This is a genomic window from Kitasatospora sp. NPDC059747 (assembly GCF_042732955.1).
In the GTDB taxonomy this organism is placed as follows: Bacteria; Actinomycetota; Actinomycetes; order Streptomycetales; family Streptomycetaceae; genus Kitasatospora.
On record NZ_JBHWGV010000026.1, the window covers coordinates 1 to 47631 of the forward strand.

Below are 47631 nucleotides of genomic sequence, written 5' to 3' on the forward strand. Positions count from 1 at the left end.
TGCCGACCCTGTGGGTGGGGTGTTCTCACCGTTGGCAGTCTGAAAATCACCCGTCACGCCCCTCTCCGCGGCCACCCCCTCCGCCACCCCCTCCCGCAGCGCTCCCTCTCGCCTGTGGGGGAGGGGGAAGGTGGGTGGTTGGGGTGGGTGCGTTGGTGCGGCGGGTGGAGGTGGTTGAGGGGGGTGGGTCAGTTGGGGAGGGGGTGCTTCGGCCGTTTGGGTTATGTGCGGCTGTTGGCGGCGTTTCCCGTCTGCCAGGGGGTGAGACTGCCGCCGGGTGGTATCGGACTGGGAGGACGTTGCGGTGACGGGTACGGGTGAGGCTGTGGCGGTCGGGGTGCCGGGCGCGCGGGGGGCGGACGGGTTGCCCCGGCACGGGGTGGACCGGGCCACGTTTCGGGCGATCGCGGGTGGGCGGGGAGGGGCGGGGGCTGTTCGGCTCCTGCGTGCGGGGCAGTTGAGCAAGCGGGCTCTGCTGCTGGTGGCGCTGCGCCGGGCGGCTCCGGAGGACGACGGGTACCACGCGGCGTACGCCGAGGTGCGCGCGCTGCAGCGGGCGGACCGGGTGCGGTGGGAAGAGGTGCTGCTGCGACCGGAGTTGGACGCCTGGGCGGCCGACTGCCTGCGCGGCCTGGCGGCTGGTGAGGATGTGCAGTTGGGTGGGCTGGGTGAGTTCGTGCGGCTCGGTGCCGGGCGTCCGCTGGCTCTGGAGTGCGACGGGCTGCGCTGGGCTCCGGTGATCGACCACGTCGGGCCGCACCGGGTGGACTACGGGCGGCCGCCGGCCGGGCCCCTGACGCCTTCCGAACTGGCCGTGTGGGAGGTGCGGTTGGCGGATGCGTGGGGGATTCTGGTGCGGCGGCACCGGTGGCACGCGGAGGCTGTTGCCGCTTGCGTCACCACGATCGTCCCGCTCCGGCCGGCTCCCGGTGGGGAGGCGGTGAGCGCGGCCGCCCGGCGCGCGTACGGCGCGGTGGCGGCTTCGCTGCCGGACGATCCGGTGCTGCTGGCGCTGGCCCTGGTCCACGAGTTCCTGCACGTCCAACTCGGCGCGCTGCTCGACCTCGTGCCGCTCCACCGGCCCAACGGCGCCGCCGTCTACCACGCTCCCTGGCGGCCCGACCTGCGCCCGGTCGGCGCGCTGCTGCAGGGGACGTACGCGCACCTGGGGGTGGCCGACTTCTGGCGGACCGAGGCCGCCTCGGGGGCCGGCCGGGAGCGTGCGGAGCGGGAGGGCGAGCGCTGGCGGGCGCACACGCTCTCGGCGGGTGAGACACTTTTGGCGAGCGGCGAACTCACCGACTACGGTCTGGAGTTCACGGCGGAAGTGGTGCGGTCCGTCCGCGAACCGGGTGGGGGATGACCGGTCGATTCGAACGGCGGCTCGAAGAATCCCGCTTCGGCGCGCGCCACGGCGAAGTGCGCGACCGCCGAACGGGTGAATTCTCGGCGTCCCACGCGCCACCGCACGGTGTCGGGCCGTTGCGGACACCAACGCGAAACCGCAAGGTGCCGCGCTGGTGCCTCGCGGGCACTACATTGGTCGCAACCGGGTGGCTTACCCACCCTCGGCAGGTCGTAACCGCGCCTAAGGAAACGAATATGACACCGGTAACCAGCATCAGGCCGGCCGGCAACCTGACTGACCCTCAGGAGACGCCGGAGCGCCCCTCCCTCGCCGATCTGGCCGCGCTGGGCGCGGAAGAGCTCGCCGAGAGCCTGCGGCGCGCACTCCCCGGCGCGGAATCCGGCCTCGTGCCGGTCGCGGCCTTCAACTCCTCGATCTGACCGGCGGGCCGAGACCGACCCTTCGAGTCAGACCATGACGACGCGAATTCCCCTGACGCAATTCGTGGTCAAGATGCACAGCCGGTGCGATCTCGCCTGCGACCACTGCTACGTCTACGAGCACGCCGACAGCAGCTGGCGCACCCGGCCGAAAACCGTCGGTGACGAGATCCTGGCCAAGGCCGCCGAACGCATCGGCGAGCACGCGGCCGCCCACCGGCTGCCCGCCGTCCGGGTCGTCCTGCACGGGGGAGAACCCCTGCTCGCCGGCCCGGACCGGCTGCGCCGCGCCGCCGAGGAGCTCCGGGCGGCGCTCCCGCCCGGCTGCGCCCTCGACCTGCGCATCCACACCAACGGCGTGCTGCTGAGCCGCGCCTTCTGCGAGCTGTTCGCCGAACTGGGCGTCCGCGTCGGCATCTCGCTCGACGGGGACCGCGCGGCCAACGACCGCCACCGGCGCTTCGCCGACGGGCGCAGCAGCCACCCGCAGGTCCTGCGGGCCGTCGCGCTGCTGCGCGAGCCCGCGTACCGGCACCTGTTCGCCGGACTGCTGTGCACGATCGACGTCGAGAACGATCCGGTCGCGGTCTACCGGGCCCTGGTCGAACTCCAGCCACCCGCCGTCGACTTCCTGCTCCCGCACGCCACCTGGGACGACCCGCCGAAACGTCCCTCCACGCTCGGGCCGACCCCGTACGCCGACTGGCTGCTCGCCGTCCACGAGCTGTGGGAGGCGGACCGGCGGCCGTTCGCCGTGCGGACCTTCGAGTCCGTCCACCGGACGCGGCGCGGCTTCTCCAGCCTCACCGAGTCGCTCGGCCTGGAGCCCTCCGACCTCGCGGTGCTGGAGACGGACGGTACCTTCGAGCAGGCCGACAGCCTGAAGACCGCGTACGACGGCGCCCCCGCCACCGGGCTGAACGTCTTCGAGCACACCCTCGACGACCTCGCCGGGCACCCCGGCGTCGCCGCCCGCCAGTCCGGTCTCGCCGGCCTCTGCGGCACCTGCCGCACCTGCCCCGTCGTCCGGAGCTGCGGAGGCGGTCTGTACGCCCACCGCTATCGGAGCGACGATGGGGGAGGCGGCTTCGACAACCCCTCCGTCTACTGCGGGGACCTCATGGCGCTCATCAACGGCGTGGCGGCGTACGGCGGTGCGGTGGCCGTCCCTGCCCAGAACGCCGCCCCGGTCGTGCCGGCCGCGCTCGCCGACCACCAGCTCGACGAGCTCGCCCGGGGCTACGGGAGCGCGGACACCGTCCACGCCCTCGGCCGCTCCCAACTCGCCCTCACCCGGGCGATGCTGGCCGCCGCCTGGGACGCCTCCGGACAGGGGCGGGCCGAGGCGTGGTCACTGCTGGCCGCGCTGGACGTCGCCGCCCCCGCCGCCGTCGACGCCGTCCTCGCCCACCCGTACGCGCGCGCCTGGGCCGCCCGGCGGCTCGCCGGGGACCTCGGCACCGGGCTCGGGCCGCTGGCCGCGCTCGCCGCGGCCGCCGCGGTGCGGGCCGCCCGGGGCGACGCGGTGGCCGTGCCGGTGCGCGGCGGGTGGCTGCACCTGCCGACGCTCGGGCGCCTCGCCCTCCCGGACGGGGAGGCCGTCGTGACGGGCACGGCGGACGGCCTCTCCGTCCGCGCCTCCGACGGGACCGTCCGCACCCTGCTGGACGAGCCGCTGCGGCGGGTCCGGCTGGCGGGCGGGTGGACGGTCGCGCTGGAGGACGTCGACCCGCTGCGCGACAGCCACGCCCACGCGGTGTCGGCCCGTCTGTCGGGCGGCGAACTCCTCGACTGGACGGGTGCGTTGCGCGAGTCCTGGGAACTGCTCGGGCGGGACCTGCCCGGGTACGCGGAGGGCATCCGGGCCGGCCTCACGACGGTGACCCCGTTGCGGCCGGGCCCCGCGGGCCGGGACGTCAGCTCGGCGGCCCGGCAGGCCTTCGGCGCGGTGGGCATCGCCCGCCCGGCGACGGCGCCGACGCTCGCCCTCCTGCTGGCCCACGAGTTCCAGCACGTGAAGTTGGGCGCGGTGCTCGACCTCACGGACCTGTACGACCGAGGCGACGACACGCTGTACTTCGCGCCCTGGCGGCCCGACCCCCGGCCGCTGGAGGGCCTGCTCCAGGGAACGTACGCCCACCTGGCGGTCACGGAGTACTGGGGCACCCGCACGCTCGCCTACGACGGGCTGCCGGGCGAGGCCGCGGACCGGGCCCGGCGCGAGTTCGCGCTGTGGCGGCGGTACACCGCGGAAGCCGTCGAGCGGCTGGCCGGTTCGGGCGCGCTGACCGCGCTCGGATTGCGCTTCGCCGACGGCATGCGTGCCACCGTGGCCCCCTGGCTGGCCGTACCGCTGCCCGCGGCGGCCGAACGGGCGGCCGATCGGGCCCGGCGGGAACACGCCGCGGTCTGACCACCATCCACCCGCCCCGGGGCTCCCTCACCCGGGGCCCATGATCCCGGGGTACCGTCATCCTCACCGAATCCCGCGCCGGCAGCGTCGCCGCCGCACCACTCGCCCTGCTCGCCCGTGAATTCACCGAAATCGGAGTCCGCGCGGGTGCGGTGCTCCACGTCCAGGCGTCCCTGCGTGCGCTCGGCCCGGTGCCCGGCGGCGCGACGACGGTGGTCGAGGCCCTGCTCGAAGCCCTGCGGGACGAGGAGGGGGAAGGCACCCTCGTCGCCTACACGGCGACCCCGGAGAACTCGGCCACCTCCCGGATCCACCGGGCCGAGACCGCCGGGCTCTCTCCGGAGCGCCGGGCCGAGCACCTCGACCGGATGCTCCCGTTCGATCCGGCCAGTACGCCGTGCTCGCCGACCATGGGGACGCTCTCGGAGACGATCCGCACGCATCGGCGTGCCCGGCGCAGCGACCACCCCCAGACGTCCTGGGCGGCCGTCGGCAAGCACGCCCGGGCGATCACCGCGCACCACCCGCTCACCTCCCACCTCGGCCCCGACTCCCCGCTGGGCCGCCTCTACGACCTCGACGCCCAGGTCCTGATGATCGGCGTCCCGATGGCCCGCTTCACCGGCTTCCACCTCGCCGACCTGCGGATGCCCGACGTCCCCCAGCGCGAGTACCGCTGCGTCGGCCCGGACGGCTGGACCACCTTCAAGGCCCCGGACCTCGACGACCTCCACTTCGCCGACCTGGGAGCCCGGGTCCTCGCCGCCTCCACCACCCTCACCACCCGCCGCATCGGCACTGCCCACTGCCGCCTGATCTCCCTCCGGGAGGCCGTCGACCTGGCCGAACACGTCCTGCGCCGATCCCGGTCCTGAGCCGTCCGACTGTCGCCAACGGCACACGGGCTCGCCCGCCGTTCCGGGCGGGCCCGCACGTAGGATCCGCGCAGGTGTTCGTTGTGCGAAGGGTTCGACGTGGGTGTCAAGCGGGCTGCTGTGGTCGGCGGGGTCGTGCTGGCCCTGGCCGGGCTTGCCGGGTGCGGGAGCGGTGACGAACCGGCCATGAGTGCCGGGACGGTGCTGGAACAGGGGCACAAGCAGTTCGCCCAGGCTGCGTCGGTGAAGATCACCGGGAGCGAGAGCGACTCGGGGCAGAAGATGACCTTCGCCGTGTCGGCCGCGGCCGGCGGGGACTGCACGGGGTCGTTCGACTTCGGGGACCAGGGGAAGGCCGAGCTGCTGCGCAGCGGCGGGCAGACGCTGTTCAAGGAGGACGAGCGGCTGCTGGCCAGGCTCGGCGGGGACAAGGCGGTGGCGGCCGGAAAGGACCACTGGCTGCGGATCAAGGACGGGGACGACCTGCAGACCGTCACCACGTTCTGCGACCTCAAGAGCACGCCCGTCTTCGGGGACGGCGACTGGTACAAGGACGTCGTGTCCGAGGGGACCGCGACCGTGGACGGGCGGAAGGCCGCCGGGATCCTCGCGACCTCGTCCAAGGACGGATCGTTCGAGGGGTACGTCGCCACGGACGGGCCCGCGCGGCCCCTCCGGGTCGAGTCGCCGCACGTGGGCGGGAGTTCGGACGGCACCACGATGGACTTCTCGGACTACGACGCCCCCGTCACCGTCAGCCTCCCGCCCGCTGATCGGATCATCGATCTGGACTCCCTCAAGCAGAGCTGACCAGCACGTCGTTTCGGTCATGTCAATTCGTGCGAGTCGTTGTGCTATTCCATTGGGGTGCCAGTCGTTCCTACACTGAAGCCCCGCGCACGGGGGCTGCGGGGAACAGGTTGCCGGCGGGCCCGGGGGAGGCGCGTGTGAACGACCGGGGCTGGGACGAGGACGACGCCAGGCCGTACTTCTTCCTCTCCTACGCCCACACCCCGAGGTCGGGCGCGCGCGGTGCCGGGGATCCGAACCACTGGGTGCGCCAGCTGTACCGGGACCTGTGCGAGGCGGTGCTCCAACTGACCACCGTGCCCGCCGGGGTGCCGGTGGGGTTCATGGACGAGTCCATGCACCAGGGCGAGTTGTGGGCGGAGCGGCTGTCGGAGGAACTGGCCAACTGCCGGGTGTTCGTGCCGCTGTACTCGCCGCGGTACTTCAACAGCGTTCCGTGCGGCCAGGAATGGCACGCCTTCACCCGGCGGCCGGTCTATCCGGCGAACCTCGATTCCGAGCGCACCAGCGGGATCGTGCCGGTCTTATGGGCGCCGATGAGCCGCTACAAACTGCCCAAGGTGGCCGGCGACCTCCAGTTCAACCACACGAGCTTCGGGCCGGACTACGCCACCGAGGGCCTGTACGCGCTGATGAAGCTCACCTACTTCCGCGCCGCCTACGAGCTGGCCGTGCACCGGCTGGCCGCGCGGATCGTGCAGGTCGCCGAGGAGACGGTGATCCCGGTCGGGCGGCGGCTGGACTTCAACTCCCTGCCCAGCGCGTTCAACGTCACCGCGCCCACCAAGCAGCTCCGGATCTCCGTCCTCTCCTACCACCAGGGCGAGTTGCCCGAGGACCGCAGCCCCGACTACTACGGCGCCAAGCGCACCGACTGGCACCCCTACCGCCCCTCCGGCTCCCCGATCGCCCAGCACGCGGTGCGCCTCGCGCGGCAGTTGGGCTTCCAGCCGACCGTGCACGAGTTCGACGACGAGGCCGAGGCGATCATCGGCGGCGAGGCCGCCGCGCCCGGCCTGCTCCTGCTGGACCGCTGGGCGCTGTGCGACGAGCGCCGCCGCGAGCTGGTCCGGCGCTTCGACCGCTCGGACGCCACCTGGGTGGGCGTCCTGGAACCGTGGAACATGGACGACCCGGAGTGCCAGGAACGCGAGGGCGAGCTCGGCGAACTGAGCGACCGCACGCTGCGGATCACCCGCCGGGCCAGCCGCCCGAGCTTCCTCGGCGCGACCGGCACCGCCGGGCTCACCAGCCTCGACGACTTCGACGACGCGCTGCCCCGGGCCGCGATGAAGGCCAAGTACGCCTTCGAGAGCCGCACCCGGGCCGAGCCGGACGACCCCCCGGCGCCGCGGCCCAACCTGCGGGACGCCTTCCGGCGCGAACCCGACCCCTTCGGACCTGGCCCCACCGACCGCGACGACCACCCAGACCGCGACGACACCGACGACGACCCCGGCTACGGGACGGCGCCCGTGGGAGGACCCAGATGAGTGACAACACCACCAGGAACCTCCGCCTCGGGGGGCTCACCGCCGCCGACCTGGCCGCGCAGCGCGAGGCCCGCGGCCGGGCGCAGGAACAGGACCGCGGCGGGCGGATCATCACGTTCTACTCGTACAAGGGCGGCACCGGCCGCACCATGGCGCTCGCCAACACGGCCTGGATCCTGGCCGCCAACGGCTACCGCGTGCTCACCGTCGACTGGGACCTGGAGGCGCCCGGCCTGGCCAAGTTCTTCCACCCCTTCCTCGACCCGGCCTCCCTCGCCGGCACCACCGGCATGATGGACCTGATCGCCGAGTACCGGGAGGAGGCGCTGCGCCCGGTCGAGCACGCCGAGGGCTGGCACCTCGACTTCGCCCGCGTCCACCCGCACGCCCTGTCGCTGTCCTGGCCGCTGTTCCCGCGCGGCGGCAGCCTCGACTTCCTCTCCGCCGGCCAGTTCAACCGGGACTACTCGGAGGCCGTCACCCACCTGGACTGGGACATCTTCTACGACCGGTTCGACGGCGGGCAGTTCTTCGACGCCCTCAAGGCCGACATGGCCAAGCGCTACGACTACGTCCTGATCGACTCCCGCACCGGCCTGTCCGACATCGCCGAGATCTGCACCGTGCAGATGCCCGACGACCTCGTCGTCTGCTTCACCCTCAGCGACCAGTCGATCGACGGCGCCTCCCGGATCGCCCAGCACATCCACGACCGCTACCGCGAGCGCGGCATCCGCATCCTGCCCGTCCCGATGCGCATCGACGAGGGCGAGAAGGAGAAGGCGGACGCCGGCCGCGCCCTCGCCCGGGTGCGCTTCGACGGGCTGCCGGCCGGCCTGGGCGGCGAGGAACTCGCCCAGTACTGGGGCTCGGTGGAGATCCCGTACCGGCCGTTCTACGCCTACGAGGAGATCCTCGCGACCTTCGGCGACCAGCCCGGCACGCCCACCTCGATGCTCGCCGCGTGCGAGCGGCTGACCTCCGTCATCACCGAGGGCCGGGTCACCAACCTGCCGGCGGTGGACGAGGAGGTGCGGCTGCGCTACGTCGACGCGTTCACCCGCCGCCGCCCTTCCGTGCCCGCCGACCTCTACCTGTCGTACGTGCCCGAGGACCGGATGTGGGCGGACTGGATCGAGTCCGTCCTCACCCGGGCCGGCTTCCGGGTGCTGCCGCGGGACCTCAGCGCCGGCACCGACCCGCGCGAGGAGACCGAGCGCGGCATCGACGCCGCCTACCGGACGGTCGCCGTGCTCTCGCCCGCCTACCAGCGCTCCCCGCAGGCCCGGGCCCTGTGGGAGTCCGTGGTCAGCTCCGACCCGTCCGGGACGCGCCGCCAGCTCGTGCCCGTCCGGGTCGGCGACGTGCGGCTCACCGCGCCGTTCAGCAACCGCAACCCGGTCGACCTGGTCGGCCGCGACGAGGCGCAGTCCGTCCAGACGCTGCTGCGCGCGCTCGGCCGCGGCGAGGCCGCCCTGCCGGAGGGCAACGGCGGCGGGCCGCGCTTCCCCGGCAGCAAGCCCGCCGTGTGGGACGTCCCGCCGCGCAACCCGTCCTTCACCGGCCGCGCCGCCGTCCTGGAGCAGCTGCGCAACCAGCTGCGCGGCGGCATGGCGGCCGTCCTGCCCACCCCGCAGACGCTGTACGGGCTCGGCGGCGTCGGCAAGACCCAGGTCGCCCTGGAGTACGCGCACCGGTTCATGTCCGACTACGACCTGGTGTGGTGGATCGACGCCGAGCAGACCGAGCTCGTCGCCCCCGCCCTCGCCGAACTGGCCCGGCGCCTGGGCCTGCGCGTCGGCGACTCCGTCACCGAGGCCGCCGAGGCCGCCCGGGAGGCACTGCGCCTGGGCCGGCCCACCGCCCGCTGGCTGCTGATCTTCGACAACGCCGACGAGCCGTCCGAGATCCGCCGCTTCTTCCCCGGCGGCTCCGGCCACATCCTGGTGACCTCCCGCAACCAGGCCTGGACCGGGCACGCCGAGGCCCTGGAGGTCGACGTCTTCACCCGCGGCGAGAGCGTCGAGCACCTGTGCCGGCGCGCCCGCGGCCTGTCCCGGGCGGACGCCGACCGGGTCGCCGAGGCCGTCGGCGACCTGCCGCTCGCCGTCGAGGTCGCCGCCGCGTGGCTGGACACCACCGGCACCCCGGTCGAGACGTACGTCACCCAGCTGCACGCCGAGGCCGCCCGCGCGCTGGCCGTCGCCCGGCCCGCCGACTACCCGACCCCGGTCGGCGCCACCTGGAACGTCTCCATCGGCCGGCTGCGCCAGCAGTCCCCGGCCGCCGTGCGGCTGCTCCAGCTGTGCGCGTTCTTCGCGCCCGAGCCGATCTCGATGAACCTCTTCTACAGCGACCAGATGATCCGGGCGCTGGTGAAGTACGACGCCGACCTCAGCGACAAGTTCATGCTGGGCAAGGTCATCCAGGCCATCGGCCGCTACGCGCTCGCCAAGGTCGACGCCGGCAGCAACAGCTTCCAGGTGCACCGGCTCGTCCAGGCCGTGATCCGGGCCGAGATGACCGAAGAGGAGCAGGAGGTCGCCGTCCACGAGGTGCACCGCATCCTCACCGGCGCCCGGCCCGTCCTCGGCGACACCGACGACCCCGCCAACTGGCCCGCCTTCGACGAGATCTGGCCGCACCTGTCGCCCTCCAAGGCGCACAACTGCGACGAGGCCGACACCCGCCAGCTGCTCATCGACCGCGTCCGCTACCTGTGGAAGCGCGGCGAGCTCGACCGCGCCCGCGACCTCGGCCACGCCCTGGACACCGAGTGGACCCGCAAGCTCGGCGAGGGCGACCGGCAGACGCTCCTCCTGCGCTTCCAGCTCGCCAACGTCCTGCGCTCCCAGGGCAACTACGCCGAGGCCCTGGCCCTGGACGAGGACACCCTGGAGCGCCAGCGCGGCCTGCTCGGCGAGCACCACGCCTACACCCTGATGACGGCCGGCTCGCTCGGCGCCGACCGCCGGGCCCTCGGCCGGTTCCAGGCCGCCCTCGAACTCGACCGCGAGATCCTCTCCCAGTTCCGCGAGCTGTTCGGCGACGACCACCCGCGCACCCTCGCCATGGCCAACAACCTGGCGATCGACTACCGGCTCGTCGGCGAGAGCGAACTCGCCCGCGAACTCGACCAGGAGACCCTCGACCGGCGCACCGCCGTCCTCGGCCCCAAGCACCCCTACACCCTCTCCACCAAGTCCAACCTCGCCCGCGACCTGCGCGAACTCGGCGACTACCAGGGCTCGGTGGAACTCCTCCAGGAGGTCACCGCCGACCTCGGCGACGTCCTCGACCCCGACCTGCCGGAGAACCTGCGCAACGCCAAGTCGCTGGCCGTCTCGCTGCGCCGGATCGGCCAGATCGCCGAGGCCCGCCGGATCACCAAGGAGACCTACGAGCGCTACCTGGAGCGCTACGGCGCCGACGCCCCCGACGCGCTCGCCTGCGCGCTCAACCTGGCCGCCGACCACAGCGCCTCCGGCGACAAGGAGACCGCGCGGGACCTGTGCGCGACCGTGTTCGAGGGCCACCGGCGGCTGTTCGGCGACGAGCACCCGTTCACCCTGGCCTGCGCCAACAACCTCGGCATCTACCTGCGCGGCAGCGGCGACGTCCCGGGCGCCATCGAGCGCGGCCGGGCCACCGTCGACGGGCTCACCCGCTCCGTCGGGCCGGACCACCCCTACACCCTCAACGCGATGATCAACCTGGCCAACGCGTACGGCGACGACGGGCAGACCCAGCGCGCCGAGGAACTGGGCCGCGCCGCCTACGAGGGCCTGTGCGCCCGCTACACCCCCCGGCACCCGGACGCCGTCGCCTGCGAGGCCAACCTGGCGATCACCCTGCGGGCGGCCGCGCGGCACGGCCAGGCGGCGGAACTGCGGGCCCGCTCGATCGCCGAGCTGATCCGGCAGTTCGGCGAGGAGCACCCCAACACGGTGTCGGCACGCGGCTGGAAGCGGATCAACCGGGACCTGGAACCGCAGCCGGTGTGACGCGTCGAGGAACGTTCGCAGGGACGTTCAGGGGGGCGGGGTACGCTCCGGAGCCATGACTACCCCGCCCCCGGTCCTGGTCACCCGCCGCCTCGCGCCCGGGGTGATCGAACGGCTCACCGCGCACCACGCCGCCACCTGCCACGACTCCGACCGCTCGATGCCCCGGCCGGAGCTGCTGGCCGCCCTGCCCGGCCGCCGGGCCGTCCTCACCACCCTGGACGACCGGGTGGACGCCGAGTTCCTCGACGCCGCCGGGCCGCGGCTGCGGATCGTCGCCAACCACGCCGTCGGCTACCACAACGTCGACGTGGCGGCCTGTGCCGAACGGGGGGTGCTCGTCACCAACACCCCCGGCGTGCTCACCACCGCCACCGCCGACATGGCCTGGGCGCTGCTGCTCGCCGCCACCCGCAGGCTCGGCGAGGGCGAACGGCTGCTGCGCTCCGGGCAGCCGTGGGTGTGGGCGCCGAACTTCCTGCTCGGCATGGAGCTGTCCGGCACCCCGCTCGGCATCCTCGGCATGGGCCGGATCGGGCAGGCCGTCGCCCGGCGGGCGCGCGGCTTCGACATGCCCGTGAGCTACCACAACCGGAGCGAACTGCCGCCGGAGCGGGCCGAGGGCGCGCAGTGGAAGCCGCTGGACGAGCTGCTCGCGACGTCCACGGTGCTGGTCGTCACCTGCCCGCTCGGTGCGGCCACCCGGCACCTGCTGGACGCCCGGCGGCTGGCGCGACTGCCGCGCGGGGCCGTCGTGGTGAGCATGACGGCGGGCGTGGTCGACGAGGAGGCGCTCGCGGCCGCCCTGGAGTCCGGCGCGCTGTTCGCCGCGGCCGTCGACAACTTCGAGCACGAGCCCGCGGTGCCGTCCGCCCTGCTCGCCCAGGAGCGCGCCGTGCTGGCCCCGCACCTCGGCAGCGCCACCGTGGCCACCCGTCAGGCGATGGGCGGGCTGGCCGTCGACAACGTCCTGGCAGTGCTGGCCGGGGACGAGCCGCTGACGCCCGTGAAGGCCTGACGCCGGTGAAGGCCTGACGCCCTAGCCGGCGGCCCAGGCCAGGGCGGTGGTCAGCACCCGGAAGGCGCCGAAGTGCGCGGCGCCGGGCTCCAGGAAGAGCTCGGCGCCCGGGATGTGGTCGGCCAGCCAGCGGGAGTGCTCGACCGGCGAGAACTGGTCGTCCGCGCCGTGCCACAGCCAGGTCGGCACCGCGATGTCCTCGCACTTGAAACCCCAGTCGGCGGTGAACGCCAGCACGTCGTCGATCCAGCCGTCCGCGCCGTGCCGGAACGCCTCCCGGTAGTTGCTCTGCAGCATCCGCCGCAGCCCGCTGTCGGCCACCACCATCCGGTCGGCGGGCGACAGTTCGGGCCGCAGGCCCTTCAGCAGCCGGACCGGGTCGTCCTTGATCTGGCGGGAGCGGAACTCCATCGTGTCCGCGATCCGGTCGTGGCCGCGCTCCGCCTCCCGGTAGGCGCGGACGTTCGACGGGGTCATCCCCGCGTACCAGTCCAGGCCGGTCGCGTTGCGCGGCGCGAGCCCCACCAGCACCGCCACCCGGCTCACCCGCTCCGGCAGCAGCGCCGCGCAGGCCAGCGCGTGCGGGCCGCCGCCGGAGCGGCCCAGCACCGCGAAGGCCTCCAGGCCGAGGTCGTCCGCGATGGTCCGCACGTCGGCCGCCGCCGCGCTCACCCGCCGCCCGACCTGCCGGGTCGAATCGCCGTACCCGGGCCGGTCGTAGGAGATCAGGCGCACCCCCAGCCGGTACAGCACGGTGCTGCGCGGGTGCGGGCCGACCCGGCTGCCCGGCATGCCGTGCAGCAGGAACACCGGACGGCCGCGCGGATCGCCCAGGGACTCCACGGCGAGTGCGCGTCCGCCCGGGGCCTTGACCATTCGTAACGCCACGCGCCTGCCTCCTGAGTGTCACCGGTGGGGGGTCACCGGTCGGTGGTGGTGCGGATCTCCCGGCGGGCCTGCCAGGTGGTGTGCTCCCGGGACACCGCGTCCTCGGCGTCCCGGGCCAGCCGGGCCCAGATCTCCTCGGCGTCCGCCGACTCCAGCTCCAGCGCCGCCAGTTGGCGCCGGATCTGGTCCAGCTCGTCGGCCGCGAGGCCGTACGCCGCGGCCAGCGGACGGTACTGGCGCAGCTGCGCCCACGCGGCGACGGACGCGGCCACCGCCGAGACCGTGCCGAGCGCGTCGTAGGTGAACGCGCCGAGCGCCCGCAGCACCGCGAGCACCAGCCCGAGGGCGGGCAGCACCACGCCGAGCACACCGGTCCAGAAGCCCGCCCGGGCGCAGTACCGGGACTTCGAGCGGTACCACGCGTGCTGCACCTCGATCCGCTCGCGCAGGTACACCTCGCGGCGGACGGCCAGCGGCTGCGCGCGCAGGTCGCGCATCGCGTCGGTGATCCCGGCGGGCCCGGCGAGCGGTTCCCCGCCCGGTTCCGCGCCCGGCGGCGACCCGACCGCCGGGCCGCCGCGGAAGGCGCCCAGCACCCGGCCGAGCTGGAAGCGGTACAGGCCCTCGGCGTCCGGCAGGGCGCGCGGCGGCGGCTGGTAGGCGTCGGCCCGCACGGCGAACTTCCAGGCGAGCGTCTTCACCGACTCCGCGGCGGCCCGGCCCTCGTACCAGAGGCCCTGCGGGTTCTGCCGGCCGATCACCACGGCGAACCCGATCGCGCCGAGGTAGGCGACGGCGGCCGGCCAGGCCCACGCCTCGCCGTCGGCCGAGCCGGTCGCGGCGGCGACGAGGAGCAGGACCAGCTCCCACGCGGAGAGCACCACCGAGCGGTGCTGCCCGTGCAGCGAGGCGGAGTCGGCGGCCCAGAAGAGGTCGGGCAGGAGGTCCCGCTCCCGCACCCACCCGGTACGCCCCGCACCAGACGCCATGTTCGGCCCCCACCCGTCGCTCCGGTCGCACCCCTTCCCTGCCCCGGCGGGCTCCCCGGTACGCCTGCCGCCCGGCCGTCCGGCCCGCAATGGCCGGGAACCCCCGGGTGGTTGTCCGGCGGGCGGCCCGGGGCCCGGCGGGAGCGGCCCGGGGGCCGTGGGTGCGGCTCAGTAGGTGTAGAAGATCCGTTCCGCGTTGTCGCTCATCTGCCGGACGTTCCACTCCGTCCCGCCCGGCACGTTGCCCGAGCGGAACAGCGGCGGCGCCTCCGCGGTGCCGGCCTGCGCCGCCTCCGCCAGGCGGCCCACGGCGGAGGCGACGACGGCCTGCATCAGGGCGCTGGTGACGATCGTCGAGACCGGGCCGAACGTCGTGCGGGCGCCCGGGTGGGTCAGCTCGCCGTCGCCGACCGCGATCTTGCTGTCCAGCACGACGTCGCAGTTGTCCTTCAGGTACGTCCCCGACGGGTGCGCCGAGGGCACCTCGCCCGGGTACGCGAGCGAGGTGACCCCGATCACCTTCAGCCCGCGGTCGCGCGCGTACCGGGCCAGCTCGACCGGCATGACCTGGCGGCCGGACAGCGAGATCACGAAGAGCACGTCGCCCGCCGTCGCCGGGGTGAGGTCCAGGCTCGTCGTGGCCAGGCCGGACACCCGCTCCAGGGCGCTCGCCAGCGGCGCGGGCATCACCGTCACCCCGGCCATCCCGGGCACGTTCAGCAGGTTGACCGGCACCAGTCCGCCCGCCCGGTAGACCACGTCCTGCGCGGGCAGCGAGGAGTGCCCGGCACCGAAGGTGAAGACCCGGCGGCCCTGCGCGACCGCCTCGGCGAGCAGCGCGGCGGCGGCCTCGATCGGCTCGGCCTCCTCCTCGCGGACCCGCTGGAGATGGGCGATCGCGGCGTCGAAGTACCGGCCGACCAGGTCGTTCATCTGGTGCCTCCGCTCTCTGCCGGTGAGGGAGCCGGCCCGGGTGGGGCGGCCCGGGAGGTCCCGGCCGCCAGTGGAGAAAGCTACGGCGAGCACGGTGGTGCCTCGGCGGTCCCGCTGTCAACAGGAACGAAAACCGGTACCGGAAGCCCCCGGGCGGGCCCGGTTGTCGGGCCGGTACGTCAGAATTGTCGGTGAGGACCCCGAAGAACGGAGCCAGCGGCGATGTCTGGGCTGATCGACACCACTGAGATGTACCTTCGCACCATCCTGGAGCTGGAGGAGGAAGGCATCGTCCCGATGCGCGCCCGGATCGCCGAGCGTCTGGAGCAGAGCGGCCCCACCGTCAGCCAGACGGTCGGCCGGATGGAGCGCGACGGCCTCCTCCAGGTCGCCGGGGACCGCCACCTTGAGCTCACCGAGGAGGGCCGCCGGCTCGCGGTGCGCGTCATGCGCAAGCACCGCATCGCCGAGTGCCTGCTGGTCGACGTGATCGGCCTGGAGTGGGAACAGGTGCACGAGGAGGCGTGCCGCTGGGAGCACGTCATGAGCGAGACGGTCGAGCGCAAGGTGCTCGCCATGCTCGGCCACCCGACCCAGTCCCCGTACGGCAACCCGATCCCCGGCCTCGACGAGCTCGGCGACGCCAAGGCCGAGGGCGAGGGCTTCGACGCCGCGCTGGTCCAGCTCGACTCGGTCAAGCCGGGCGAGGAGGGCGTCAGCGTGGTGGTCCGCCGGATCGGCGAGCCGATCCAGACCGACGAGGGCCTGATGCGCAGGCTGCGCCGGGCGGGCGTCCGCCCGGGCTCGACGGTCATGGTGAGCCCCGGCGTCGGCGGAGTCCTGGTGGGCACCGGCGAGAACGCCGCGGAGCTGGGCAAGGACATCGCCCAGCACGTGTTCGTCGCCCAGGCCTGAGCCGCCGCCGAGCCGTCCGAGCCGCCAGGCCGTCCGCGCCGTCGGCGGCGCACGACGGCGCACGCGAGGGCACATCGGCGGCACGCGGCTGCACACGGGTCGTACGAGGTCGCACACGACGAAGAGGCCCGCTGCTCCCCGTGCAGCGGGCCTCTTCGTCCTCCCCGGTCCCCCTCTTCCCTCCCGTCCCCTCCGGTCCCTCCCGCTTCCCCTCCGCACCGCCCCGCCCGGCTTCCCCGTCCGAGCGTCCCTTCCGGCGTCCCCTCGCACCGGATTCCTCCCCTCGGCCGATCATGGCAATCCTTGAGCGCTGTCACTCGTACGAGGGGCTTCTCCGGTTGACCAGCGGGTAGACCGGGCCTTTATCCGCACATGCGTATGACAGGCCCCGCCTCCGGTGGGAGACAAGGCCCGTCACTCGCGCGCGTTGTGTCGCGCGGGGCACGCCCTCACCCGATAGGCGCAGGGCGGCTGTCCGGGGGAGGGTGAATCCGGCTGGGCCGAACGGCCCGGCCGACGTCCCTCCGGCGCACCACGGCCTCAGTGCACCCCCGCCGGCTGGGCGTTCTGCGGGCGGGCCGAGGGGGCCTCGCGGCCGCACGCGTACGCCAGCGGGCTGATGAGCTCCGCGGCGTCCGGCAGCCAGCGGTTGAGCGCCGAGGGGGAGCGGGCCCACTGGGCGTACCCGGTGCTGCCGACCCGGGACGGCGGGGCGACCGTCCAGTCCCCCTCGCCGCGGGCGACCAGGTCGAGCCGGCCGGGCGGCCAGCCGAGCTTGCGGAGCATCTCCGGGAGCTTGGCCGCGACCCCGGGCAGCACCAGGAAGTGCAGCCGGCGCCCGATCCGGCCGGGGGAGGCGGGGACGGCCACGACCGGGCCGAGCTGGAGGTCCTGCCGCTCCATCCGGGCCAGCGCCAGGCAGCCGGCCACCTCCGGGACGTCCAGGACGTCGAAGGAGCGGCCGGTGGGCAGCAGGATGGAGGCCTGCGGCCGTTCGGTCCACCAGCGCCGCACCGCCCCGGGGCCGGCGCTCGCCTTGCGGGCCCAGTCCGCGTCCAGCGGATGGGCGCCGGGCAGCGGGCAGCGCGGGTCGCCGCAGGAGCAGCGGGCGGGCCCGTCGCCGTCGATCAGCCAGGCGCCCGGGGCGACCTCCCAGTGGCGGTTCTCGGCGTAGCTGACGGCTTCGATGAGCAGCGGGGGCAGTCCGGCGTTCTTGCCCTGGTCGGGGGAGTCGGGGATGTCTTCCACGCGCTGCTCAACTACCGTGTGTGAGCCTGGTTACGGCCCCGCGGTGCCCGGATGGGCGCATGATGGCAATGTCACCCGAACCGGTGACTCAACCGAGTTGGGGCGGGCGGGGGCGGGCGCAGAGGGGGCGCACGGGAGCATTTCCCAGGGCGCGTGGGGGGTGCGGTTCGTCACCGTGGGTATCCCGCTGGCGTTGCTGATCGCTAACCTGGTGTCAGATTCCTTGGACGGTCGGACAGTCGGCAACAGATCAGCAGAATCGTCGCCCGCCGGCCGGGACCGGAGGGTGTGGGGAGGCGAAGCCCAATGGCCGCGAGACCACTCGTCGCACGACAGCCCAACGAGCGTCTGCAGCAACTGATCCAGGAGGCCAGCTGCTCCAATGCCGGCCTGGCCCGGAGAGTCAACCTCTGCGGCGCCGAGCACGGACTGGACCTGCGCTACGACAAGACCTCCGTCGCCCGGTGGCTGCGCGGCCAACAGCCGCGCGGGCAGGCGCCGGCGGTGATCGCCGAGGCCCTGGGCCGCAAGCTCGGCCGCAGCGTGTCGGTCGAGGAGATCGGCATGGCGGACGGCAAGAACCTCAGCTCCGGCATCGGGCTGCAGTTCGCGCCGACCCTGGGCGCGGCCCTGGAGCAGGTCTGCGAGCTCTGGCGCAGCGACGTCGGCCGGCGGGACTTCCTGACCGGGGCGACGGTCGCCGCCTCCGCCCTGGTGGAGCCCAGCCGGGACTGGCTGATCACCCCGCCGGACCCGGTGGTGGCGCGCACCGGCGGCCCGCGGGTCGGCCCGACGGACGTCGCGGCGATCAAGGCGACCACGACGATGCTGGTGGACCTGGACCACCGCTTCGGCAGCGGGCACGTGCGCCCGGTCGTCGTCCACTACCTCAACTCGGTGGTCTCCGGCCTGCTCGGCGGGGCCTACCGCGAGGAGACCGGGCGCCAACTCTTCGCCGCGGTGGCGAGGTTGACCGAGCTGGCCGGCTACATGGCGGTGGACACCGGACAGCCCGGACTCGCCCAGCGCTACTACATCCAGGCGCTGCGCCTCGCGCAGGCGGCGGACGACCGCGGCTACGGCGGCTACGTCCTCGCGGCCTCGATGAGCCACCTCGCGGCGACGCTGGGCAACCCGCGCGAGATCGCCCAACTCGCCCGCGCCGCGCAGGAGGGCGCGCGGACGGTGGCCACCCCGACGGCGATGGCGATGTTCTACGCGGCCGAGGCCCGCGGCCACGCGCTGCTCGGCGACGCCCGCTCGTGCGAGGCGGTCGCGGCCAAGGCGCTGGAGATGATGGAGAAGCGCCGCCCGGAGGACGACCCGGACTGGATCGTCCACTTCGACGACGCCTACCTCGCCGACGAGCTGGCCCACTGCCACCGGGACCTGGAACAGGCCGGCCAGGCCGAGCACTACGCCCGCCGGGCGCTCGACCTGCACCCGCCGACGCGGGTGCGCCGCCGCGCGGTGGACCTGGTCCTGCTGGCCACGGCGCAGCTGCAGCAGCGGGACCTGGAGCGCGCCTGCGAGACGGGCGCGCAGGCGGTCCGGTTGCTGAGCGGGCTGCGCTCCAACCGGGGCGTGGAGTACCTGGACGAGTTCCGGCGCCGGCTGGAGCCCTACCGGGAGCAGCGGGTGGTCCGCGAGTTCCACGCCAGGGCGGACGCGGAGGCCGCCTGAGCGGATCGTCCCCCGCGGGGGAGCAGGTCGTGATGTCCCGCCCACGTGGTCACCCGGTGAGGCGAACCGGTAGCGTGGGCGCGACGTCCAAGGAACTGTGATGCTCCCAAGAACCGACGAGATGTGGTCCGCCGTCAGCGCGCGGTCGTGCACAGGTGAGGAATCGCGTTGAGCCAGCGCCGCTCGTATCCCAACTCGGGTGACTTCAACCTGGACGACCTGTTCCGCCCCGAGCCCGGCCAGCAGCAGGGCCCGCAGGCCGTCGTGCCAGGTCAGGCGGGTCAGCCGGGCCAGCCGCAGGGCGCCCCCGGCCAGCAGATGCCGCCGGTGGGGCAGCCGTCCGGGCAGCCGGAGTACCTGGGCGAGGGCGGGCACGCGCTGCCGACGCAGGCCATGCCGGCCCAGGGCGCGCCGTGGGGCGGCGCCCCGGCCCCCGGGGCCCAGGGCTACCCGCAGGGCGCCCCGGCGCCGGAGACCCAGCACCTCCCGCCGTACCCGACCGGGGACCCGCAGGCCGGCGGCTACCCGGGCGCCCCCGGCTACCCGCAGCAGGCGCCCGGATACGCACCGCAGCCGGACCAGGCGTACGGCCACCAGGGCTACCCGCCGGCCGCCCACCCGCAGCCGGTCCAGCCCGGCTACTCCGGTGTCGACTACTCCGGCGCCGAGTACCAGACCTCCGCGGTGCCGGTCCGCGAGGGGCGCGGCGGCGGACGCCCGTCCTCGAAGCTGATCATCGGCGGCGTGGTGGCCGGCTGCGCCGCGGCCGGGATCCTCGTCGCCGTGCTGATGAGCGGCGGCGACGACAGCACGAGCGGCGACAAGAAGAAGACCCCGCCGGTGGCCTCGGCCGGCAGCGCCTCGACCGGCCCGGCGGGCGCGAGCGGTTCGGCGGCCGCCGTCGACCCGGAGGTCAAGGCGCAGGCGCAGCCGCTGTCGGACCTGCTGGGCACCGCGAGCGACAGCCGCTCGGCGGTCGTGAACGCGGTCGGCGCCGTGCAGAAGTGCAACCAGCTGCCGGAGTCGCAGCAGGCGCTGACCGCCGCGGCCGGCAAGCGGCGCGAGCTGCAGACCAAGCTCGGCCAGCTGAAGACCGACAAGCTGCCCGGTGGTGCGCAGCTGGTCGAGCAGCTCAACGCGGCCTGGACGGCCTCGGCGCAGGCGGACGACGAGTACGCGGCCTGGGCCTCGGACTCGCAGGCCCCGGGTGCGTGCGGCAAGCAGGACAACCAGCACTACAAGAACGCGGTCACGGCCAGCGGCTCGGCGACGAACGCCAAGAAGCAGGCGTCCACGCTCTGGAACGCGATCGCGACGCAGACCGGCCTGCCGAGCCGCGGCGACGGCGACCTGTAGGAGGGCGTCGGAGGGGCGGGCCGCCCGCGCCTCACGAGGGCGGCCCGCACACCGTCACGCCGGGGGCTTGCTGCCCGTGAGCACCCAGCGGACGTCGACGAAGCCCGGCTGCTGCAGGGTCATCCGGCCGCCCTTCACCACCTGGTAGGTGACCCAGGTGTTCACCAGCCGCGGCGACTCGGTGCTGGGCAGCATGTTGGTGGTGCCCCAGCTCAGCGGCGGGGTGAGGCCGACGTCGACGCCCTCGCCGCTGTCCAGCAGGGCGGTGATCGTCTTCGAGTCGACCGCCTTGCCGGCCGAGGTCAGCTTGTCGGAGACGACGCGGAACACCTCGTACGCGACCCAGGTGGTCTCCACGCCGGGGTCGGACACGTCGATGGTCCGGCCGTCGGCGCGCACGACGTCACGCAGCCCGTCCCACACCTTGGCCGACTCCGGCGGGTACCAGCTGGTGACGAACGCGCCGCCCAGCGGTCCGCTGTCGCCGCCGGTGGAGTCGACCACCGACTGCTGCACGCTGCCGATCACCGAGGCGATCCTGGTGTTCCTCGGGCCCAGCCGCCGGTAGGCGTCCAGCAGGTTGCCGGTCGGCTCGGCGCCGAGCGCGATGGTCACGCAGTTGCCCGGCTCGTCCTTGCCGATCGCCTTGCGCACCACCGGCGTGTAGTCGTTGGACTTCTCGGGCGCCTTGACGTCGAGCAGCTTGAGCCCGGCGGGCTTGAGCGCGTTGGCCAGGTAGCCGAGCAGGTTGTCGCCGGCCGGGGTGTCCGGGCGCACCAGGGAAACGTATCTGCAGCCGGCGTCGACCAGCTGGCGGCCGCTGCCGCCGATGAGCGCGGGCATGCCGCCGTCCACCGGGTAGGACAGCGGGCTGCTGAACTCCGGCTGGGAGAGGCCGTAGCCGCCGATCAGCGGGATCCCGGCGCGCTCCAGGACGGGCATGAAGGCGTCGCCCCACTGGCTGTAGGAGCCGATGACGGCGACCGCCTTGTTGTCCACCGCCTGCTGCGCGCACGCCTTGGCACCCTCGGCGTCGTTGTGCTCGTTGCAGGTGAGCACCCGCAGCCGTCGTCCGTTTAAGCCGCCCTTGTTGTTCACGTCGCGTCCGATGGCCTCGGCGAGCGCCGTCATGCCGGGCCGGTCGGCCGAGCCGGTGCCGGCCGGCGCCCAGGTCATGACGGTGAGGTCGGAGCCGGTCGTGGCATCGGCCGGTCCGCCGCACGCGGAGGCCGAGAAGAGGGTGGGGAGCAGGGCCGCGGCGATCGCGGCGGCGGCGATCGGGCGGCGCGCGGTCCGGCGCTGCCGCGCGATCTGGTTCCGGGCCTGGAAGGTGTCCCTTCGGCGGGTCATCGGTATTCCCTCTCTGGGGCGCCCTCCGGCGCACCGGAGCAAGCCAAGCCCCGGCGGCACAAGCCGAGAGGACCGAAATGTGAACGCTCGGAAAACGGGTGCCGAACTCCCGAGGGGAACGCGTGTAGATCCCGCGAGTGGAGCACGAACAGCACGGGAACGTACGATCGTTCCCCATGTCCGCCAGCACAGATTCTTCGCACCGGTCCGCCCGAAACCCTTCTCGTCCGGGCCACCGCTCCAGCACGATGGGCGGCATGCCGCTCAACGACCTGCCCTGGTGGCGCTGGCGAGCCCGACTGCGCTCGGCCCTGCACATGCTGTCCGACCCCGCCTTCCAGCAGGAGGCCTGGCTGTCCGGCCGGGAGGGGTACGGGGACGTGACCGACGCCGTCTACCGGCTCGTGGAGGACACCTGGCTGGACCGCTGGTCCGCCGAGAAGTACGTCGGCGCGATCTTCCGCGACGCGACCGAGGCCGCCCTGGTGGACGTCGCCGTGCTGCGGGTGGTCAGCCTGCTGCACGAGGTCGGCGCGGACGCCCCGGCCACCGCCTACGTCGGCCACCCCGGCTGGCCCGAGGCCGTCCGGGCCGCGCGCGAGGCGCACGTGCTGCTGGCGGTCAACGACGGGGACGACCCGGACGCGGCGCCCAAGTCGCTGGACGTGCTGCGGATCCTGACCTCGGTCTGAGCGGGGGCCCGGTGCCCGTACTGCGGAACGGGCGGTGCCGTCCCGCAGTACGGGCACCGGGACGGGTGCTGTCCAGGATGTGACACGCTGGACCATTCACGAACCGCACGACCATCAGGACGGGATACCCCCACGTGGAACAGCAGCCGGCCAGTGCCCAGTACGTCCTCACGCTGTCCTGCCCCGACAAGCAGGGCATCGTCCACGCGGTCTCCAGCTACCTCTTCATGACCGGCTGCAACATCATCGACAGCCAGCAGTTCGGGGACGGGGAGAGCGGCCTGTTCTTCATGCGGGTGCACTTCTCGGCCGCCGAGCCGGTCACCGCGGACAAGCTGCGGGCCAGCTTCGCCGCGATCGGCGCCTCGTTCGGCATGGAGTGGCAGATCCACCCGACCGAGGAGCGGATGCGGATCGTCCTCATGGTCAGCAAGTTCGGGCACTGCCTCAACGACCTGCTGTTCCGCAGCCGGATCGGCGCGCTGCCGGTGGAGATCGCCGCGGTGGTCTCCAACCACACCGACTTCCGCGACCTCACCGAGGGCTTCGGCATCCCCTTCCACCACATCCCCGTCACCCGGGACACCAAGGCCGACGCCGAGCGGCAGCTGCTCGACCTGGTGGAGCGCGAGAACGTCGAACTCGTCGTGCTGGCGCGCTACATGCAGGTGCTCTCGGACGACCTGTGCAAGGCGCTGTCCGGCCGGGTGATCAACATCCACCATTCCTTCCTGCCGAGCTTCAAGGGCGCCAAGCCCTACCACCAGGCGCACGCCCGCGGCGTGAAGCTGATCGGCGCCACCGCGCACTACGTCACCGCCGACCTCGACGAGGGCCCGATCATCGAGCAGGAGGTGGCCCGGGTCACCCACGACGTCACCCCGGACCAGCTGGTCGCGCTCGGCCGGGACGTCGAGTGCCAGGCGCTGGCCCGCGCGGTCAAGTGGCACAGTGAGCACCGCGTGCTGCTCAACGGCAGCCGGACGGTCGTCTTCGCCTGACGGGCGGGTCCCTCGGGGTTGCTTCCGGGGTTGCTTCCGGGGTTGCTCGGCGTCGCTCGGGCCGCTCGGGGTTGCTCAGGGCCGCTCGGGGCTCGGGGGTTGGTCGGCGTCGCTCGGGCCGCTCAGGGCCGCGACAGCAGCGGCACCGCGCGCAGCACCTCGCGGATCGCGGCGCGGTCGCCGTGCTCGCCGACCGGCACCCGCTCGGGATCGCGGTGCGCGGCGGCCAGCTGGCAGAACTCCAGCCCGTCCAGCACCATCGACGCCACCGGCTCGCCGCCCGGCCGGACCTCCGCGCGGCCGTCCCCGCGGCCCTCGTCCGGGCCGTCCAGCGGGATCAGCCACTCGCCGGCCGCCGGGCCGTCGATCACCAGCCGCAGCCGCCGCCCGCCCCGCCCGGTCCCGGGCGCCCCGGCCACTCCGGCCGCCCCGGCCGGCTGGGCGGCCCGCAGCCCGGCCAGCGCGTGCGGGACCATCCGGACCGCCAGCTCCACCATCTGCCGCAGGTGCTGCGGCGCCGGCGGGTCGTACGGGTAGGCCACCGCACGGGCCACGTCCTCGCCGTGCACGAAGCACTCGAAGGCGCGGTCCACGAACGCGTCGCGCAGCGGCACGGCGGCGAAGCCGAAGTCCACCGGCGTGCTGCCCTGCGGGGCGAGGGCGGCGGTGCGCACCAGGTCGTGGGTCTGCCGCCGCCAGCGGGCCCGCACCGACTGCGGCGGAGCGCCGGCCGCCCCGGCGAGCAGCCGCGCGGTGCGCTCGGTGATCCCGGCGTACCGGCCGCCCTGCGGCGGCACCCGGGGCGCCCGCGGCCGGGCGTCCGGCTCCTGCGGCGGCACCCGGCGTTCGACCGGCGTGACGGCGGTGCCCGGGACGGCCGGCACCGGGTCCGGCAGGCCGAGGGCGAGCGCCACGTAGCCGTCGACGGCGGTCAGGTGGCACAGCACCTCGGCCGGGCGCAGGTACTCGGTGCCGCCGTGCCACGGGAGTTCGGCGACCTCCTGCCACTCCTCCGGGCCGAGGTCGCGCAGCAGCGCGTCGAGCTTGGCGGTCTCCGCCGCGTACGGAACTCCCCAGGCGGGGACGGGCAGTTCGGCGGGGCGGCGGGCCAGGCACCAGTCGAGCACCTGCTGGCGCAGCGGGCCCGGCTGGTCGAGCGGCTCGTCCACGGCGAGCCAGCCGGCCGCCTCGCGCAGCCGCGCGGCCTCCTCGGCGCACTCCGCGCAGGCGCGCAGGTGGAGTTCGAGTTCGGCGGCCTCGGCGGGCGGGCACGCGCCGAGGGCCCAGGCGCCGAGCAGCGAGCGCAGGGCGTCGTGCTGCTCCCCGGTGGTCGTCACGTGCCCCCGTTCCCGTCCTGCGCGGTCCGGCCGCGGGCCCCGTCCCGAGCGGTCCGGCCGCACTGGCGGGCGCGCTCGTCGGCCAGTTCGGTGGCGAGCAGCTCCAGACCGAGCCGCATCCGTTGCTTGGCGGCCTGCTCGCCGATGCCGAGCCGGCGGGCCGTCTCCTGGTAGGTGCGGCCGTCGTAGTACGTCACGGCGATGGTCTCACGCAGGCTGTGGGGGAGGGAGTCGACCACGTACTGCATGCGCGCGGCGGTGGCGACCTCGCGGATCTCGTCCTCGGCGGACCCGGGCCCGGCGCCCGGTTCGGCGGCCCGGCGCAGGCGCAGCCGGTCGACGGCACGGCGGTGGGTGAGCGCGCCGAGCCAGGAGCGCAGCGAGCCCTGGGCGGGGTCGAAGGCCTCGGGGTGCTCCCACACGTGGGCGAAGACCTCGCGGGTGAGCTGGGCGGCGGCGGCCTGGTCGGCCAGTATCCGCCCGGCGAGCCCGTGCACCATCGGCGCGAGCAGGTCGTAGAGTTCGCCGAGCGCGGTCTCCTCGCCGCGGGCGAGGCGCCGCTGGAGCTGCTCGTCCCAGCGGGGGCCGGCGTCCGCGGCCGTCGCGGCACCGCGGTCCGGGGTGGCCATCGGGCCGGGGGCGGCCATCGCACACCACCCTCCTGACCGGGGTCCGCTGGCTTACTCAACGGTATCTTGCGGCCGTCGGGCGGCGGGAGGAATCCCCGAAGAAGGGAACGCCGAGTTTCGGATCGTCACATGGTGGGACGTTCGGCTCGTGGGACCGTCCGCCGATGCCGCTGTTCGAGAACGGTCGGACATATGTCGCACGGGTGGTTCGCGAGTGGCGGGCCGGGTGTCGGGGGTGTGCGGCGGTAGGTTCGCCACTGCCGGTCCGGCGTGGTCGGCCGCGGTCCGGCCGAGCGCCGGTGCGAGGTTCGCCAGAGTGAACGGGACAGTATGCACTGCCCTGTCCCCCGATCGCTGGAATATGCCCGAAGCGCTTGCTGCGGTCCGTCCGCCCGCTCATCCTGAGGCGTATTCGTGTCGCGGCCAGCACCGGGTGGGACGTGCGAGGGCCCTGCCGGCCGGCCGAACCGGCCCGATCGGGACGATGGCCGAACTGCGAGTGCGGGTGGTGGAGCGGTGCAGGTTCTTCAGGTACAGCTGGCGGTGCAGGCGGATCCCGCCGAGGTGGGCCGGGCCCGCCGGTGGGTGCGCTCGCGGCTGTTGAACCACGGGGTCGACCCGGACGCGCCGATGGCCGAGACGGTGGTGCTGGTGGTCTCCGAGCTGGTGACCAACGCCGTGGTGCACACCGGCTGTCCGGCCGTGCTGCGGCTGTGCCTGCCGGTGGACTGCGCCGCCCCGGCGGGCACCCCGGCACCGGCCGTCCCGCTGCGGGTGGAGGTCGCGGACGCGAGCCAGGTGGCGCCGGCCCCCCGGCACGCGGGCCCGGACGCCGACGCCACCAACGGGCGCGGCCTGGAACTGGTCGAGCTGCTCTGCGAGCGCTGGGGCTGGTACCCGGACGGCTCGGGCAAGCGGGTGTGGTGCGAGATCGGCGCGGACGCCCGGCCGGCGGACCCGCTGGCGGGCGTGGACTGGGCGGCGCTCGCGCAGTAGGCGCCGCGTCGCGATCAGCGGGTCGACCAGGATCAGCGGGCCGACCACGATCAGCGGGCCGACCACGATCACCGGGTCGACCAGGATCAGCGGGCCGACCAGGGGCGCGACCGCCGCAACGATCACCGGCCGAAACCTGACGCAACCATTCCGAATTTCCGACAACCCATTGACGTGACGTATCCGACTGATCACGCTTGGGTGCAGCTCTCCGTCGCGAGGGGACGCCGAGGGGACACCCGTACGGCCGTCGTGGTGCTGCTGTCCAGGGGGATCGTGTCAGCAGGGGGGACCACGGCCTGCCAGGGGTGCGACCTCCTCGGCGAGTGCGGAGCGCCGGTGCGGGTTCAGGGCCCGTGCGTTGCGATCGGATGGCGGCCCGCCGTGCCGCGCTCGGGGTGTGCACGGCCGGCCGCCATCCGACTCGTCATCCGGTCCATCGTCCGGGTCGTCGTCGAGTCGTCATCCGATTCGCCGTCCGGTTCGCCGTCGAGTTCAGGACACCGCCCGGAACGTCCTGCGGTAGGCGCTCGGCGCGACGTCGAGGCGTCCGCGCAGCTGGAGCCGCAGTGAGGCCGCGGTGCCGAAGCCGGACTCCCGGGCCACCTGGTCGATCGTCAGGTCGGTGCGCTCCAGCAACTGCCGGGCGCGCTCGGTGCGCTGGACGGTGAGCCACTGGCCCGGACTGCTGCCGGTCTCCTCGCGGAAGCGACGGGTGAACGTCCGCACGCTCATCCCCGCGCGGTCGGCGAGCTGACGCAGGGCGAGCGGTTCGTCCAGGTGCTCCAGCGCCCACGCGCGGACCGCCGCCGTCCCGGTGCCGCCGTGCTCCACCGGGCTCGGGGCTTCCACGTACTGCTTCTGGCCGCCCTCGCGCCACGGCGGGACGAGGCAGTTGCGGGCCACCGCGTTGGCGACCGCGCTGCCGTGGTCGCGCCGCACCACGTGCAGGCACAGGTCCACCCCGGCGGCCACCCCGCCGGAGGTGAGGACGTCGCCGTCGTCCGTGTAGAGCACGTCGGGGTCCAGCCGGACCCGCGGGTACAGCTCGGCGAAGCGCTCGGTGTAGCGCCAGTGCGTGGTGGCCGGGCGGCCGTCCAGCAGGCCGGCGGCGGCGAGCAGGAAGGAGCCGGTGCAGATCGACATCAGCCGGGTACCGGGCCGGATCCGGGCGATCGCGGCGGCCAGTTCGGGGGTGTAGGCGGCGTCGGCGGTGGCCGGGCTGGCGTCGGCCGAGGCCGGGATCACCACCGTGTCGGCCCGCTCCAGGAGTTCGGGCCCGTGGTCGACGGCCACCCGGAAGTCGGCGCTGGTGGCGACCGGCCGGCCGTCCAGCGTGCAGGTCGCCACCTCGTACAGCGGCTCGCCGCCGGGCCCCTTCGCGCCGCCGAAGATCCTTGCGGGGATGCCGAGTTCGAAGGCGATGACCCCCTTCAGGGCCAGGACCGCGACCAGGTGCGCCATCTCGTTCCTCCTCGTTCCTTCCGTCATGGCCCGCATGGCCCGCGTGGCCCGTACGGCTGCGGGCCGGGCCAGCCTAGGCCAGATCGTGGCCCGATTCTTTCGAAAGCTGGCATTCAGGCCACTCGTCGCCGTCCGGCCGCCCCGGGAGACTCGACCGCGTGACCGAACGCAACGTCCTCGCCCCCACCCCCTCCGCCGCCACACCCGCCCGCCCCGCCCGGCGCGTGCACTACGCCTGGGTGGTCGCCGGCGTCTCCCTGCTGGTGCTGCTCGGCTCGGCCGGCTTCCGCTCCACGCCCAGCCTGATGATGGACGCCCTGCACAACGAGTTCGGCTGGTCGCTCGGGACCATCTCCAGCGCCACCTCCGTCAACCTCACCCTCTACGGACTCACCGCCCCCTTCGCCGCCGCCCTGATGGACCGCTTCGGCGTGCGCCTGGTCGTCGTCTGCGCGCTGCTCACCATCTCGGTCGGCTCCGGGCTCACCATGCTGATGCGCGAGCCGTGGCAACTGGTGCTCTGCTGGGGCGTGTTGGTCGGTCTCGGCAGCGGCTCGATGGCCGGCGCGTTCGCCACCACCATCACCGGCCGCTGGTTCCGCGCCCGCCAGGGCCTGGTCACCGGCGTGCTGACGGCCGCCGGCGCCGCGGGCAACCTGATCTTCCTTCCGGTCGGCGCCTGGCTGGTCGAACACCACGGCTGGCGCTCGGCGGTGGTCGTCGTCTCGCTCGCGGCCAGCGCGGTCGCCGTCCCGGTCCTGCTCCTGATGCGCGAGCGCCCCGCCGACATCGGCCTCCTGCCCTACGGTGCGACCGAGGCCCCGCCCGCCCCCGCCGCCGACGGCCGGGCGCTGGCCCGCACCCTGCGCGTGCTGCGCGACGCGGCCCGCACCCGGGCGTTCTGGCTGCTCGCCGGCTCGTTCGCGATCTGCGGCGCCACCACGGCCGGCCTGGTCGGCACCCACTTCATCCCGGCCGCCCACGACCACGGCATGCCCGTCACGACGGCGGCGAGCCTGCTCGCCATGATCGGCCTGTTCGACGTGGTCGGCACCATCGCCAGCGGCTGGTTCACCGACCGCGTCGACTCCCGCCTCCTGCTGGTCGTCTACTACGGGCTGCGCGGGATCTCCCTGCTCCTCCTGCCGCAGCTGCTGGCCGGCTCGCTGCAGCCGCCGATCCTCGCCTTCGTGATCTTCTACGGCCTGGACTGGGTGGCCACCGTGCCGCCGACCGTCGCCCTGTGCCGCCGGCACTTCGGCGAGGACGCGCCGATCGTCTTCGGCTGGGTGCTCGCCAGCCACCAGATCGGCGCGGCCGTGGTGGCCGGGCTGGCCGGCTTCGCCCGGGACGCGCTCGGCAACTACGACGCCACCTGGTACGGCGCGGGCGCCCTCTGCGCGATCGCCGTCGGCCTCTGCCTGGCGCTCCGCGGCACCCGTCCCGCTCGGCCCGTCCCCGCCCTGTCGTAACGACCGATTAGGCTCCGCACCCATGACGCTCACCTTCACCCTCGACCCGAAGCCCGACCCCGACCTGCGGGCCGCGATCGTCGGCCTGTGGACCGACGTCACCAACGCCGGCGGGGCCGTCGGCTTCGTGGCGCCGGTCACGGAGGACGACGTCTGGGACACCGCCGACCACCACTTCGCCGGACTCGTCCCCGAGGGGCCGGACCGCCTGCTCGTCGCCCACGAGACGGAGACCGGCCGGCTGGTCGGGGTGCTCTTCTTCGAGTCGATGCGCTTCAACCTCATGGAGCACTGGCGGATGCTCAAGCGCGTCATGGTGCACCCCGACACCCAGGGCCGCGGGTACGGCGTCGAGTTGATGGCCGAGGCCGAGCGGGCCGCCCGGGAGTGGGGGCTGGACGGCCTGCGGCTGACGGCGCGCGGCGGCCAGGGCCTGGAGCGGTTCTACGCCCGCTGCGGCTACCGCGAGGTCGGCCGGGTCCCCGGCGCGATCCGGGTCGCCCCGGGGGACGACCGCGACGACATCACCTTCTGGCTCGACCTGCGCTGACGGCCGGGCCCGGCCCGCACCGGCACCCGCACCCGCACCGGCACCCGCACCGACACCCGCGCCGACACCCGCGCCGACACCCGCGCCGGGACGGCCGTCGGTACCCGCGCCTGCGGCCGTCCCGGACGGCCCGGAGCGGGGGACGGGCGACCCGTCCCCCGCTCCGCCCGTCGGGCATGCTTCACTGGGGGACCGGCCCCGACCCCCAGCGCAGTGAAGGACGTGCCCCAGTGAGCAGCAGCAACGGCCCCGCCAAGTCGCACGCCACGCTCCGCTACACCTCCCTGCGGGTCAGCATCTTCCTCGGCTGCCTGCTGGTGGCCCTCCTGCTCGGCCACTTCGGGGTCATCCCGGTCAGCGGCCAGACCGGCGTGATCTTCCTCTTCCTGCTGGCCGCGATCACCTCCGCGCCGCTCAGCTACGTGCTGCTGAGCCGCCAGCGCGACGACATGTCCGCCCAGATCACCACCAAGGTCTCCGGGATGCGCAGCCGCACCGCCGATCGGATCGCCGCGCAGAACGCCGAGGAGGACGCGGCCGACGAGGCCGCCCGCGCCGCCGCCGCGCGGAACTGAGGCCGGACCGCCCCGGACCCGCTCCCGCCGCCGTGTCCGCCTCCGCCGATCTCCCGCAGACCCCCGAGCCGCACACCCCCGAGCCGCCGCCCGACGGCGCCGCCGGCACCTGGCCCGCCCCCGCGCGGCGGCCCACCGGCCGGGACGTCGCCCGGCTCGCCGGGGTCTCCCAGGCCACCGTCTCGCTCGTGTTCTCCGGCTCCGAAGCCGGCTCCCGGGTCTCCGACGCCACCCGCGAACGCGTCCGCGAGGCCGCCCGCAGCCTCGGCTACCGCCCCCAGGCGGCCGGCCGCCAGCTGCGCCTGGGCCGCAGCGGGATGATCCTGCTGGCCGTCCCCAACCTCCTCGGCCCGTTCTTCGGGCGCGTGCTGGAGGGCGTCCACGAGGAGGCCGGGCGGCACGGCCTGGCCGTCGTCGTCAGTTCGGGCTGGGGCAGCGCGACCCTCGCCGAGGCCGCCACCACCAGCCGCTTCGACGGCCTGCTGATCTGCTCCCCGGACGACAGCCAACTCGGCGAGCTGCCCGCCGACACCCCCGCCGTCTTCCTGGACGCGGACCCGGGCACCGACCGCGCCCGGCCCACCATCGAGCTCGACGTCGCGGGCGGCATGCGGGCCGCGGTCGAGCACCTGGCCGCCCTCGGCCACCGCCGGATCGGCCGGCTGCGCTCGATCCACTCCGCCTACACCTTCCGGGTCCGGCAGGCCGCCTTCGAGCAGGCGGTGACCGAACTCGGCCTGGACGTCGTCGAGTTGGGCGTCCGGCTGAACGAGGGACACCCGGCCGCCCGGAACGTCGCCCGCGGGATGCTGGAGCGGCCGGACGCACCGCGCGCGGTGATCTGCGACGACGACGTGGTGGCGTCGGGGGTCTACCAGGCCGCCGCCGAGCTGGGCGTGCGGGTGCCCGACGACCTGTCCGTGGTCGGCATGGACAACGTCGCGGTCGCCGCTCTGCTCGCCCCGCCGCTGACCACCGTCGACCTGCCCGGCGAGGAGCTCGGCCGGGCCGGCACCGCCGCCCTGGCCGGCCTGTTGCGCGGCGAGCGGGTGGCCCCGCCGCCGCCGCTCGCGACCTCGCTCGTGCTGCGCTCATCCACCGCCGCCGCCCGCTGACCGGCCGTGGCCCACGCATGACTGTGCCCGCCGGTCCAGACCTCCGGCGGGCACAGTCGTCTCTGGGGGCCGGTCAGCCCACGGGCACCGGCTGCGGCTGCGGCACCGGCGCGAGCGGCACCGCCCGGAACCACCGGCGCGCGCCGAACAGCAGCAGGCCGCCCAGCCCGATCCCGCCCGCCGCGCACAGCGCCACCGGCCGCAGCGAGCCCTCCGCGAGGTTCCCGGACACGGCGTAGCCGAGCGAGTTCCCGGTCGCGAACAGCGTCACCAGCCAGGCGAACGCCTCCGTCACCGTCCCGGTCGGCGCCAGCTCCGCGACCAGCACGAACGCCGCCGCCAGCAGCGGGGCCAGCACGATCCCCGACACGAACGCCAGCGCGGCCATCGGGTACGGCCCGGGCAGCACCACCAGCGGGAGGTAGGAGGCGGCCATCACCAGCGCCATCACCCACGTCCGGGTGCCCGTGCCGCTGCGCCACTTCACCGCCCCGTACGCGAGCGCGCCCAGCAGCCCGCCGAGCGCCGCCAGCGCCAGCAGCGTGCCGGCACCGCCGGGCAGGGCGCCCGCGTGGTGCTCGGCGTAGGCGATGAACAGCACGTTCTGCGCGCCGACCGCCCAGCCGGCCCCGGCCAGTCCGACCAGCAGCAGCACCAGGCCGGGGGAGCGCAGCGGGCCCAGCAGTCCGGCCGAGTGCTCGCGCGCCGGGGCCCGCCAGGCCCGTGCCGGCGCGGCGGTGGCGACGACCAGCGCACCCGCGAGGCCCAGTCCGGCCGCCACCCACAGCGCGGCGACGGGGCTGAAGAGGCCGGCGATCCCGGCGACGGCCAGCGGCCCGGCGACGTAGAGGATCTGCTGCGAGGCGGAGTCGAAGGCGTAGGCGGTGTCCAGCTGTTCCTCCTCGACCACGGCCGGCCACAGCGAGCGCAGGCAGGGTTCGAGCGGGGGCATCGCGAGCCCGGCGATCGCGGCGCCGGCCGGCGCGGCGAGCACCGAGCCGGGCGCGAGGGCGAGCAGCGCGTACCCGCCGCCCGCGACGGCGGCGGAGGCGATCAGGACGCGGGGCTGCCCGGTGAGGTCGACGATCCGGCCGAGCACGGGCCCGCCGACGGCGGCCGCCAGGGCGTACACGGCGGTGGCCAGGCCGATCCGGCCGTAGGGCGCGCTGGCCTCGCGCAGGGCGAGGGCGATGACCAGGGCGGTCATCCCGGCGGGCAGGCGGCCGAGCAGGGTGCCGAAGAGGAGGCGGCTGACGTGGGGGGCGCGGAGCAGGGCGAGATAGCCCATCGGCGGTTCTCCGGTGGGGCGTGCTGGAGCAGGGACGTTGTCAAGGTTATACGTATAACCGTCGGGCGGTCAATCGGACCGGAGTGGCCGCCTGATGGTGCATCGGGCTCGTTCGTGTCCGGATCTCGCTCTTGCGCCGCCCTGACCTCAAACAACTACTTTGAACATCTCAAACCTTTACTGCTAACGTGTCGCCCATGACCCCCTCGGACGCACCCCGGATGCACGGCCTGGGCACCCCGCCCACCGCCGCCCGCGCGTGCCGTCTGCCGGGAGCCGTGGACAGCCCGCGCCGTTGTCGCGCCGCCTGCTGTATTCCGGCGGCACGCCCCTGACCGGGGGCCGAGCCCTCACCGCCCGGCCCGCGCGCCGTGCCGCCGTCCCCGCCGCACCCCACCGTCAGCACCGCCCTCCCCCGGAGTCGCACCCCCATGTCCACAGCGCCCGAGGCGACCTCGTCGCCGTCCGTGCTCGCCCGCATCCGCAAGACGCCGTTCTGGGTGCAGATCGTCGCCGGCCTCGTGCTCGGCGTCGGCCTCGGCTACGTCGCCCGCGCCGGCGACGTCTCCTGGCTGGCCACCACCCTGGAGACCATCGGCAAGACCTTCGTCCAGCTGCTCAAGCTGGCCGTCCCGCCGCTGGTCTTCACCGCGATCGTGGTGAGCGTCGCCAACCTGCGCAATGTCACCAACGCGGCCCGCCTCGCCGTCCGCACCCTGCTCTGGTTCCTGATCACCTCGCTGATCGCCGTCGCCATCGGCCTCGGCCTCGGCCTGCTCACCGACCCGGGCAAGGGCACCAACCTCAGCACCGAGGGCCTCAAGGCGCCCAAGGGCGGCGGCACGTGGGTCGACTTCCTGACCGGCATCTTCCCGACCAACATCGTCGCCGCGTTCACCGAGGTGAACGTGCTGCAGATCGTCTTCATGGCGGTCGTCGTCGGCGCCGCCGTCATCAAGCTCGGCACCAAGGCCGAGCCCGTCCTCAGGCTCAGCGAGTCGGTCCTGGAGCTGACCCAGACCGCCCTGTGGTGGGTCATCCGGCTCTCCCCGCTCGGCACCCTCGGCCTGATCGGCAAGTCCGTCGCCAAGTACGGCTGGGACCTGCTCAAGCCCTTCGCGACCCTCACCGCCGACATCTACGTCGGCTGCGCGCTGGTGCTGTTCGTCGTCTACTCGCTGCTGCTGAGGTTCGCCGGCGGCCTCAACCCGCTCAACTTCTACCGGGGCGCCTGGCCCGCCATCCAGCTGGCCTTCGTCTCCCGCTCCTCGGTCGGCACCCTGCCGGTCACCCGCCGCGTCACCGAGCGCCTCGGCGTCCCGAGCGAGTACGCGTCCTTCGCCGTCCCGTTCGGTGCCACCACCAAGATGGACGGCTGCGCCGCGATCTACCCGTCGATCGCCGCGATCTTCGTCGCGCAGGTCTACAACATCGACCTCGGCATCAAGGACTACATCCTGATCGCCTTCGTCTCGGTCATCGGCTCGGCCGCCACCGCGGGCCTCACCGGCGCGATCGTCATGCTGACCCTGACCCTCTCCACCCTGGGCCTGCCCCTGGAGGGCGTCGGCCTGCTGCTCGCCATCGACCCGATCCTCGACATGATGCGCACCGCGACGAACGTCGCCGGGCAGGCGCTGGTGCCGGTCATCGTGGCGGCGCGGGAGAAGACGCTCGACCTCGTGGCGTACAACAGCCCGGCCGGCGACCTGCTGAACGAGCCGGCCACCATCCCGGCGCAGGCCACCGCGAAGGCTGCCGCTGCGGCCTGATGAGTCCAGCGAACGGGCCCTCTCCCACCTCGGGGAGAGGGCCCGTTCGCTGGGCGTGCGCCGCGTGGCGAGCTGCGTGCGCTACTGGGCGATCAGAACCACCGGCCGGTGACCGGGGTGTCGGTGGCAGCCCCGAAGCGGAGGCTGTAGAGCACCGAGCCGGAGTCGTAGAGTGCGCCGTAGAAGCTCGCCGTGCTGGGCCGGAAGACGCCGACCTTGTCGATCCCGCTCCCGTTCCAGTCGCCCTTGATCGGGACGTCGCCCTGAGCGCCGAACAGGACGGTGTGGTTGATGGCGACCGAGGTGTTGGAGTTGCTCAGGTAGAACGCGCAGTCGCCCGGCCGGTAGATCCCGACGGTGTCCTTGCCCGTGCCGCTCCAGTTCCCGACCATCGGAACGTCCCCGGGGTTGCCCAGCTTGATGGCGAAAGCCACCGTCTGGTTGTCGTTGGTCAGGTAGAACGCGGAGTCGCTCGGCCGGTAGACGCCGATGGTGTCCCGGCCCTGGCCGGTCCAGTCCCCGACCAGGGGGATGTCGCCGGGGCTGCCGAACGGGGCCGCGACGGCGACGGTCGCGTTGTCGTTGGTCAGGTAGAACGCGGAGTCGCTCGGCCGGTAGACGCCGATGGTGTCCCGGCCCGGACCGCTCCAGTGGCCGGTGAGCGGAATGTCGTTCGGTGAGCCGAAGGTGACGGCTGCGGTGACGTTGCCGGTGCTGTCGGCCATCGCGAAGGTCTGGGCGCCCGGACGGTAGATACCCGCCAGGGTCGGCTTGCCGTTGGGCGTGGTGTTGACCTGGACGTCGAGGTAGTCGCGGTCGATGTTGATCGTGGCGCCGCCCCAGGTCTCGGTGACGTTGCCGTCGTACTGGTGGACGCGCTGGTGGTTGGCCCAGGCGGTGCTCGGGATCACCGGTTCGTTGACGTCCGCAGCGCCGTTCCACCGTGCGGTGAACAGCACGTCGGGCATGGTGTAACCCTTGCCGCTGCCACTGTTGTTGACCAGATCCGCGATGCCGGTGGAGGCACTGCTGTAGACACCGGAGTTGTAGCCCTGCGCGTGGAGTTCGGCGCTCCAGGCGGACAGGAACGGCTGAACCGTCGAGGAGTACGTCGCGACGTTGTAGGACTCCATGTCGTAGTACAGGACGCTCCCCGGGCCGAGACCGAGAGCCGCGGCGTTGGCCACGGCATCGTCGGCCGCGGCGGCACCCTGACCGGCCGGCGCGGTGATCCTGGAGGCCTGGAGACCGACGTACACCGGCAGGAAGCGCCAACCGGCGGAGTACTGCTGCTGCATCCAGGACGCCGTCAGATTGGGCTGGCTGCAGGCTCGGCCGGCGCCCCCGATGTAGATGCCGAGGGCTTGGTAGGGCGAGTTGGCGCGCCAGGTGTTCATCGTGTTGGTGTCGGGTGCCGAACAGGCGTCGAAGCCCTTGCCCGTGTACTTGGTCGCATCGGCCGGCAGCGCGGGCGGGGTCGACGCAGTGGCGGCAGGAGACGATTGGACAGGTGCCGCCGCCGCGAACGACCGCTTGGTGGGCGGGGCAGCGATCGGCTCCTTCGTTGCGCCGGCGGGGAAGCCGGCCGAGGAGAGGACCGTCCGGACGAGCGCCTGGTCATCGTCGTAGACTCCGGTGGCCGTGATCCCTGGAGCGGTGGCGTGGACCCTCCGCTCGATCTCCGACACGGTCGTGGCCGACGCGGCGTCATCGGCGCCGGGCTCGACGAGCAATGCCTCGGTGGTGCCCACCACGTGTGCGGGGCAGTCCTGGCGGGCCCCGGGGGTGCCGAGATAGACGGCGTGCCGGTCGAAACGCACGCAGGCCGTCGGATTGGCCGCGAGATCGATCACCGGCCAGTCGGCGGGCACGTGAAACGAGTGGCCGAGGTAGGAAACATCCTTGGTGGGCATCGCCGGCGCGCTCGGATCGGCCTGCGCGGATCCCAGGCTGACGACGGACAGCGCCGTCGTCAGCCCGAGTGCGGTGAGTATTCGACGACGGGGACTGGTCAGTGTGGTGATGGGGTTCTCCCGTGGGAAGCGTCCCGGGCGGTGCCCGGTTCGGCGGCCAGGTCCCGCGCCCAGGCCGTGCGGCCGAAAGCGCGTCAGCACAGCATAGAAATCCCGGCTGACACGCCAGTAGCCGCTTACCCCTCGGGCGAACGTGGATCACTGAGTGCCCATCATCCGAATCTCCGGACGCTGGGTGACGCCCTGACGGACAGGGCTGTTGCGTGACCCGTCGAACCGGCTCCGGGTCGACGTCCCTCGGGTGCCACGGAGGGAGACGAAGCATGGCCGGCCCAGCGGCGATCCCGGCCCAGGCCCTTCGGGAACGTCGCCGGGCAGGCGCTGGTGCCGGTCATCGTGGCGGCGCGGGAGAAGACGCTCGACCTCGTGGCGTACAACAGCCCGGCCGGCGACCTGCTGGACGCCCCGGACTCCGCCGTGATCCCGGCCCAGGCCGGGGCGAAGGCTGCCGCCGCGGCCTGACGCAGCCGACGGGGCCCGGCCCCCGCGCCCGACCGGCGCGAGGGCGGGCCTTCGCGCGTCCGTGGTGCGGGGGTGGGGAAAAGGCAGGGGGCCCGCCGTGTGGCGGGCCCCCTTGGGTGTTGCTCTTGTGCTCATCGTGGCGGCCGTCGGGAGCCGCCTGCGGACCCGTGGGGTCCCGAGCGATCAGATCATCAGAGGATGGTCAGATAGCGGTGACGTTCTCCGCCTGCGGGCCCTTCGGACCCTGGGTGACGTCAAAGCTGACCGCCTGGTTCTCCTCCAGCGAGCGGAAGCCGCTCGCGTTGATGGCGGAGTAGTGGACGAAGACGTCGGGGCCGCCGCCCTCCTGGGCGATGAAGCCGAAGCCCTTCTCAGCGTTGAACCACTTGACGGTTCCCGTGGCCATGCCGTTCTCCTTGCGAGGCGTGTCGGGGGCCACACCGTGTGGCTCCCGGTCCGCTGCGCTGATCGCCCTGCCTCCGGACGAGTCCGAAGTTTTTCGATATTGCTGAAAAACTACAAAAAGCCTGCGGTTACATGCTCCGCAGGCTTCAAGTACTGCAAGGGGAATCAAACTGCAACTGAGGGCAACGCTAGCATGCGGTTGCGGTGACGACCAGGGGTGAACTGCGGTGCGCACGGCGCGTGTCGGGAGGGCGGGTGCGAGCCGTTCACGACACCGGGCATACGCTGCGGGGAGGCGCACGAAGAGCAAGGGAGCGGCGCAGTGGAGCACACCCCGGAGGAACGCACCCCGGTCAGGCCGAGGGTCGGACACATTCAGTTCCTGAACTGCGTACCCCTCTACTGGGGACTCGCCAGGACCGGCAATCTGCTCGACCTCGACCTCACCAAGGACACCCCCGAGAAGCTCAGCGACCAGCTGGTCGACGGCACGCTCGACATCGGCCCGATCACCTGCGTCGAATACCTGCGGCACGCCGACGAACTGCTCGTCCTGCCCGACATCGCGGTCGGCAGCGACGGCCCGGTGATGTCCTGCGTGATCGTCAGCAAGGTGCCGCTCGGCGACCTCGACGGCCGCCGGGTCGCCCTCGGCTCCACCAGCCGCACCTCCGTCCGGCTCGCCCGCCTGCTCCTGGAGGAGCGCGAGGGCGTCCGCCCCGAGTACTTCAGCTGCCCGCCCGACCTCGCCCAGATGCTCGCCGAGGCCGACGCCGCCGTCCTCATCGGCGACCCGGCGCTGCGCGCCCACCTCGGCCAGGCGGCCGACCTCGGGCTCACCGTCCACGACCTCGGCGCGATGTGGAAGGAGTGGACCGGCCTGCCCTTCGTCTTCGCCGTCTGGGCGGTGCGCCGCGACTTCGCCGCGCGCCGGCCCGAACTGACCGCCGCCGTCCACCGGGCCTTCCTGGAGTCCCGCGACCTGTCGCTGGTCGAGGCGGCCAAGGTCGCCGAGCAGGCCGCCCGCTGGGAGGCCTTCGGCGCCGACGTGCTGGAGCGGTACTTCAGCGAGGCGCTCGACTTCTCGCTCGGCGAGCGGCAGCTGGCCGGCGTCGCCGAGTTCGCCCGCCGGGTCGCGCACGACAGCGGCTTCGCGCCGGACGTCGCCGTGCGGCTGCTGGAGCCGGTGGCGGGCCTGGAACCCGCGGTGGTCGGCTGAGATCCTGAGGCACCGACGTCCCGGGAAGCCGGGGCCGGTACGGTCTGCTCCCGGGCGCGCGCGGTGCGGGCGTCCGGGAGCGGCCCGGTGGAGGGCCGTCCGTCGGCGAGGGGAGCGTGCGGGGGATGCAGGCACTGGGGTCGGACGACCCGCGCCAGGTGGGCGCCTACCGGCTGTTGCGCCGGCTCGGCGCCGGCGGCATGGGCCGGGTCTACCTCGGCCGGACGGCCGGCGGGCGCACCGTCGCCGTCAAGCTCGTGCGCGGCGAACTCGCCGACGACGCCGAGTTCCGCGCCCGCTTCCGGCAGGAGGTCGCGGCCGCACGCCGGGTCGGCGGCAGCTGGACCGCGCCCGTCCTGGACGCCGACACCGAGGGCGAACAGCCCTGGGTCGCCACCGGCTACGTCGCCGGGCCCGCGCTCGGCACCGCCGTCCGCGACGGCGGGCCGCTGCCCGAGGCCGCCGTGCGCGCCCTCGGCGTCGGGCTCGCCGAGGCGCTCGCCCACGTCCACGGCCTCGGCCTGGTGCACCGCGACGTGAAGCCGTCCAACGTGCTGCTCACCCTGGACGGCCCGCGGCTGATCGACTTCGGCATCGCCCGCGCCCTGGACGCCGCCGGCGGATTCACCCAGTCGGGTTACGTCGTCGGCTCGCCCGGCTTCATGTCGCCCGAACAGGCGAACGGGCAGGGTGTCGGGCCGGCCGGTGACGTCTTCTCGCTCGGCGCGGTGCTCGCCTACGCGGCCACCGGCGTCCACCCCTTCGGCGAGGGCGTCAGCGCGGCCGTCCTCCTCTACCGCGTGCTGCACGAGCAGCCGGACGTCCCCGGGCTGAGTGGGCCGCTGCGCTCGATCGTCCTCGACTGCCTCGCCAAGGAGCCGTCCGACCGGCCCACTCCGCAGCAGCTCCGCGCCCGGCTCGACCCGGAGGGCACGGCGGCCCTGCGGCTGCGGCAGGGCGGCTGGCTGCCGCCGGCGCTCGCGGCGGGGGTGGGGCGCAGCGCGGTCGAACTGCTGGACCTGGAGGGGGAGTCGGGGAGCGCTCCGGCCGACGTGCCGCCGGCGGCCTGGGGGCCGGCTTCCGGGACGGGTGCCGGGGCGGGTGCGTGGGTGGAGCGGACGCCGACCTACGTGCCGCCGGCGCCCGGGGGCGGCTCCCGGCCGCGCCGCGCGGTGCTGGTCGCGGCCCTGGCGGCCGCGCTGGTGGTGCTCGCGGGCGGCGGGTACGGGACGTACCGGTGGCTGGACCCGGCGGCTCCCGCGGTGACCGCCACGAGCAGCGGTTCGCCCGCCGGCCCGTCCGGGAGCGGCAGCGCCGTGCCGGAGCCCGCGCCGACGCCGGACGGTCCGACCGCGGTAGCGAGCACCCCGAGCACCCCGGGCACTTCGAGCGGGCCGGGCACGCCGACCGGGCCGAACGCGGTGCCGGCCGCGTTCCTCGGCACCTGGACCGGGGACATGGCCACCGAAAAGGGCGTGCCCGCGGGCACCACCCGGCTCACCATCGGGCCGGCCGCGATCGGGCAGGAGAACACCACCAGCCAGAACGGCATGTCCGGCATCATCTCGATCAGCTGCGACGGCGTCTGGAAGCTGCGGGAGGCGGGCCCGAAGAAGCTCGTGTTCCAGTCCCGGCTGGTCCGCTCCAGCCTGCCCGGCGCGTGCTCCGGCGGCGCGTACACCGAGACGCTCACCCTGCAGGACGACGGGACGATCCGCTTCACCTCCGCCGACCCGGTGGCGGGCAACCCGGCCGGGACGATGCACCGCACGGGCGCGGCCCAGCCCGACGGCACCAGCCGGTGAACACGGGTGAACACCGGGGGACAGGAGGCGGGAACGGGCCGGGCGGCGGGCTGGCGCAGGGGCCGGAATCGGCTGGCGTAGGCTGGTTCGGCCGTACCCGGAAACACCCGCGACCGGGACCGACGCGCTGAGAACAGCAGTACCCGAGCAGTCCCGAGAGAGAGAAGGCCGCCAGGTGTCCGAGCTCGCAGCGACCACCCTCGATGCGCCCAGCACCGACCTGCAGGCCGTGCTCGACCGCGCCGCCGCCGGTGGCCGGATCACCCCCGAGGAAGCGCTGGAGCTCTACCGCTCCGCGCCCCTGCACGCCCTCGGCTCGGCGGCCGACGCGGTGCGCCGCCGCCGCTACGCCGGCACCGAGCACATCGCGACCTACATCATCGAGCGCAACATCAACTACACGAACGTCTGCGTGACGGCGTGCAAGTTCTGCGCCTTCTACGTGCCGCCCAAGAGCGACAAGGGCTGGTCCCGCGAGCTCGACGAGATCCTGCGCCGCTGCGCCGAGACGGTCGAGCTGGGCGGCACCCAGATCATGTTCCAGGGCGGCCACCACCCGGACTACGGCGTCGAGTACTACGAGCGCGCGTTCTCGGCGATCAAGGCGGACTTCCCGCAGCTGGTGATCCACTCGCTGGGCGCCTCCGAGGTCGAGCACATGTCGCGGATCTCGGGCGTCTCGATCGAGGAGGCCATCACCCGGATCCATCAGGCGGGCCTGGACTCGTTCGCGGGCGCCGGCGCCGAGCTGCTGCCGGAGCGCCCGCGCAAGGCGATCGCGCCGCTGAAGGAGTCCGGCGAGCGCTGGCTGGAGATCATGGAGGCCGCGCACGGCCTCGGCGTGGAGTCCACCTCCACGATGCTGATGGGCACCGGCGAGACCAACGCCGAGCGGATCGAGCACCTGCGGATGATCCGCGACGTGCAGGACCGCACGGGCGGCTTCCGCGCGTTCATCCCCTACACCTACCAGCCGCAGAACAACCATCTGAAGGGCTCGACGCAGGCGACCGTCTTCGAGTACCTGCGGATGATCGCGATCGCGCGCCTCTTCCTCGACAACGTCGCCCACATCCAGGGCTCCTGGCTCACCACCGGCAAGGAGGCGGGCCAGCTGTCGCTGCACTACGGCGCGGACGACCTCGGCTCCGTGATGCTGGAGGAGAACGTCGTCTCGGCGGCCGGGGCCAAGCACCGCTCCAACCTGACCGAGCTGATCCACCTCATCCGGGCCGCCGACCGCGTCCCGGCGCAGCGCTCGACCACCTACGAGCACCTGCGGGTGCTGGACGACCCGGCGAACGACCCGGTCGACCCGCGCGTCGCCTCGCACATCGCCTCCACGGCGATCGAGGGCGGCACCGCGCACCCCGAGCTGAAGATCCTGGACAACTGAGCGCCGCCGCCGTAGTCGCCACGCTCACGCCCACGCCCATGCCCACACCCGCCGCAGCCGTGCCGGGCGCCGTGGTGGCGCCGTGCTGACCCTGCACCGGGCGGGCTTCGTGCTGCCCGATCCGGCCGGGGCCGGCCCCGCGCCCGCCGACAGCGCCGTGCTCGTCGACGGCGCGGTGCTGGTGCGCGGCGAACTCGTCGAGGCGGTGGGCCCGTTCGGCGAGCTCGCGGCGGCGCACCCGGGCGCCCGGGTGCGGGACTGGGGCGCGGCTGTGCTCACACCCGGGCTGTGCAACCCGTACGGGCACGGGCTGTTGGAGCGCGCCTACCACCCGGACCCGCGCGAGGGGACCGGCGCCGAGCCGGTGCCGGGCGGGCTGGACGCGGAGGGCGACGACGTGCGGTGCGGGGCGAGCGCCCGGCGCGGGCTGCAGCGGATGCTGGGGTTCGGGGTGACCGCGGTGGCCGGGCCCTTCGAGCGGGCGTCGGTGCGGACGGCGGTCGCGCGGTCCGGGCTGGCCGCGCTCGCCCCCGGGGGCGGCACGGGTGCCGCCGAAGGCCCGTTGGACCCGCTCGCCGTGCTGCCGCTCGCGCAGGCCGCGCACGGGCGGATCGCGGCCGGGGAACGGGCGGACTTCGCGGTGTTCGCGTGCGACGGGGACGTCCCGGCGCCGCTGCCGGGGGGCTGCCTGGCGACCGTGCTCGGCGGCCGGTTGGTGTACCGACGGCGCTGACGGCGCGGCCGGTGCGGGCGCCCGAACCGTCGTTGGCCCGCCGTCGGGCCGCCATTGGCCCGTCGTCGGCCGGCCTTCGGGCCGACTTCCCTGCGGCGCAAGGGACTTCCTTCGTGTGCGGCCGAACTCCGGCCCGCGTGGCGCCGGGTGATTGCCCCTTCGCCGTGACCTGAGGGCCCGCCAGCGGATACGATCCCGGACAGCTCACTCCGTACCCCCACCACACCACCGCCCGTGCCCGCGGGAGGCGGGGCCGCGTCCCCGGCCCCGACGCAAGCCAGGACAAGGAACCATGCGATCCGCGACCGTCCCCCCGCCGCGCACCCCGCGGTTGGGCCGTGGCTGGTACCTCGCCGCCGTGCTCAGCGCCGTGCTCGCCGTGGGCATGTGCCTGCTCGGCTGGCGCCAGGCCGACCAGGCCGACCGGATCGAGGCCCACCCGGTGCGGGTCGAGGGCGTCGTCACCCAGCTCCCGACCGGGGGCGGTTCCTACAGCGCCGTCAGCTACCGGGTCGGCGGCCAGGCGCACACGGCCGCCGCGCTGCCGCTCGCGGACGGCGCCAAGGTCGGTGACCAGGTCTGCCTGGAGCACGCCGCCGACGACGCGGGCGCGGTGCGGATCTGCGGCGACACCTACCCGCAGCCGGTCGGCGTCGGGCTGGCCCGGTACAGCGTGCCGGTGGCGGTCGCGCTCTTCCTGGTCTGCCTGTGGCGCATCCGCCGGCACCGGCGGGCGGTCGCCGTCCGCACCGGGCAGGGCCGGATCGCGACCACCGTCGCCTTCGCGACCGGGGCCCTGGCCGAGGGGATGCCGGCGATAACGGACGGCAAGCGCTCGCGCCGCAAGCGGCGTGCGGGCGGACGGCGCGCACTGCACTGACGGGGTGCGTCGGGAGGTGCGCCGACGGGCTCCCCGCGAGGTGCGCCGCAAGGTGCCCCGCGAGGTGCGTCGGGGGGCGTGCGGAGGGGCGCCTGTGAGCTCCGAGGGGCGCGGGCCGCGGGCGCTGCGCCGCCCCGTTGCTCCGGGCGCGGGCGCCAGGGTGAACAATGGGGGCGTGACCCGAGCCTCTCTGGACAAGCAGCCGCACGAAGTCGCCGCCATGTTCGACGACGTCGCGGCGAAGTACGACCGCACCAACGACGTGCTCTCCCTCGGCCAGGCCCGCGCCTGGCGCCGGGCGGTGGCCGAGGCGGTGGCCGCCGGACCCGGGGACCTCGTGCTCGACCTCGGAGCCGGCACCGGCACCTCCTCGCTGCCCTTCGCGGAGGCCGGCGCCAGGGTCGTCCCGTGCGACTTCTCCGTCGGCATGCTCGCCGAGGGCAAGCAGCGCCACCCCGAGCTGCCGCTCACCGCCGGCGACGCGACCCGGCTGCCGTTCGCGGACGACACCTTCGACTCGGTGACGATCTCCTTCGCGCTGCGCAACGTCCACGACACGGACGCGGCGCTGCGCGAGATGCACCGGGTCACCAAGCCCGGCGGCAAGCTCGTGCTGTGCGAGTTCTCCACGCCGACCTGGACGCCGTTCCGCACGGTCTACACCGAGTACCTGATGCGCGCCCTGCCGCCGGTCGCCACCGCGGTCAGCAGCAACCCCGACGCCTACGTCTACCTCGCCGAGTCGATCCGGGCCTGGCCGGACCAGCCCGCGATGGCGGCCCGGCTGCAGGAGGCCGGCTGGTCGAAGGTGGCCTGGCGGAACCTGACCGGCGGGATCGTCGCGCTGCACCGGGCGTACAAGACCGCCGCCGCGTAGCCGTCGTCCCTCCCCGCCCCCGTGAGCGGACCCGGTAAGCGGACCTAGACTGCCCGAGGCGGCAGCCGTCGTTCCAACCCAGCCGTCGCCGTCGTTCCAGCCGTCGTTCCAGCCGTAGTTCCAGGAGAGTGCCCACCGTGTCCGAGACCGCAGCCGACCCGACGAAGCCGGACAGCACCGTCGAGAGCACGGCGGACGTCATCGTGGTCGGGGCGGGCCCGGCCGGTGCCACCACCGCGTACTACCTCGCGCAGGCCGGCCTGGACGTGCTGCTGCTGGAGAAGACCTCCTTCCCCCGCGAGAAGGTGTGCGGCGACGGCCTCACCCCGCGCGCCACCAAGCAGCTCGTGGACATGGGCATCGACGTCTCCACCGAGAACGGCTGGCTGCACAACAAGGGCCTGCGCATCGTCGGCGGCGGCGTGCGGCTGCAGCTCGACTGGCCCGAGCTGTCCTCCTTCCCCGACTACGGCCTGGTCCGCAAGCGCGCCGACTTCGACGAGCTGCTCGCCCGTCAGGCCGAGAAGGCCGGCGCCCGCCTGTACGAGCGCTGCAACGTCAGCGGCCCCGTGCTGGACGACCGCACCGGACGCATCGTCGGCGTCACCGCCAAGCTCGGCGAGGAGAAGCGGGAGGTGACCTTCCGCGCCCCGCTCGTCGTCGCCGCCGACGGCAACTCCACCCGGCTCTCCCTCGCCATGGGCCTGCACCGGCGCGAGGACCGGCCGATGGGCGTCGCCTACCGGACGTACTTCACCTCGCCGCGCCACGACGACGACTACCTGGAGTCCTGGCTGGAGCTGTGGGACACCCGCGGCGGCCAGCGCCGCCTGCTGCCCGGCTACGGCTGGATCTTCGGCATGGGCGACGGCACCTCCAACGTCGGCCTCGGCATCCTCAACTCCTCGCCCGCGTTCGGCGAGCTGGACTGGCGCGAGGTCCTCAAGGCCTGGTGCGCCGGCATGCCCGAGGAGTGGGGCTACACCCCCGAGAACATGACCGACCCGATCCGCGGCGCCGCACTGCCGATGGCCTTCAACCGGCAGCCGCACTACACCCGCGGGCTGCTGCTCGTCGGCGACGCCGGAGGCATGGTCAACCCGTTCAACGGCGAGGGCATCGCCTACGCGATGGAATCCGGCAAGATCGCCGCCGGCGTCATCGTCCAGGCCAACGCCCGCGTCACCGACGGCGGACGCGAGCGCGCGCTGCAGGCCTACCCGCGCATCCTCAAGGACGTCTACGGCGGCTACTACACGCTCGGCCGCGCCTTCGTGAAGCTCATCGGCAACCCGCAGGTCATGCAGATCGCCACCCAGCGCGGGCTCACCCACCCGATGCTGATGCGCTTCGTCCTCAAGCTCCTCGCCAACCTCACCGACCCCCAGGGCGGCGACGCCATGGACCGCGTCATCAACGGCCTCGCCAGGGTCGCGCCCAACGCCTGACGGACGGCCCGCGCGGGCGGACGGCACACCACCGTCCGCCCGCACCAACAAATTTGATCAAGCATCGCCAAGAACCGCCCGCGAGCGAAGGCCAATTGCTAGCCTGACAGCCATGCGGATAGGCGTGAACGTCCCCAACTTCGGTCCCGGAACGCACCCGGAACACCTCGCCCAATGGGCCAAGACCGTCGAGGGCCTGGGCTTCGACCTCCTGATGGTCTCCGACCACGTCGCGGTCACCCCGGACGTCGCCAAACAGTATCCGGCGCCGTTCTTCGAGCCCTTCACCACGCTCTCCTGGCTCGCCGGCATCACCACCCGGGTCCAGCTGGGCACCACCGTCCTCATCGTGCCCTACCGCCACCCCCTGCTGATGGCCCGGATGGCCGCCAACCTGCAGCAACTCAGCGGCGGACGGCTGATCCTGGGCGTCGGCGTGGGCTGGGCCAAGGAGGAGTTCGCGGCGCTCGGCGTGCCCTTCGAACGCCGCGGCAAGCTGACCGACGAGTACCTGCGCACCATGCGGGCCGCCTGGGACGACGAGGCCGACTACGGCAGCGGGCAGATCCCGGTCTGGGTCGGCGGCAACAGCGACGCCGCGCTGCGCCGGGCCGTGCGCTTCGGCGCGCCCTGGCACCCGCTGCGGTTCACCATGCCGTGGTTCACGGAGGCGGTCGGCCGGCTGAAGACCATCGCCGACGAGGCTGGGCAGCCGGTGCCGGAGCTGGCGCCGCGCATCCTCCTGAAGCTGACCGACCGGCCCGTCGACGGGCCCGACCGCAAGGCCGGCGAGGGCACCATCGAGCAGATCCTCGGCGACATCGAGCAGCTGCGCCTGACCGGCGCCGGCACCGTGCTGCTCGACCCCTACCTCGGCGACCCGGACGAGACGCTGCGACCCGAGGTGGCGTGGCAGGCCCTGGCCACCGTCGCCGCGCACAGGTCCTGATCACCACCCCCTAGAGACGGAGTACCCGTGGCCAGCAACGCCCACGACCTGCACGAGAGCGACGTCGCCGGCGCCGCCGCCGTCACCGAGTCCGACCTGCCCTACCTGCGCCGCTGCGTGGAGCTGGCGACCGAGGCGGTGGAGGCCGGCGACTACCCGTTCGGCTCCGTGCTCGTCTCGGCGGACGGCAAGATCCTCGCGGAGGACCGCAACCGCGAGTCCAGCACCGGGGACCCGACCCGCCACCCGGAGTTCGAGCTGGCCCGCTGGGGCGCGGTCAACCTGAGTCCCGAGGAGCGGGCGGAGGCGACCGTCTACACTTCCGGCGAGCACTGCCCGATGTGCGCGGCCGCGCACGGCTGGGCGGGCCTCGGCCGGATCGTCTACGTGAGCTCGACGCGGCAGTACCGCGGCTGGCTGGGCGAGTGGGGCGTGAAGATCACCTCGCCGCTGAACCCGCTGTCGGTGCGGGACGTCGTCCCCGGGCTGGAGGTGGCCGGCCCGTCGCTCGAACTGGCCGGTGAGGTCCGCGAGTTGCAGCGCCGCTTCCGCGGCATCGACGCGGCGCTCTGAGCTTTCGCCGTTCTTCTCCGCCGCCACCGGATCCCGGTGGCGGCGGAGGTCTGTTCGGAGCCCGCGGCGGCGGGGCGAAACGGAACCGGGGGGGGGGGGGCCCCCGGGGGGGGGGGCGGCGGCGCGGGGGGGCGGGGGGGGGGGGGGGGGGCACACCCCGCCAAAGCTGCTCGACGTCTCTCGCGCGCGGCCACACG

The 47631-nt window shown here is 73.9% G+C and carries 40 protein-coding genes; 29 read left to right on the forward strand and 11 right to left on the reverse strand.

Features of this window, described 5'->3' with window-relative positions; genetic code table 11:
• Nucleotides 1-457 precede the first annotated feature (457 nt).
• The 8 genes from ACFV4G_RS14075 to ACFV4G_RS14110 all read left to right on the forward strand — a co-directional run bounded on the left by ACFV4G_RS14075 (nt 458) and on the right by ACFV4G_RS14110 (nt 12401).
• Complete coding sequence (locus ACFV4G_RS14075) at nt 458-1363, forward strand: aKG-HExxH-type peptide beta-hydroxylase (protein ID WP_380439921.1); 906 nt, start codon at nt 458-460, stop codon at nt 1361-1363.
• Nucleotides 1364-1602: 239 nt separating this feature from the next.
• On the forward strand, nt 1603-1788 hold the full coding sequence (gene fxsA, locus ACFV4G_RS14080) for an FxSxx-COOH cyclophane-containing RiPP peptide (RefSeq protein ID WP_359962476.1): 186 nt from the start codon (nt 1603-1605) through the stop codon (nt 1786-1788).
• A 34-nt stretch (nt 1789-1822) separates the two neighbouring features.
• Nucleotides 1823-4201 carry an FxsB family cyclophane-forming radical SAM/SPASM peptide maturase gene (locus ACFV4G_RS14085; protein ID WP_380439924.1) on the forward strand — a complete coding sequence of 793 codons (2379 nt, stop codon included), beginning with the start codon at nt 1823-1825 and terminating at the stop codon, nt 4199-4201.
• 152 nt (nt 4202-4353) lie between these two features.
• Nucleotides 4354-5076 carry an aminoglycoside N(3)-acetyltransferase gene (locus ACFV4G_RS14090; protein ID WP_380439926.1) on the forward strand — a complete coding sequence of 241 codons (723 nt, stop codon included), beginning with the start codon at nt 4354-4356 and terminating at the stop codon, nt 5074-5076.
• A gap of 99 nt (nt 5077-5175) precedes the next feature.
• Nucleotides 5176-5886 (forward strand): hypothetical protein, encoded by a 711-nt coding sequence (locus ACFV4G_RS14095; RefSeq protein WP_380439928.1) that lies wholly within the window; start codon nt 5176-5178, stop codon nt 5884-5886.
• A gap of 137 nt (nt 5887-6023) precedes the next feature.
• Nucleotides 6024-7379, forward strand: a complete 1356-nt coding sequence (locus ACFV4G_RS14100; RefSeq protein WP_380439930.1) for a TIR-like protein FxsC — start codon at nt 6024-6026, stop codon at nt 7377-7379.
• Nucleotides 7376-11383 (forward strand): FxSxx-COOH system tetratricopeptide repeat protein, encoded by a 4008-nt coding sequence (gene fxsT / locus ACFV4G_RS14105; RefSeq protein ID WP_380439932.1) that lies wholly within the window; start codon nt 7376-7378, stop codon nt 11381-11383. Before ACFV4G_RS14100 ends, fxsT begins: the two co-directional genes overlap by 4 nt.
• A 55-nt stretch (nt 11384-11438) precedes the next feature.
• The gene (locus ACFV4G_RS14110) at nt 11439-12401 is read left to right on the forward strand and encodes a 2-hydroxyacid dehydrogenase (RefSeq protein WP_380439934.1); all 963 of its coding nucleotides are present in this window, start codon (nt 11439-11441) and stop codon (nt 12399-12401) included.
• A 21-nt stretch (nt 12402-12422) separates the two neighbouring features.
• On the opposite strand, the gene ACFV4G_RS14115 is transcribed toward ACFV4G_RS14110, so the two are convergent.
• The 3 genes from ACFV4G_RS14115 to ACFV4G_RS14125 form a co-directional block, all read right to left on the reverse strand.
• The gene (locus ACFV4G_RS14115; protein WP_380440056.1) at nt 12423-13277 is read right to left on the reverse strand and encodes an alpha/beta fold hydrolase; all 855 of its coding nucleotides are present in this window, start codon (nt 13275-13277) and stop codon (nt 12423-12425) included.
• A 44-nt stretch (nt 13278-13321) separates the two neighbouring features.
• Nucleotides 13322-14278 (reverse strand): DUF4231 domain-containing protein, encoded by a 957-nt coding sequence (locus ACFV4G_RS14120; RefSeq protein ID WP_380439936.1) that lies wholly within the window; start codon nt 14276-14278, stop codon nt 13322-13324.
• Between the two features lie 168 nt (nt 14279-14446).
• Nucleotides 14447-15211, reverse strand: coding sequence for a sugar isomerase domain-containing protein (locus tag ACFV4G_RS14125; protein WP_380439938.1), 765 nt, complete (start codon nt 15209-15211; stop codon nt 14447-14449).
• Nucleotides 15212-15433: 222 nt separating this feature from the next.
• On the opposite strand from ACFV4G_RS14125, the gene ACFV4G_RS14130 reads away from it, so the two are divergent.
• Nucleotides 15434-16126 (forward strand): metal-dependent transcriptional regulator, encoded by a 693-nt coding sequence (locus tag ACFV4G_RS14130; protein ID WP_380439941.1) that lies wholly within the window; start codon nt 15434-15436, stop codon nt 16124-16126.
• 540 nt (nt 16127-16666) lie between these two features.
• Here ACFV4G_RS14130 and ACFV4G_RS14135 read toward each other — a convergent pair.
• On the reverse strand, nt 16667-17365 hold the full coding sequence (locus ACFV4G_RS14135; protein WP_380440058.1) for a bifunctional DNA primase/polymerase: 699 nt from the start codon (nt 17363-17365) through the stop codon (nt 16667-16669).
• A 315-nt stretch (nt 17366-17680) separates the two neighbouring features.
• Here ACFV4G_RS14135 and ACFV4G_RS14140 point away from each other — a divergent pair, with 315 nt between their 5' ends.
• The gene (locus ACFV4G_RS14140; protein WP_380439943.1) at nt 17681-19057 is read left to right on the forward strand and encodes a transcriptional regulator; all 1377 of its coding nucleotides are present in this window, start codon (nt 17681-17683) and stop codon (nt 19055-19057) included.
• Nucleotides 19058-19225: 168 nt separating this feature from the next.
• Nucleotides 19226-20413, forward strand: coding sequence for a hypothetical protein (locus ACFV4G_RS14145; RefSeq protein WP_380439945.1), 1188 nt, complete (start codon nt 19226-19228; stop codon nt 20411-20413).
• Nucleotides 20414-20467: 54 nt separating this feature from the next.
• On the opposite strand, the gene ACFV4G_RS14150 is transcribed toward ACFV4G_RS14145, so the two are convergent.
• Nucleotides 20468-21763 (reverse strand): ABC transporter substrate-binding protein, encoded by a 1296-nt coding sequence (locus ACFV4G_RS14150; protein ID WP_380439947.1) that lies wholly within the window; start codon nt 21761-21763, stop codon nt 20468-20470.
• Between the two features lie 176 nt (nt 21764-21939).
• Here ACFV4G_RS14150 and ACFV4G_RS14155 point away from each other — a divergent pair, with 176 nt between their 5' ends.
• Together ACFV4G_RS14155 and purU are read left to right on the forward strand one after the other, a co-directional pair.
• Complete coding sequence (locus ACFV4G_RS14155; protein ID WP_380439949.1) at nt 21940-22455, forward strand: hypothetical protein; 516 nt, start codon at nt 21940-21942, stop codon at nt 22453-22455.
• A gap of 134 nt (nt 22456-22589) precedes the next feature.
• Nucleotides 22590-23456: a formyltetrahydrofolate deformylase gene (gene purU, locus ACFV4G_RS14160; protein WP_380439952.1), complete on the forward strand. Its 867-nt coding sequence runs from the start codon at nt 22590-22592 to the stop codon at nt 23454-23456.
• A 122-nt stretch (nt 23457-23578) separates the two neighbouring features.
• Here purU and ACFV4G_RS14165 read toward each other — a convergent pair whose 3' ends face one another.
• Nucleotides 23579-24793, reverse strand: a complete 1215-nt coding sequence (locus tag ACFV4G_RS14165) for a zf-HC2 domain-containing protein (RefSeq protein WP_380439954.1) — start codon at nt 24791-24793, stop codon at nt 23579-23581.
• Nucleotides 24790-25440, reverse strand: a complete 651-nt coding sequence (locus ACFV4G_RS14170; protein WP_380439956.1) for a sigma-70 family RNA polymerase sigma factor — start codon at nt 25438-25440, stop codon at nt 24790-24792. Before ACFV4G_RS14170 ends, ACFV4G_RS14165 begins: the two co-directional genes overlap by 4 nt.
• A gap of 498 nt (nt 25441-25938) precedes the next feature.
• Between ACFV4G_RS14170 and ACFV4G_RS14175 the strand changes: the two genes are divergently transcribed.
• Nucleotides 25939-26418, forward strand: coding sequence for an ATP-binding protein (locus ACFV4G_RS14175; protein WP_380439958.1), 480 nt, complete (start codon nt 25939-25941; stop codon nt 26416-26418).
• A 495-nt stretch (nt 26419-26913) separates the two neighbouring features.
• On the opposite strand, the gene ACFV4G_RS14180 is transcribed toward ACFV4G_RS14175, so the two are convergent.
• On the reverse strand, nt 26914-27882 hold the full coding sequence (locus tag ACFV4G_RS14180; protein ID WP_380439961.1) for a GlxA family transcriptional regulator: 969 nt from the start codon (nt 27880-27882) through the stop codon (nt 26914-26916).
• A 158-nt stretch (nt 27883-28040) separates the two neighbouring features.
• Here ACFV4G_RS14180 and ACFV4G_RS14185 point away from each other — a divergent pair, with 158 nt between their 5' ends.
• The 4 genes from ACFV4G_RS14185 (at nt 28041) to ACFV4G_RS14200 (ending at nt 31594) form a co-directional block, all read left to right on the forward strand.
• Nucleotides 28041-29354 (forward strand): MFS transporter, encoded by a 1314-nt coding sequence (locus ACFV4G_RS14185; RefSeq protein ID WP_380439963.1) that lies wholly within the window; start codon nt 28041-28043, stop codon nt 29352-29354.
• A gap of 22 nt (nt 29355-29376) precedes the next feature.
• The gene (locus tag ACFV4G_RS14190; protein ID WP_380439966.1) at nt 29377-29904 is read left to right on the forward strand and encodes a GNAT family N-acetyltransferase; all 528 of its coding nucleotides are present in this window, start codon (nt 29377-29379) and stop codon (nt 29902-29904) included.
• Between the two features lie 230 nt (nt 29905-30134).
• Nucleotides 30135-30479, forward strand: a complete 345-nt coding sequence (locus ACFV4G_RS14195; RefSeq protein WP_380439968.1) for a DUF4229 domain-containing protein — start codon at nt 30135-30137, stop codon at nt 30477-30479.
• A gap of 32 nt (nt 30480-30511) precedes the next feature.
• On the forward strand, nt 30512-31594 hold the full coding sequence (locus ACFV4G_RS14200) for a LacI family DNA-binding transcriptional regulator (RefSeq protein WP_380439969.1): 1083 nt from the start codon (nt 30512-30514) through the stop codon (nt 31592-31594).
• Between the two features lie 73 nt (nt 31595-31667).
• On the opposite strand, the gene ACFV4G_RS14205 is transcribed toward ACFV4G_RS14200, so the two are convergent.
• Nucleotides 31668-32882: an MFS transporter gene (locus tag ACFV4G_RS14205; RefSeq protein ID WP_380439971.1), complete on the reverse strand. Its 1215-nt coding sequence runs from the start codon at nt 32880-32882 to the stop codon at nt 31668-31670.
• Nucleotides 32883-33313: 431 nt separating this feature from the next.
• On the opposite strand from ACFV4G_RS14205, the gene ACFV4G_RS14210 reads away from it, so the two are divergent.
• Nucleotides 33314-34654, forward strand: a complete 1341-nt coding sequence (locus ACFV4G_RS14210; protein ID WP_380439973.1) for a dicarboxylate/amino acid:cation symporter — start codon at nt 33314-33316, stop codon at nt 34652-34654.
• A 92-nt stretch (nt 34655-34746) separates the two neighbouring features.
• Here ACFV4G_RS14210 and ACFV4G_RS14215 read toward each other — a convergent pair whose 3' ends face one another.
• Nucleotides 34747-36567 carry a glycoside hydrolase domain-containing protein gene (locus ACFV4G_RS14215; protein WP_380439975.1) on the reverse strand — a complete coding sequence of 607 codons (1821 nt, stop codon included), beginning with the start codon at nt 36565-36567 and terminating at the stop codon, nt 34747-34749.
• Between the two features lie 444 nt (nt 36568-37011).
• On the opposite strand from ACFV4G_RS14215, the gene ACFV4G_RS14220 reads away from it, so the two are divergent.
• Nucleotides 37012-37149, forward strand: a complete 138-nt coding sequence (locus tag ACFV4G_RS14220; protein WP_380439977.1) for a hypothetical protein — start codon at nt 37012-37014, stop codon at nt 37147-37149.
• 202 nt (nt 37150-37351) lie between these two features.
• Here the strand turns inward: ACFV4G_RS14220 and ACFV4G_RS14225 are convergent, their stop codons facing one another.
• The gene (locus ACFV4G_RS14225) at nt 37352-37555 is read right to left on the reverse strand and encodes a cold-shock protein (protein ID WP_030060085.1); all 204 of its coding nucleotides are present in this window, start codon (nt 37553-37555) and stop codon (nt 37352-37354) included.
• Between the two features lie 321 nt (nt 37556-37876).
• Between ACFV4G_RS14225 and ACFV4G_RS14230 the strand changes: the two genes are divergently transcribed.
• The 9 genes from ACFV4G_RS14230 to ACFV4G_RS14270 all read left to right on the forward strand — a co-directional run bounded on the left by ACFV4G_RS14230 (nt 37877) and on the right by ACFV4G_RS14270 (nt 47434).
• The gene (locus ACFV4G_RS14230) at nt 37877-38773 is read left to right on the forward strand and encodes a menaquinone biosynthetic enzyme MqnA/MqnD family protein (protein ID WP_380439979.1); all 897 of its coding nucleotides are present in this window, start codon (nt 37877-37879) and stop codon (nt 38771-38773) included.
• Nucleotides 38774-38898: 125 nt separating this feature from the next.
• Nucleotides 38899-40578: a protein kinase gene (locus ACFV4G_RS14235; protein ID WP_380439981.1), complete on the forward strand. Its 1680-nt coding sequence runs from the start codon at nt 38899-38901 to the stop codon at nt 40576-40578.
• 175 nt (nt 40579-40753) lie between these two features.
• Nucleotides 40754-41974, forward strand: coding sequence for a cyclic dehypoxanthinyl futalosine synthase (gene mqnC / locus ACFV4G_RS14240; RefSeq protein WP_380439983.1), 1221 nt, complete (start codon nt 40754-40756; stop codon nt 41972-41974).
• Nucleotides 41975-42056: 82 nt separating this feature from the next.
• The gene (locus ACFV4G_RS14245) at nt 42057-42707 is read left to right on the forward strand and encodes a hypothetical protein (RefSeq protein ID WP_380439985.1); all 651 of its coding nucleotides are present in this window, start codon (nt 42057-42059) and stop codon (nt 42705-42707) included.
• A 292-nt stretch (nt 42708-42999) separates the two neighbouring features.
• The gene (locus tag ACFV4G_RS14250; RefSeq protein WP_380439988.1) at nt 43000-43587 is read left to right on the forward strand and encodes a hypothetical protein; all 588 of its coding nucleotides are present in this window, start codon (nt 43000-43002) and stop codon (nt 43585-43587) included.
• A 175-nt stretch (nt 43588-43762) separates the two neighbouring features.
• A complete protein-coding gene (locus ACFV4G_RS14255; RefSeq protein WP_380439990.1) occupies nt 43763-44464 on the forward strand; it encodes a demethylmenaquinone methyltransferase in 702 nt (233 codons plus the stop codon).
• Between the two features lie 137 nt (nt 44465-44601).
• A complete protein-coding gene (locus ACFV4G_RS14260; protein ID WP_380439992.1) occupies nt 44602-45912 on the forward strand; it encodes a geranylgeranyl reductase family protein in 1311 nt (436 codons plus the stop codon).
• Between the two features lie 112 nt (nt 45913-46024).
• Nucleotides 46025-46861: an LLM class flavin-dependent oxidoreductase gene (locus ACFV4G_RS14265; RefSeq protein WP_380439995.1), complete on the forward strand. Its 837-nt coding sequence runs from the start codon at nt 46025-46027 to the stop codon at nt 46859-46861.
• A gap of 27 nt (nt 46862-46888) precedes the next feature.
• Entirely contained in the window at nt 46889-47434 is a 546-nt protein-coding gene (locus ACFV4G_RS14270) for a nucleoside deaminase (protein WP_380439997.1), read from the forward strand.
• The last annotated feature ends 197 nt before the right edge of the window (nt 47435-47631 follow it).

What these genes read in the sequence shown, in the direction of transcription:
- fxsA (WP_359962476.1), top strand. Translation starts at nt 1,603, where the DNA reads ATGACACCGGTAACCAGCATCAGGCCGGCCGGCAACCTGACTGACCCT.
- ACFV4G_RS14085 (WP_380439924.1), top strand. Translation starts at nt 1,823, where the DNA reads ATGACGACGCGAATTCCCCTGACGCAATTCGTGGTCAAGATGCACAGC.
- fxsT (WP_380439932.1), top strand. Translation starts at nt 7,376, where the DNA reads ATGAGTGACAACACCACCAGGAACCTCCGCCTCGGGGGGCTCACCGCC.
- ACFV4G_RS14110 (WP_380439934.1), top strand. Translation starts at nt 11,439, where the DNA reads ATGACTACCCCGCCCCCGGTCCTGGTCACCCGCCGCCTCGCGCCCGGG.
- ACFV4G_RS14115 (WP_380440056.1), bottom strand. Translation starts at nt 13,277, where the DNA reads ATGGTCAAGGCCCCGGGCGGACGCGCACTCGCCGTGGAGTCCCTGGGC.
- ACFV4G_RS14120 (WP_380439936.1), bottom strand. Translation starts at nt 14,278, where the DNA reads ATGGCGTCTGGTGCGGGGCGTACCGGGTGGGTGCGGGAGCGGGACCTC.
- ACFV4G_RS14125 (WP_380439938.1), bottom strand. Translation starts at nt 15,211, where the DNA reads ATGAACGACCTGGTCGGCCGGTACTTCGACGCCGCGATCGCCCATCTC.
- ACFV4G_RS14130 (WP_380439941.1), top strand. Translation starts at nt 15,434, where the DNA reads ATGTCTGGGCTGATCGACACCACTGAGATGTACCTTCGCACCATCCTG.
- ACFV4G_RS14140 (WP_380439943.1), top strand. Translation starts at nt 17,681, where the DNA reads ATGGCCGCGAGACCACTCGTCGCACGACAGCCCAACGAGCGTCTGCAG.
- ACFV4G_RS14150 (WP_380439947.1), bottom strand. Translation starts at nt 21,763, where the DNA reads ATGACCCGCCGAAGGGACACCTTCCAGGCCCGGAACCAGATCGCGCGG.
- ACFV4G_RS14155 (WP_380439949.1), top strand. Translation starts at nt 21,940, where the DNA reads ATGTCCGCCAGCACAGATTCTTCGCACCGGTCCGCCCGAAACCCTTCT.
- ACFV4G_RS14170 (WP_380439956.1), bottom strand. Translation starts at nt 25,440, where the DNA reads ATGGCCGCCCCCGGCCCGATGGCCACCCCGGACCGCGGTGCCGCGACG.
- ACFV4G_RS14180 (WP_380439961.1), bottom strand. Translation starts at nt 27,882, where the DNA reads ATGGCGCACCTGGTCGCGGTCCTGGCCCTGAAGGGGGTCATCGCCTTC.
- ACFV4G_RS14190 (WP_380439966.1), top strand. Translation starts at nt 29,377, where the DNA reads ATGACGCTCACCTTCACCCTCGACCCGAAGCCCGACCCCGACCTGCGG.
- ACFV4G_RS14205 (WP_380439971.1), bottom strand. Translation starts at nt 32,882, where the DNA reads ATGGGCTATCTCGCCCTGCTCCGCGCCCCCCACGTCAGCCGCCTCCTC.
- ACFV4G_RS14210 (WP_380439973.1), top strand. Translation starts at nt 33,314, where the DNA reads ATGTCCACAGCGCCCGAGGCGACCTCGTCGCCGTCCGTGCTCGCCCGC.
- ACFV4G_RS14215 (WP_380439975.1), bottom strand. Translation starts at nt 36,567, where the DNA reads ATGCCCACCAAGGATGTTTCCTACCTCGGCCACTCGTTTCACGTGCCC.
- ACFV4G_RS14225 (WP_030060085.1), bottom strand. Translation starts at nt 37,555, where the DNA reads ATGGCCACGGGAACCGTCAAGTGGTTCAACGCTGAGAAGGGCTTCGGC.
- ACFV4G_RS14235 (WP_380439981.1), top strand. Translation starts at nt 38,899, where the DNA reads ATGCAGGCACTGGGGTCGGACGACCCGCGCCAGGTGGGCGCCTACCGG.
- ACFV4G_RS14250 (WP_380439988.1), top strand. Translation starts at nt 43,000, where the DNA reads ATGCGATCCGCGACCGTCCCCCCGCCGCGCACCCCGCGGTTGGGCCGT.
- ACFV4G_RS14265 (WP_380439995.1), top strand. Translation starts at nt 46,025, where the DNA reads ATGCGGATAGGCGTGAACGTCCCCAACTTCGGTCCCGGAACGCACCCG.